We start from the raw sequence: 57671 nt of genomic DNA, 5'->3' as shown, positions 1-57671 counted from the left end.
CCGCAACTGCTCCTATGGATGCTGTAGCTTCATTATCGAATATAGGATCCCATTTGATACCTCCTGAAGTAGATTTCCAAAGACCGCCAGAAGCAGTACCTGCATAAATAATATCTGGATTTGAGTTTACAACGTCTATTGATGTTACGCGACCACTCATACCACCAGGACCAATATTACGTGGGGTATTGTCCTTAATAAGATCCATAGAAAGTTTCTGACCTTGTATGGGTAAAGTGATCACTAATAATAAAAGAGGAATAAAAAAGTATTTTTTCATTTTTTGGATGTGAGTTAATGAGTTGTTGTGCTTTTCTGTATAAAAATATGGTGTGAGTCGAAATAAATTATCTACAATCATACATATTAGACAAGCTAAATAAGTAGAGAATATAGTTTAAACACACTTTAATTTTTAGAAAGTCCCTAAAATAAATAAAATGAAAAAGTTAAACTCTTAAAGCGATGTTAAGGTGAAAACTGTATTTTTAGATATAAAATTTTTGTAATTCATGAAATTTATCGAAATAACTGTTAAAAATCACATTATTGTACATGGTTTTGATGCGAGAAATCAAGAAATCACTGAAGAAGTAAAGGTAGAAGAAGCTTCGAAAAAAACGATTGCAGTAGATCGAATTTTATCAATTAGTAATCAGTTTATCTTAACCAAGTATGCCTATGATAGAGTTATTTACTGGGAATATCTGGAAGACTATGAGACTTTAAAATCTATGCTGGATTGTACTAATGAATAATACAGAGTATGAATGGTAAAAAAATATTATAAAGCACTATTTCTGGCAGAGATTAAATTAAAATCTTTATCAACTTTTATGATCATTGTTTTACCAGTGTGAAGATTAACCATTTTCCATCTAAAACCATAAGGGGTCTCAAAAATTGCTGATCTAGCTGATTTCCTTAAATCTATGCCGTCTAGATTTTCTGTTATTTCATTAGCTAGAAGATCAAGACCTCTTTCTCTTACTTCGTCTGTAGTAAGCTTTCGTTCTTTAGAGTCTTGTATATGATCACTAAAAGTATTTTGAACTTTATTAACTTCTATAAAAGAATAGGATTGAAATGTTGTAAGCAATAATACAATGGTATATAGTATATAATGTTTCATCATCCATAAAGATTTTAATATTATATACTACTCTCCTTATAGTATATAATTATACAGGTTGTGTTTTAATTTTCATTTGTATTTGTAAAGTGCTTCAACAATAATTTGGTTAGGGGTACATATAAAGTTACTATATAAACGGGGTTTATTATGATATTATTTTGTTAAAAAACGTGATTTTCCATAATTTTTATTAAAAAATAAACTTTATAGATGCTTATCGTGATGAATTTGGTTGTTTATTAGCTGTTTAGGTCGTTTTGTTTACAGCATTTCAATCCTATATTTTTAACTTAATTATACGATAAAACAACTGATTACCTCATAATATACTTTTATAGATTTTCTAGACAATACAGTAAAAAAGCATGGTTATTGGGATATAGTTGGGTAAGAACTTCTAGAAATAAACCTATTTCTCCAAAACAAATGTTAATTCTTATTTCTTGATAAGAGTAAGTGCTCTTATCTTTTATAAAATATACTAACTTTAACATATGAAAAAGAAGAAAAATAATTTAAGAAAAGGTTTTAGTTTTAAAATATTTGAAGCTCCTGATCAATCCCCATTTGATAAGCTTTTTGATATTTTTCAGGAAATTATCACACATACCTCTGGTGATCTAGACGAAGCACTAGACTGGATGAAGGAGTTAGACAAAGAATATAAGTTGACTGATGAAAACTATACATTAGATGACTTTGTAGAAGATTTGAAAAAGAAAGGCTATATCAGGGAAGAGATTAAACCTGATGGGCAAGGAGGGATGTCTATTACTGCTAAAACTGAGCAAGCAATTAGAAAACGCGCCTTAGATCAAATTTTTGGAAAGCTAAAACGTAGTGGATCCGGTAACCATAGAACCAATTATATAGGTAAAGGAGATGAACACTCTGGAGAATTTCGTAATTATCAATATGGAGATTCATTAGAAAGAATTTCACTAACAGAAAGTTTCAAAAATGCACAAATCAATCATGGTATAGATGATTTACGCCTTACCGAAGACGACCTTGTTGTGGAAGAAACGCGTTTTAAAGCCCAAATGAGTACTGTATTAATGATAGACATTAGTCATAGCATGATTTTGTATGGCGAGGATCGTATTACTCCTGCAAAAAAAGTTGCAATGGCATTAGCAGAACTTATCACAACGCGATATCCAAAAGATACATTAGATATATTAGTTTTTGGAAATGATGCATGGCCTATTGCAATCAAAGATTTACCTTACCTCCAGGTTGGTCCTTATCACACCAATACTGTAGCGGGCTTAGAATTGGCTATGGATATGCTAAGAAGAAAGAGAAATACAAATAAACAGATTTTTATGATTACAGATGGTAAACCGAGTTGTCTCAAATTGCCTGATGGACAATATTATAAAAATAGTAATGGTTTGGATAGACATATTGTAAATAAATGTTACATGATGGCGCAACAAGCTAGAAGATTACATATTCCTATTACAACCTTCATGATTGCACAAGATTCTTATTTAATGCAATTTGTAAGGGAGTTTACCCATGCAAATCAAGGGAAAGCTTTTTATACGGGACTTAAAGGATTGGGTGAGATGATTTTTGAAGATTATGAGACCAATAGAAAAAAACGAATAAAAGGATAGTAGATTAAAATCAAATCAAAAAAAATTGAACATAAATATGAAAATTGAAAATATAAAAACACTCGGAGAATTAAAATCAACCGGATATACAAGTAGATCTATAAAAGAAGAACTCCGGAATAATTTGAGACAGAAAATTGTTGCAAATGAAGACACTTTTACAGGAATACATGGGTATGAAAATACTGTGATACCAGAGTTAGAAAGAGCGATTCTTTCTAGACATAATATCAACTTATTAGGGCTAAGAGGCCAAGCCAAAACTCGATTGGCAAGACAAATGGTTAATTTATTGGACGAGTGGATACCGGTAGTTGAAGGTTCAGAAATTAATGATGATCCTTTTCAACCAATATCAAGATATGCAACCAATCTCATTAAGGAAAAAGGAGACGATACTCCTATTAGTTGGTTACATCGATCCGAGCGTTTTGCAGAAAAACTGGCTACTCCAGATGTTACAGTAGCCGATATAATAGGAGACGTAGATCCTATTAAAGCAGCAAATCTAAAATTAAGCTATGCAGATGACAGAGTGATTCATTTTGGGATGATTCCAAGAGCAAACCGTAGCATTTTTGTTATAAATGAACTTCCTGATCTACAAGCAAGAATACAGGTGGCATTATTCAATATTTTGCAAGAAGGAGATATACAGATAAGAGGTTTTAAGTTGAGGTTACCTCTCGATATTCAATTTGTATTTACAGCTAATCCTGAAGATTATACAAATAGAGGAAGTATCGTTACTCCTTTGAAAGATCGAATAGGTTCTCAAATTTTAACACATTATCCAGAAACTATAGAAATTGCAAAAACAATAACAGAACAAGAAGCCAAACTAGATTCTAGACAATCTGATTTAGTATATGTACCAGAAATAGCTAAAGATCTACTTGAACAAATTAGCTTTCAGGCTCGAGAGAGTGAATTTATTGATCATAAAAGCGGGATTAGTGCCAGAATGAGTATCACTGCTTACGAAAACCTATTAAGCACCGCAGAACATCGTGCACTACAATCCGGAGATGAACATACATTATTAAGGCTTAGTGATTTTATAGGCGTAATCCCTTCTATTACAGGTAAAGTGGAGTTGGTATATGAAGGAGAACAAGAAGGAGCAGCTTTTGTTGCAAATTCATTGATTTCTGATGCGATCAAAGCATTGTTTCCAGGCTATTTTCCTAAAATAGAAAAATTAGAGAAAGAAGATTATGAGAGCCCTTATCAAGATCTTATCAGTTGGTTTTTTGAAGAAAGTGGATTTGAATTACTAGATGATGTATCAGACAAAACCTATAGAGAGCAATTGGATACTATAGTACCACTTCATAATTTGATAAAAGAGTACCAACCGGATATTGATGAAAAAGATAGTTATTTTATGATGGAGTTTCTTTTATGGGGATTAGTAGAGTACAAAAAACTAAGCAAATACAGATTGTCAGAAGGTTTTAGATTTAAAGACCTGTATGGAAGTTATATTAGCGGGCTTTAATAGAATTATCTCACCACCAGACAATAAAAAATCGTTCATATTGATCCTCATTGCGTTTTATCCAAACCATTGGGGATCTTTTTTTTGAGAGGAATGATTGTATTTTTTCTTCTATATCTTCAAAAGAAAACCAGGTAGTACATTGATTGGGATTAACTAGCCAATATTTTTTCTCAGGAATGCAAAATACAAAAGAGGAGTATGCCTCACGATGAAATTCATGTTTATGAATCCAAAAACCTATAATACAATTAGTATTGACAATAGGAATACTAGAGTTTTGTAATGAAAGATGAACAAATAAATTTGCCATATAACACACTTTTTGATCAATATATTTGGGGTCTATGTTGAGATGCTCTAGAATAGGAAATGTTTCCTCTTTATATAATAAAGGTAGCTGTTTTGTTTTTAACTTTTCTATTTTTTGAAGCAGACTATCTTTTCGATTAGGACCTATCCATCTTTCTAATTCATTACTAATTGTATGATCATAAACATAAAACTTAAAAATGAGTTCTACATGTATAATAGTATCTTTATTAAGATCTTTAATAATAAAATCTAACTCTCCAATAGTAATTTTTTCTTTGAAAACCTGTAGATTCTTAGCTAGAAGGGTATAGATATCAGAATTTTCTATGCAATATTCAAAAAAATGTTCAACTCTCTTACCAAGCACTTCATTATCTCCCACATGTATTGAGTGTATAGTGTCATATGAAATATTATTTATGCTTTTGAAATCAAATTGTTGTAAACCGAAGTTAAAATCATCCCATAGAAGGTGACTCTGTAAAAAACCTTGTAATTGTTGCGATAATTCAAAATGCATTCTACTAAGGCTTCTTAGATTTTTGATAGTACTGAAAAGTATTTGTTAATCAATGGCTTAAGAATATTTCTGTCTACAGGTTTAGAAACAAAATCATCGCAACCTGCATCGAGTGCTTTTTGTATATCTTCTTCTGTAGAATAGGCCGTTTGAGCGATTATAGGTAATTTTGGTCTTATTTTCTTGATTTTTTTGGTAGCAGTATAACCATCCATTATTGGCATTCTAATGTCCATCAAAATAAGGTCAATACTCTCATTTTGCTCACAAATATCTACTGCTTCTTTGCCATTTTCGGCTCTATGAATGGCAAATTTATATCCGGACATTTTAAGAAGTAAGGTTTTTAGAAATAAAAAATTAACGTCTCCATCTTCAACAATTAAAATAACTTGTTTGATAGGAACATCTGCTTCTTTCTGATCTACTAATGTTTTGTTTTTTTCTGGGTTTAAAATTGGATTGTATGGCATAGTGAGCGTAAATTCAGAACCTTTATTAATCATCGAAGTAAAAGAAATACTGCCTCCTATAAGTTGTGCATTATGAGTAGCAATAGATAATCCTAATCCTAATCCATCATAGCTTTTTGTAACCTCTTTTTCAGATTGAGAAAAGCTATTAAAAATTAACTCTTGATCAGATGACTTTATTCCTATACCAGTATCTTTTACTGATATTCTCAAATATTTTATATCGGTTTTACAGGTTATTTCTATTATTCCTTTGGACGTAAATTTAATAGCATTGTCAATCAAGTTATGTAATATCTTATTTACTTTTAAAGGGTCAGTTAAGATAATACTTTCTTCATTAGTTAATTTATTATCTAATTTTATAGCAATATTTTTACTTATAGCTTTACTTTGAAAGTTTGAGAATAATCGCTCTAATAATTTATTAATGTCAGTCTCTTCAAAATGTACTTTAATCTGTTTGGTCTCTAATTTTGAAATTTCTATGATGTCATCTATAATACTAATTAATTGATTGCTACTATCAATAATAATTTTTGAGTATTCTTTCTGAGAATCTGGAGTGATTTGCGGGTCATTGAGAAGTTCAGAAAAACCAATAATACCATTCATAGGTGTTCTGATCTCATGTGATATATTATGGATAAAAGCTGTTTTTAACTTGTTACTTTCTTCAGCGCGCTTTTTTGCAATATGTAATTCATTCGTCTTTTTTCTAATAAGGTATTTTAAATATCTGTTGAGTAATAGAATTATAATAAATAATAGAAGAATTATGCTCGACAGCGCTATCCAAAAACTTGCTTTTTTATAGAATGGCACTATAGCATGATATAACCAATTATCAAATATTGTCTTTTTCTCATTATCACTTACATGATTAGATACTTTTTGGATAATTTGATTGAGGATGATATTATCTTTTTGTACTGCTAAACTAGGAGTATAGCTATATTGTGTAGGCGAGATAATTTTTAGATCTGTGAGATTCTCTGTTTTTATTAGATAGTTAGCCACTGCTTTTGGGCCAATATAGGCGTCATATACTTTTTTATTTACTTGTTTTAAACAAGTAATGTCATCAATTTCTGTAGCTATCGTAAGTCTAGGTTCTTTTTCTTTTAGAATTTCATGAACACCATAATTTAAAGGAACAGTAACAATTTTATCATAATACCTTTTTAACTTTTTACCATAATCATTGTCTTTGTGAGTAACAATTACATAATTAGATTCAAAAAGTTGAGAGTAAAAATTAAGATAAGTAGTTCTATTTGATGTTTGTTGTATTTCTAAAACAATATCTAGTTTATCCTGACGAGAATCTTCAAGTAATTGATTCCAATTTGTATATAATTTCTTTTTGAAGTGATAGCCTGTTTTAGCCTCTAAGAGTGATAAATAATCTAGTAATATTCCATCGATTTTGTCATTGTCATTGATGAATTGATATGGAGCATAGTATGGAAATAATCCTACAGAAATACTATCATGATTTTGCAACCATTCTCTTTCTTCTTGATTCAGTATTGAAGATTTAGAGCACGAAAAGAAGATCATAATAAATATGAACAAAAGTATAGTGTGTAGTAGTTTTTTCAACATAGTTTTATGCTATTAACCACTTACTTTTCTTTCCCTATATACTAAAGATACTATTTACTAATAACACTTTCAAGCATTGTGAGTATTATTTCTAAAAAAAATGTTAAAAACAATATACAAAATACCTTGAAACTACTTTAAATAATAGGAGAAGTGGTGGTATTAATAGGTAAATATTTATTAATTACTTTCTTTAGTTCGATAAGATCTATGGGTTTTGAAATAAAATCATCGCATCCTGCTTTGTATGCATTTTGGATGTCTTCTTTTGTGGTATAAGCCGTTTGGGCAATTATAGGAATACTTTTATCTAATGATTTGATAAGTTTTGTAGCATTATAACCATTCATTATTGGCATTTTTATATCCATAAAAATTAAATCGATTTCATTATTTTCTTCATAAAATAAAACAGCTTCTTTACCATTATGTACTCTATTGATGATAAAATGATACTCATCTATCTTATTTAATAATGTTTTTAAAATCAAGAAATTAACGTCTCCATCTTCTGCAATCAGAATACGATTAGATGGTGTAGTTGGCTTTTCATATTTATTTGTAATGGTTTGTTCATTGTATTTTTTTGGATTTGCGGTATAAGGTATTTCTATTCTAAATGTTGATCCTTTTTGAGGAATAGAAGAAAAAACAATTTGTCCTTTCATTATGCTAACATTTTCTTTGGCTATCGCCAACCCTAATCCTAAGCCTCCGTACTTTCTTGCTATTTGATTTTCAGATTGCGAAAAAATATTAAAAATAATTTCTTGATCTTTTTCGTCTATTCCAATACCAGAATCTCTAACTGTAATTATTAAAGTTTGATTTTTTATGCTACATGATACTAATATGGCGCCTTTTTTTGTGAATTTGATAGCATTTTCTACCAGAGCAGAAATAATTTTGATAAGTTTTGATCTATCGGTTATAATATATCGTTGATGATCTTCTATGTTTTTATTAAGAATTAAAGAGATTGATTTACTCTTGACTTTTTTTTCAAATTTTAGAAAAATGATATCGAAAATTTCAAAGAGATCAGTTTCTTCTGGGCTAAATATTACTTGTTTGGTTTGTAATTTTGATACTTCAAGAATATTGTCTATTGTATTGATAAGTTCTTTACTACTTTTAATAACGATATCTATGTAGTTGGCTTTTTCATCCTTTGTAATATCAGGTTCTTCCAAAAACTTAGAAAAACCTATTATACCATTCATAGGAGTTCTTATTTCATGAGAGATATTATTGATAAAAGCAGTTTTTAGTTGGTTATCTTTTTCTGCCATATTTTTTGCCAACCTTAGTTCCTTTGTTTTTTGTTTGACCATGTAACTCAGGTAGAAATTAAGTCCAAGACTCAAAATAAAGCAAGCAATTATGACAGAGATACATGAAATCCAAAAACTAGCTTTTTTGTAAAAGGGTTTTTTAGCAGTATAAAGCCAGTTCTCTGCAATATTTTGCTTTTCATTTTCAGAAATTGATTTTTCAGCTTTTATAAAAATGCTATTGAGCATTTTATTTTTTTTATCTATTGCAATTCCGGGTTTGTAATACAATTCTGTTTCTGCAATGATTTCTAAATTATCAAGATTTTGAGTTTTGATAAGGTAATTTACAATTGCTTTGGGGCCAATGTAAGCATCATATTGGCCTGCATTAAGCTTTTTTAGACATACAAGGTCGCTTTTATCTTCAATGAACTTTTGGTTTGGATATTTTCTTGTAAGATTTTCAAAAACTGCATAATCTTGTGGTACTGTAATTTCTTTATTTTTATAGTCTGATATTTTGTCTCCTTGTGATGTACCTTTTCGAACGGTGATTACATGCTTAGAGGTAAAGAATTCTGAATAAAAATTTAAGTACTTTTTGCGATTTTTGGTAGCTTGTATTTGTGTCGTTATATCAATTTTTCCTTTTTTTACATCCTCCATCAAGCGAGGCCATTCTTGATAATATTTTCGTTTGAACTTGTGGTTCAGCTTTTCTTCAATTAAACTTATATATTCAATAGAAAGCCCTTCTATAGTATTGTCTTCATTAATGAATTGATAGGGTGGATAATCAGGGGATAGTGCAATAGTAATATTGTCCTGATTTGCTAGCCAATCTTTTTCTTCATCTGTTATAGGGGTTTGTTTATTGCAGGAAATCAGTGCAATAAAACATGTAGAGAATATAAAAAGTATGTATAGTAGTTTTTTGATATACATTTACTATTTTCTTAAACAGAAATCAACAAGTTCTCTGTTTAAAGATAGTGTAATACTAAGTTTTTTGAAACTAAAAAATAGATTATTTACTTACTATAACTACTGTATAAGAGTACTTTTTTAACTTTTATTCATTATTATGTTTCTTCAGATCTTTAATTTACAAAGGTTTATGTGTTTTAATGATTAATTTTTAATATTTTGATCCTTTTTGTATAGCAGCAAAAGATTTGGTAATGAATGCTCTAATATCTTCATTAGCTTGTATTAAATCTTCATTGCGTAGATACATCATATGACCGCTTCGATATCCTTTAAAACTTAATCGATCTGTGAGTTTACCATTTATGTTTAACTGGCGCATAATATATTTGGCATTAAAATAGGTGGTTGCACCATCATAATATCCTGATTGTATCATGGTATGTAGATTAGCATTCATTGCCATAGCTTTTCTTAAATTCTCACCTGTATAATTGTTTTTGCTTCTATCCCAAGGGCGAACCGGTCCAAACATATTATACTTAAGGTCAGTTTTAAAGTTGAGTTCTTGTTGATAATAATAATTAATAGCAGGAGTAAATGCATGTAGCCATGATGTGAGTTCACTATTGTAATCAGGTGTATCACCAGCTTCTTTGATATCCATTCCTTTATAGCGAGAGTCGAGTCTACCAATAGTATATCCCTCTTTATCTCGTAATAAGTCTTTCCAAAAATATGATTTTGGGACTTCTAGGTTATGTTGACGTATTGTTCTTTTAGATAATCCAGAATAATATGCCATTTTATTAATCACTGCTTCCTTTTTTTCTTGATCAAGGTAACCTCCTTTTACAATTGCGGGCAATAATTCATCAATAGCATATTGTTCTACTTCTGGCAATACTTCTTCTAAATCCTTATTTTGAAGTGCAGGAGGTAACATTTTATGATACCATGCTGCGGCAGCAAAATAGGGGAGGCGATTAGCAATTTCTACAGGGCCGGCGAATTTAAAACCGATTTCTGTAGGAGATACTAATATAACACCATTAAGGTACATCCATTGGCGATTTTGTAGCTCTAGAGCAAGGCCTGACACACGAGTAGTTCCATAACTTTCTCCGATAAGATATTTTGGTGACCTCCAACGATTATTTCGGGTTACAAATGTATTGATCCAATCAGCTAGATATTTAATGTCTTCGTTTACTCCAAAAAACAATTTCTTTTCAGGTAATTTTCCGTCTTTTCCCGGTACTCGTCTAGAATATCCTGTATTTACAGGATTAATAAAAACAATATCGGCAACATCAAGAACAGAATTAGGATTAGATTTTATTCCATAAGGTTGTATAGGAAAACCTTCTTCATCGATATTAAGAATTCTAGGGCCTGTATAGGCAATATGCATCCAAACAGAAGCAGAGCCCGGTCCCCCGTTAAATGATATTAACAAAGGTCTGTTCTCATCATTTTTTATGTCTGATCTTTTATAATAGGTATACGATAGAGAGGCAATTGGCATGCCATCCTCATTCCATACAGGCTGAAAACCAACAGTTGCTTTATAAGGGATAGTTTTTCCTTTAATTGTAGCGCTATGATTTGTAACTATTGTCGTATCTATAGGCACTTTAATACTTTGCGCTTTTGTAATATATGTAGTTATGAATAATAGGAATAATAATATCGTTCTCATTGCTTAAAATTTAAAGCTTCTTTGGATGTAAATCTGTTTTTAAAAGAAAATGCATATGGGGTTTCACCATGTTCTTGTAAATAATACAATCTTTCTTTGGCTTCTTGTGGTGATGGTGTATGATGATCTTCTACATACCATAGTGCCATATGCATTCTGGGCATTTTGTGAAACCATTCTTTTTTTCTTTTTAGAATATCGGCATGTGCTGTTTTATAGACAAAGTCAAAAAGTGTTTCGGTATTTTCCCAGACAGATAGGTTAATGATTAAAAAAATATTATCGAATACTGTTATAGAAGTAGCATTATCATCTCCCTCTTCTTTGAGTCTCCAGACAAAACCTTTGCTTTGTTCTGCCAACATATTAATTCGATCCAAATTATTTACAAAATCTGCCATAATAGGATCATCTATCGGGGCAAGCATTTCTGCAATGTTTACTTGAGCTAATTGCATATGGTTTATAATATCTTTTTTACTGTTCTGTGATTATTAATATCTAAAGATAGAAAATACTACCAATGTTATGACAATAAAGATGTATTTATGAAAAAATATTGACATACTTTAATAGACATTACTGAATTTTTAAAGTATAGTGCCAAAATTTGAACTTCAAAGGAGCAATTACCAATCAAAAATTGTACTGTCACTTTATGTCTGTGATTTGTTTACTAAATTAGTTCTTGGAACATGTAGCAAACTATATACTAATCATTAGGCTATATTATGGCAAGCACTCATAATAATTTGAAAATTTGTAATTAATGAATTTAGAAAGTCACTATAAAGAACTCTATGATCATTCAATAAGTAAGATTTCTTCCGATAATTATGAGATTGATAATTTGATAGATTCTGACAAGGATAATCGGTTTGGAATAACACTTTTGATAAGACCTCCGATCGAAATAAAAGAAGAAATACAAAAATTTATCAAAGAAATTAAGAGAATAGAACCCAACCAATACTATTATCCAAATTCTGATATTCATATTACTGTAATGTCAATCATTTCTTGTTATGATGGTTTTGATATGAAAACTATTGATTTAAAAAAGTATATTGAATTGACTCAGAAATGTCTTCTGGAAAAAAGAGAATTTAGTATCACTTTTAAAGGAATTACAGCTTCACCTTCTGGAATTATGATTCGAGGATTTATGAATACTAACGAGTTGAATGATATTAGAGACAGGTTGAGAAAAGAATTTAAAAATTCTAATCTAGAACAGAGTTTAGACAAAAGGTATTCAATACAAACAGCACATTCAACAATTATTCGATTTAAAACAAAATTGAGCCAAAAAGAAAAATTTTTAAAGGCTTTAGATAAAAATATTAATTACAATTTTGGAGCCTTTAAAGTAAATAAATTTGAGCTTGTCTTTAATGATTGGTATCAGAGAGATAAATATGTCAATAAAATATATGATTTTTTTATTTAATATAACATAGCCTCGCAAGTACTGTATAAAGATAATTGTTTGTTGTTGTTAACTCTGAAGAGAATTTATAGACCTTATTTATTAAGACAGTTTGTTTTAAAATAAGTATCCTAGAAGATTGAAAAACGTTGTGATGAATAAAAAATAAAAATTGGTTATGAATTTTGAGTTAGACAAATCAATAGAAATATTGCGTAATACTCCTTTAGTTCTAAAAACCATGTTGGATGGTTTATCTGAAGAATGGATTAAAAATAATGAAGGTGAAAATACCTGGAGTCCATATGACATATTAGGACACTTGATTGTTGGCGAACAAACAGATTGGATTGTACGTGTCAAAATAATTTTAAGTGATTCTGAAAACAAATTCTTTGAACCTTTTGATAGGTTCGCCCAATTCAATCAAGATCAAACAAAACCGATTAGTGATTTAATAATAGAATTCAAATCATTGAGAGAGAAAAGCCTGAAAGAATTGACCTCATTACATATTACCCAAAAAGATTTTGATCGAATAGGAATCCATCCCGAATTTGGTAAGGTTACTCTTAAGCAATTGATTTCGACTTGGGCGGTTCATGATTTGGGGCATATTGCACAAATATCCAGAGTTATGGCAAAACAATATACAGAAGAAGTTGGCCCCTGGTATAATTATCTAGGAATACTTAAAAAATAACGATAACATGACAATTTTGAATATTATCGATTATCTCTTGATTTAATGTTTTTTTCGCAAAATTCGATAATAGCAGTAATGCGTTTATCCCTTGTTTCTTGTCTTTTTGCCTGATGAAGCCAGTATAGATAATTTTTACGATATCCCTTCGCAAAATTATTGTAGTTATTAAATGCTAATGCGTTTTGATCAAACGCTTTTTGAAGGTCTTCTGGTATAATCCCATTCTCAACATCATCTAAAGCTATCCATGATCCATTGTTTTTTGCAATTTCTATACTAGATAAACCACTTTTATGCATTAGCCCTTGATCAATGAGATCAATAATATAGGTTTTATTGAGTTTACTCCATACACTTTTAGGTTTACGAGGGCAGAAATATTGTCTACGTCTCTCATGATCCAATCTTTTTACAGTAGAATCAATCCAACCGTAACATAGAGCTACTTTTACAGCTTCTTCCCAACGCATACTTGGCTGTTTACTGTCTACTTTATAAAAAATAAGATAAATACCCTTATAGCTATTATGATGATCATGTAGCCAATTACGCCACTCGGTATCATTTTTAAAATAGAATTCGGGTATTTCCATATCTTGAGGTTTGGTATATTATTGTGTTATGATATAATTGATTTTATCGACTCCCGTATTTCCGGTATTAGGAGCATAAGCAGATATAATAACTTCATAAGTGCCCGTTTCATTTGTAATAAAGTTGCCTTCAAATAGATTAGGTGATGTCGATACAAGTTTAATTTGATCAATTATTGTGTCATTCTTTTTTACTATACCATTTACTTCAATTTTTTCAGCGTCCCAAAGTCCTCCTTTGCTAATGGTGCATCCACACATCATAACCACATTTGCTTGTATATTGACTTTTTTTTGCGATAGTGTTTTTAACGATATAAATTGATGGGTTCTCGGAGTTAAAATATCAACTATGAATCCGGGGATTTCTACAATAACACCATCGTTAAGAATATCTTTACCCGGGATTACCCATATTTCTGTAGTGGCAGTAACAGAAGCTTGTTTTTTATTTACAGGAGCGACTACTTGTATAGATACAAAAACGGGTTCTGCTATATCTAGCTCAGCAAGAAATCCTGAAGTAGTATCATCTGTAATCATCATATCTCGCTCTCTTGCTGTTTTCATGATTAGGGTTGTATTACCCGTACCTCCTTTTGTTTTTCCTTGTGAAAGGATTTCACCTGTCAATTTGTTTTTTACAGTGACATAAGCTCCTCCTATTGAGCTACCAATAAATTTGGCATCTTTGGCTTTTGCTCTAATCATTACTTTGGTGGGAGTAGCATTAGACAATAGATAAAAGAACAGTGAAAAAAATGTAATGAGGATTTTGTATTTCATGATGATTTGTGTTTCTCTACTATAGATTAAATTAGTTTCTGACTCAGCATAAGTTTGTTCTTAAAAGTACTAAAGTTTTTAAAAGTAACTATTGATTAATGTAATACTATTATTAAAAAAATAAACCTCTTCTTTATTAAGTAAAAAAGAGGTTTATTTCTGAGTCAAAATATTATTATAATTTACCGGTAACTAAAAATTGATCAAGATCATTATGCAATATTTTACCTGTATTACTATTCGTAAAAATCACAAACCCCATATCTAAATCTTTATACATTTTTGCTAAACATCTAAAATCACCATTATTTCCACCGTGTCCAAAACTAAGGCCAAAAGGTGTTTTTTGCATAGAAATACTCAAACCAAAATAATTTTCATATCCATCAGGTTCAGGGTCTTCTTCATCTGTAGGAATTACTGTTTGGATTTTGAACATTTTGTCGTAGGTACTAGGTTTTAGTCCTTTTCTATCTGATAATCCAATTAAAAAATTGGTAAATGTTTTTGCCTCGGTATGCATTGTTGAAGCTACACCTGGGTTTTCGGGTAAATCTGCAGGTGTAGGTAAATTATCAAAATGGCCATTAGATTTTACTTTAGCTAAGTAGTCGTTTTTTGAAAAATAAGTGTTTTCTAATCCCAAAGGATCTACGGCTTCTTCTTTTAAAATATCATTCATATCTTTTCCTGTGATATGTACAATTACTCTTTTTAGATACTCAAAACCTTCTCCAGAATATTGATATTGAGTGCCTGGTGTAAATTTTATATCAATTTTTCCGTCAGGATTGTTATTTGCCCAATTAGGAAAACCTGTTTGATGAGACAACACATGTCTGGCTGTAATGAGTTTATAACGCTCGTCGTGTGCTATATCTTCGAAAGGAAGATACTGATATAAAGGTTTGTCTAAATCAATGATTCCTTTTTCTACCAGTCGCATTACAGCAAATCCAAAAACAGGTTTGGTTATAGATGCGGCTTCAAACAGCGTGTTATGATCAACTTTTGCTTTGGTAAACGTATTTTTGACTCCATATGTTTTATGATAGGCAATTTTACCATCTTTTATAAGCGCCATTGATACTCCCGGAATTTGATAATATTCTTGATAGGTTTTGATAAATCTATCGATAGCCTCAGTATTTTTTTTGTCAAAATTATGTAAGACACCTTTTTTGGGTATTAGATCCGGTGCTTTAATAGAATTTATAGCCATTGTAGGTGCAATATTTTTTTGATTTTCTTGTATTGCAACTATTTTGTGTTCTTGGGTATCAATGCGGATAACTTCATCATTGTTTTTTACCGTTTGAGTGGCATAACTTATTTGGTATTTGCCTACGGGAAGTTCTACATTATAAGCTCCTGTAGAATCTACAAGAATTTGTGTCCATAATCGTGGTGTTTTTTCTGAGGTGTATCTAATGTATTCTGGATAACTTTTTTCATTATTTTGCTTCCAAGATAATCTACCTTCTACGACTCCTGTCTTCATTTGAGTATCCATAAGAATAATATCTCCTAATCTAGCAGGAAAACTACTTTTCCCTAATTTATTGCCCCAGGTAATGTAAGAATTAGAAGGTTTTCTGTCATTTGTGTCTTTATCTACAAAAACAAAATCCATCCCGATGGTTTTTGGTAAAGCAACTTGCTGTTCCATTTTTACTTTACACTCATAAATAGTTTTGTTTCCTTTGCGGGAGTGAACAATATCTATATTATCCCAATTGGTCATTTTTTTTGAAGGATCCCAGCTTACAGACTGATCATTGGTATGTTTGTAACTCTTGCCGTATTGATATAAATCCACTCCTGATCCATTGGGAGAATGTTGTTCATCAAAGTAAAAATTAAAAATATCCTGAGTATTCCATTCTGCAGTTGAAGATGTATCGATGATATGAGAATCATCAGTTACTACAGCGATTACATAGATGGCTTTTTCTTTGATATTGTATCCTACATGAAAATAGGCTTCAAAGTCATTTTTGCCTCGACTACTGTTTCCCAATGGTCTATGTTGTATAGGATAAGCATTCAAACTTTTGGGCCAGTCAGATAAATCTCCATCTACAGTAATATTTGATATAGGATATGCATAGGCAATAGCACCATTAGAAAATTCTTCAGCATCAATATAACTTGATTTTGAGATGATATTATTGCCGTAGACAACACTAAAAAAAAGAGGAATAAATAGAAATGTTACAAAGATTGTTGTTGATATGTTTCGATGTTCGTTTGATTGATGATGATTACTTAAATTTGATTGATGATACATAATGAAGTTTTTTAGATTGATGACGAACAGTTAATAATAAGAGATACAATTATTTGTAAACTGTTACAGTTTGTATCTAAAATATATTTTTATTTAGTGTGCTGTTCTTTATTTCTTGTATCAAAAGCATAGAACCAACCAATGCTTAACCATAATTTGTGAGAAGAACCGGATTCTGAGAATCCACTAATACGATAGTCCGGACCAATTTCTATTTTACTCTTTTTATTAATCTCATATCCTAAAAAAGGTAGAATTCTGATTTCAAGATCTGTTTCATCTTGTTGAAAAGAAGTAAGATATTCGTTACCAAGTTTGATATAAAACTCTTTTGGGTCTATCTCGTCTCCTGTTAAAGGTTTTTCTAAAGTAATTCTATAGCGTAATCTAAATTCTGGTGCCTCATTATTTGTGAATGTTTGATCCGTTGCAACACGATGACCAATTCGACCTCTACGAAGAAGCTGAACAATGTTATATTGTTGAATACTCCTGTGAATGATCTGATCTTCTTCAACTCTGAATAAATATCCAAGATTCAATACTCCTGAAGCTCCAACTTTTGTAGATAACAATGTTGTAAAATCAGTAAGAATGTAGTCGTAATTGAAAGAGTTTTCTTTTGTATTGTCTGTAATAATTTGTCTAGATTCTACTGCATGAATTAATTTGAAACGATCTGATATTTTGGTAGAAAATGTAATTTCAGGAAGTAACCCAGAGCTGAACTCTGTTTGTGATGTTGCTGTATGAATAAGGTAAAAATACATTATACCAATACAGATGAATCTGATGTAACGATTACACATTTACTTTTTAAAATTGAATATTATCAGAACTTCTTTGTATAACTTCAAGTAGTTTAATCACTTTGCCTTTTTGGTCTAAAAGTGCCTCATAAACAAGGTAAACACTTTCTTTTTTGCCTTTTACAATAATCTCGTAGTTGGTTTGATAATTATTTTTTGAGGATTGATGCTTTACCAGTTCTAATAGTGTGTTACGATTGGCCAACCATTGTGTTTGAATCTTTAGAATAATGTGTTTAGTAAAAATAGAATCTAGTGTCGTTTTTATAACTTTTTGTGTATTTGTAGGGAGCGATTTGAAAGGAATGGTCTTTTCGACATCTAATATGTTTCCTTTTACATCAAATTCTATGCTATATCTATTGCCATTGTATTTGGTTTTGGCTTCAATAGTTTTTCCATCTTGGCTTTCTTCAGCATACCATTTGATATTTTTTTGAGAAAGAGAACTATCAATAAATGAAATAGCAAGTTCTGGTACTTTTTGTTCATCTATTCTATATTCTCGTTCAAATTTATTTTGCGAGAAACAAAAAGTAGTACATAATATACTGTATATATATAATATAGTATTCTTTGATATCATATTTCAATAATACAATTTTACTATGAGATTCTAAAATAAGGTGTTTTTTGCGTTTGCTTAATTTCTATGATAAATAATTATGAAAAAATGTTACAATAGCGCATGAGTAGCGACATCTGAAGAGGATAAAAGTCGTTGCTCCATATTTTTTTCATGAATCCATTGTAAAAATCGATCCACTTCTAAACTATGCATAACTCCCCAATCTATAAAATTACCAAAGTAAGGGGAGATATATTGTAAACTTTTAACCAAATCTATGTTTTTATCATTATTTGAAATAAATGGAGAAAGAATTTCTGCTGCTTCATGATGATTTTCCTTGGCTCTCAGGAATCCTTTTTTAGTTGCTGCCAGAAATTTTTTATAACTTTCTTTTTTCTCTTTTATTTTTTGTTGGCTAGCAGCAATAACTGGGGAGTAAGAGTAAGGGATATTATAATCTCGCATTCTAAATATATCAAGTTGTACACCTTCGGCTTCGGCTTGTATAGCCTCCCAATTAAGAAACACCCATGTAGCATCTGATTTCTTTTGTACAATAGTTTCCCAAATCCCTAATTTTTGAGGATATAAGAAGTCAACATTTCCATGACCACCATCATTGAGAACCATCTGCGTTACAATACCGTCTTCATAGCGGGCGTTATAAGAAGCATAAGATTTACTATCAAGCTCTTTGGGCGATGTGATATTATTTTCTTTTAATGTTACGATAGCACTCATATCTTCTTTCAAGAGTGTAGCAACAGCTTTTACATCAAAAGGATTACTCTTGGTTTGATAGCTTATTATACTTTCTAAAGGACATAATGCAAAATCAACTTCACCTAATTCTAATTTTTTAACCGGAGTTATTTCATAGTTATCTTCATCAGGAGTTATAATGGTAACATCCAAGCCTTGAGCAGTATATAAATCTAAGGCTTTGGCAATAAAAAAACCAATATGATTAGTATTGGCAGTCCAATCCAGTGCGATTTTAATATTTTCCATTATTCCGTATTGATTATTTAGTGTTGTATTCTAAAATAATTATAACTACAAAACTGGTATTCTGAATTAACTTGATTTTGGATTTGTTTGTTAAAATTTTGTTACGAATGTAATTCGAAAGTAATTTATTTTATTTGTTTAAGATAAGAAAAAAACTTCATTTTCTGTTGATAATTAATGGTTTTAGAAGATTAGTGTGATTGATCTTTTATCTTGTTTTGGACTATACTAGGTACATCATTGTACCTTAAACAAAACTTAATAAGACTTTATATCAAGTTGATAATTTGACTTATAGTAAGAAGAAAACCCGTTGTGCAATCAAAAAAGTGAGTTATGCTAGAGTTAGCACTAAAATTGAAGATATTTAAAAAAGGGAAATCTAGAACACAACGGGTTGTTTCATTTTTATTTAATTAATCGTTTTGTATAGGTTTTATTTTTATAATTGATCCTTACAAAATATAATCCTGAAGGATAATCTTTGAGATTTATACTATATATTTTTGGATGTATCTTTTGAGGTTCTACAGCTATACGTTTGCCAGCTATATTTACGATTGTCACTGAGGCATCTTCTAAATTAATACTAGATTGTATCGTAACAAGATCTTTTACCGGATTAGGAAATGTCATGATTTTTAAATCATAATTATGATTATGTTGTTTTAAGCTATTAGAAGGTTCTAATCCCCACACCAGTTGATCTTTGTAGTATAGAGTTACCTTCACATTAGGTTGAAAACTTGTTTTATTAGGATCATATGAAAAATCATTGCTTTGATCTAGGTTTTGATACCCTACATGATGTATTCTAGTTTGTATTACGCCTGATTCTCCATTTGCAGGAAGATTGCCAGAAGTATTATTAAATCCTATTTCTACATAATCACCAGAAGTATTATTACCAAAGGATCCTGCAATTCCTATAATTGGAGAATAATCAAGGTTGAATACCATAGGAACATCAAGTTCTGGTGTAAACCAATATCGAATTTTGAAATCAGAATATGGAACTGCACTAGTAGATTTGTTTACAATTTTGAATACAGGTTTGAATTGCGATGTAGAAGCATTTTGTGATCCATCATAATACTCTACACTGTAGTCTGTATCCGGTAAATTATTAAAATCATTATCTACAGTGATATTGACTTTTGTAGGTTCTCCTATTGATTGTCCATTTTCATCAATTGCTGCTAAGGAAATAGTATGAGCACCGTCGGACAGTCCTTGTATAGATATAGGTTGTATTTCAAAAATAGAACCTTGTTTGATATCATCGATAAAATAATCAAGATGTCTGCCACCAGGAGTAATGTCCCAATCAAATGTAGTAAAGATGAGTTCAAAATCCGGCCCTACCAATGCCCCGTTTACAGGAGATTCTATAATTGCTCCCGGTTCTTGAGGTAAAGGATCATTAGTTACAACTACAGTAATGGTTTCTCCTAATTCTGTTATAGAATTGTCACTACGTTCCATTTGTAATGTTAATTCATGAGGACCTTCAGATAAATTTGTACCATCTGTAATTGTACCATCAGAAGTAATGAGTCCTCTGTCATTACCGTCAATTTTAAATCGGAGCTTATATTGTTGAGAAGGTAGACTCCATCCCTCAGTTTTAAAATCTACTTTTAATGGAAGATTTATCAAATCTCCATCCTTTGGAGAGGTAAAGAATACATCAGGTAAAGGGCCAATAGGAGTAGAGGCATCTCCTCCATGAAGTGTCCATATTACAGCAGCATCAAATAAATCCCATCCTTGCTCGGTAAATAAGTGGATAAATTGATCTCTAAGTGGAAATGCAACTCTTCTAGAAGTTACAGAAGGACCGTTGTCATAACCAAATAAAATAGGAATATTATCTACTTGAGCAATGATGATAGCCTCTTCTCTTGGAATACCAAAAGGCATTGTTTGTGTGATATTGTACAAAGAAGTATTAACACTCATGCCAGCAGCCATAGGATGCTTAGGATTTGTAATCTCTACTGTATTGTAAGCCGTATTTGTAAAGCCATAAGAATCGTTTGAAGTAGGGGATACTAATCGTAGTCTATTATACATAAAAGGATCCCATGTCATAATAGGGACTTTTACGGCTTCAAGATCATTACCCAAAATGGCTGGATCTACAGAAGAAGAAACCAACACCATTTCAAAAGGATTGGCTACACCTGGGCCATTTGCATCTTCATCAGACATCAAAGTAACGGTAAAACCAAGTTCTTGTTCTACATGTGATTTGATTGTTTGGTCATCAAAAGACAATTGTGCTTTATCTCCTACAACATATAAGACTTTGATTGTATTTTTAAACTTAACTTTAACTTCGGGGGTGATAGAAGCTGTTTTTCCATTATTATAGAAGACTTTTGCAGTGATTGCATATGTTTTCCATATTATAGGCGTCCAGCTAGATTCAAAAGGAGTAGTAGTTACTTCTTCTACCAATTCATTATCTACATAATATGCTATTTTGGTAATGTCATCTACAGTGGTGTTTACTTTTAGTGGTACTGACTGTTCTCTATCAATTGTGGCTCCATCAGTAGGAGATGCCATTTCCAGAGTATAGGTATATTCAGGTGCAATCGCAGAACCGTCAATTTGTTTAATATAAGCTTCTAATTGGTTAATTTGTGTAGTACTCAATCCAGAAGTAGCTCCATGTTGATCATTCGTATTATATTTTGTGAATACTTCTGCAATAGTTTTTGCAGAACCATCATGTAAATATGGTGCTGTCGCCCAAACACCTCTCAGTGTTGGCACATCAAGCCCCAAAAGTTGTTTGCCTAAACGAGACCCACTATTGTTTTTAATTGTTCCTACATCATGCATTCTACCTGTATCACTATCAGTAAAATCTTCTCCACCATGACAAGACATACATTTTAGATTTTCAAATAAGGCTTTTCCTGCTTCGGCATCTGTAGTTAATGTACCATTAGTATTTCTATATGGGCTAGGATAGAAGGTATTAAGCGATTCTATATAGGCAGTAAGTGCATCAAGATCTGCTGATTTTCCTTTTTTGGGATCACCCAAAGAAAGTGCGGTTGTTCCCTCACTAAAATCCGTATCTGTCATAAAACCCCTACCTTTAAAATGAAAACGGATATCATTTTCAAAATCCTGAATTTCATCAAAATTAGCACTCCAGTGTACTCTACCATGACCGGTTCCTTCGCGACCAATTAAAGAAATTGTATTGCGTAAACCTTCTCCACGATCCGTAAAATCCCATGTCCGCCCATCTTCTGTTCCATCAATATGACAACTGGCACAACTTACGTATCCATCTGTCCCCATTTTGATATTCGCAGCGTCATAAAATATTTGTTTTCCTTTTAAAACAGTAGCACTAAGCTGTTCTTGAGCCACAGTATTAATGGTTGCTAACTTTTCTAGTATGCTCACTCCCGTAGTAATCATTTCTTCGGCATCAAAAACTGTAATGCTCCTGTCCATAAAGTTTTTTACGAATATTCTATTGGTTGTTTCGTCAATTGCCAATCCTTGTGGAGCCTTACCAACATCCATTTTGAGAAGTTCTAATCCTTTTTTTGGATCGATAACAACTATTCTATTATTACCTTGCATGGTTACGATGATATAATTACCAGAAGGCGTATATAGAGCAGAAGAAGGTTGCCCGTGATTGTCAATATCGATTCGCTGGTTGATATTCTCTTTCCCGATTGTTAGATCAATGGGAGATATGGCAGTACGCACCACATTATCAAATGTAAGAGGTTGTCCATCTCTTGCTAATCCTCTTAATATATTATCCTTTTTAGCAACAGACCAAGCTGTTTTGTTATTGGGGTGTATAGTAATTCCTGCTACATAGTTTGGTAATCCTCTCCCTTGATTGCCATTGTCGCCGGTAAAATCATCAATAGGTAGTGTAATTGTTTTTGAGACTGTAAGGGTATTAAGGTCTACTTCCCATATTTGTCCTTCTTGATCAGGAGAGATAAGACGCGTTACTAATATTTTGGAAGCATCTCCTGTAATAGCTATGGCTCTGGGAGTTGATCCAAGAGTTACAGAAGAAACTAATTTTTGAGTATTTGAAGACAGTTCTAATAGTTCTCCCGATCCAAAACCTGAAACAAAACAACGTTTACCATCAGGAGTAAATGCAATTCCATAAGGCTGTGTTCCTTTGGGCAATGCAATCTGTGAAGATACGATTCCGCTAGTATTGATAATATAAATTTCATCAGAATCACGGCAGGTTACCCAAGCATTGCCATTTTCATCAATTGCAATATTAGTTGGATGTTTACCTACTGAGACTTCTTTTATCAGAGATAAATTATCAGCATTAACCAGAGTTACAGTATTATTATCAGGATTAGCAGTCCATACAATTCGGTTGGTTTGATCGACTGTGATCGGACTGGATTGTGTAGGAAGCTCGCCTGTTGTGGTTTCTACAACTACTATGGATTGAGAAGCAACAGCAAAACCACCGTTATTATCTGATACTTGTACCTGTACGAGGTAATTTCCTGCTTCCGTATACGTATGAGAAACTGTATTATTAATCCATTCTGTTTTTGGAGAACCATCTCCAAAATCCCATCTATAGCTCAGTGTATTTCCTTCTGGATCTGTTGCATTAGTGGTAAAATTTATGGGAGTGTTGATGGTTAGAGGAGAAGGTATGTTTGTCTCTATCTTGGTAACTTCGGGAGACTGATTAGAAGAGTCTCCACCTGTAGTAAAATAATATGTATATTCTTCTATGCCATTACCTACGGCATCTTTAATCCCTCCTTCTACAAATTTTACCTTGTATGTGGTGTTTGGAAGTAGTGGTTTTCTTGGAGCATAATTGATGACCTGATACGATGAAGAAGAGACATCTCCTTCAATAGGTTCTCCTCCCAAAGGTGATACTTGAATTGTTTTGTCATTAAGCGTAAGATCATCTAATACTTCATTGATCACAAAACCAATTGTTGTCGTTATGGGTTGATTGGTTGCTCCCGAAACCGGAAAATGATGCCCAACACTAGGCGGGCGTATATCTAAATTATCTTGATGTGAATAAATAGAGGTTTTACCATCTCCTGTAGCAACTACAATATGACCAACAGGTACCCACTGAAAATCTAATAATTGAACAATCTCATCATCAGATGGAGGAACAAACTCTTGTTCAATTTTCATGGTTTCAAAATTGAATTTTACGCCTCTATCAAATCTACCTGTAAATCCAAATTCATCCTGAAATGTCATATATCTACCTAGCGTCACTTGATCTGATGATAGACTAAATCCATGTTTTACATTAGTTGGATCACTAATATCAAAGGCCACCAAACTATTTTCTCCTTCGTTTCCGCTCATATAGATCAAATAGTTTTTCCATACCTGAAACCCTGTACTATATTGCTCATGAGGCACATCTTCTCCAAAAGACCCTAGAAATTTTATATTTTTTGGATCACCAAAATCAAAAACACTAATGGCTCCAGATTGAGGTGCATAAAAAACATAATTTCCAATTCGTAGTACTACATCCGGTAGGGATACAGCCGCAGGAATATCATCAAGCTGTTCACCGGTTCTCATATCAAAAACTCGACTACCATCTATTGTATGCGGAAAAGTTTCTAGATTGTCATAATTTGATTGACCATCTTTTACTGTATATAAAACATCAGAAGAAGTTATAGGTTTTCGATTCAACATATCTGATAAATCAAGATATTTATAACCAGTTCCAGCTACTTCGGGGACAGAATATTCTCTGTAGAAAAGGTCTCCCATTTTCCACCATCTGTGACCATTATTGGCTGCATCGTTCGATTGTACTTTGGTAGGTGCAGTTGGATTAGAAATATTCCAAATGCCAGTACCTTCTTGACCGGCAATCATAAGATAATTACGATGATATGTGCTTACACGATCGCCCTCAGGGAAGTTAGCAAGAAAGGTTCCTGCAGGCCAAGTTTGAGTGGTCATTTTAGGGCCTGATGTACCGTCTAGTTGAAAATAAGCTCTTTGAGTAACTAGGCCCAAAGAAATTATTGTGCCCACAATATATGCGATTTTAAGACAATGGCTTTTAGCATAAGCAAAGCATTGCTTAATTTTAGGTTTAAATTTATGTTTCATGGTTTTAAGAAACAAAGATGTTGTTATACCATTCTAGAATCGTAAGTATAGAAACGAGTGATTTGTTTTATATAATTGTAGTATGAATATGTGGCATCTTTGTAGGTTTTAGGTTAAATTTTTTGTGCATTTATTGGTTATGATATGGGCATTATCATGTCGTAAAATTACAAACATTATCTTAAAGTACAGATGAGGTAAAACAGTATAATTTCTGTAAATAAAGGATAAAAAACAGATGTATTTTTTGTTTTATTTTCTGGTTTACAGGGTTTTAAGATGGTTTTGGGTTGGTTTTGGTAAGAATGATAAAAATATGTTAAAGAGATGTAATATTAATCCTTAATCTTTCATTAATTCATTGATAATAGTTTCAATAGGTTTTAATTCTGAAAGATTTGTTGTGATAGATTCTAGAAGACTACTTCCCACTATTGTAAAATGTTTTTTTAGCATTTCAATATGCTGTTCTGCCTCAGAAATTGTAACGCCATCAGAAACTCTATAATATGTTTTATCATATTCCTTTGGTTCAAGACAATCAAAATCAAAATGAAGATATAAATGTGTTATGTTTTTTTGTTTTAGAGTATCCACTAATTGTGTAGTATCTTTTTCACTAAGTATAAAGATTTGATCTTTGTCGATACGATTTTGTTCTGTGTCATCAATATCTCTTAAACCAATATAATGGATTTGTGATGGGGTTAGTACAGAAGATAGCAAATGATCCATTGTTTTTTCTCCTTCGCCAAGAAGAGTTCGTAATGGCATTCCGTGAAAATTACAACTAGGCGAATCACAAGGTCTATTAATATCCGCATGAGCATCAAACCAAATTACTCCGAGGTTTGGATACAAAGCATTAAGATAAGAAACAGGAACAATTTCTAAACCACAATCTCCTCCGATCGTTTTTATAATTTTTGGATTTTGTGCCTTAATCTCTTTTTTTAATCGTGATAATTGCTCAATTAACGCTTCATAATTGTTGATATAATATTTTTGTTCTCCGTTTTCACCAGCATTAATATTAGAAAGCGGTATTTGAACAAACTCTTTATCATTTAGATATTCTAATATTGTTTTTGCTCCGGGTTCAATAGATTCTCCTTTGCCTGATCCTTGCCATTGCGGAAAATAAATTTTCATTTATAAATTTTTAAAAATTGAAAGATATATCTTTATTTAATCTGTTTGGTTTTGATATAAAAATTAGAATCAATCGTCACAGCATTATCATTGATTTGTTTTGTTTGCCAATTTGTATTTGGTTGAATCCATATAGGAGTTTTATCTACAAATACTCGTATTGGCATGTCAAATTTTGGAATAATATCAGTATATCTGTACTCTAATTTTCCTTTCTTGATACGATATTCTAATATTGGTATTCTCGTATCTCTCAGGTATTGATCAAAAAATTGAGTAAGATCTATCTTTGCTTTTTTACTTATAAAATCTTCAATTTGTTTAGTGGTCACAGTTTGATGATAAAATTCTGTATTTAGACCGCGGAGAATAGCTCTCCATTTTTCATCGTCTTCGATAAGCTGTCGTAAAGTATGGAGTATATTTGATCCTTTAAAATACATATCTGAAGAACCTTCTTGATTAACATTATAAGGCCCTATAATAGGTCGATCATTTTGAATTTGTTTTCTAGTACCAATAACATATTCTGAAGCGGCTTGTTCACCATAGTAATAGTCAAGAAATAAACTTTCGGAGTATGCAGTAAATCCTTCGTGTACCCACATATCCGCAGCATCTTTGTAAGTAATATTATTTGCGAACCACTCATGTCCTGATTCATGAATAATAATAAAATCAAATTTTAATCCCCACCCTGAACCTGATAAATCACTGCCTAAATACCCATTATGATATTGATTGCCATAGGTGACAGAGCTTTGATGTTCCATACCCAGATATGGTACTTCTACAAGCTTAAAACTATCTTCATAAAAAGGGTATGGTCCAAACCAATGTTCAAAAGCTTTCATCATTTTTGGCGCATCTTTGAACTGTTTTTTTGCTTTTTGTAAATTATCTCTTAGTACATAATACTCCATATCTAATGTTCCCTTTTCACCTTCATATTCTTCTTTAAAATGAACATAATCTCCAATATTGATGTTTACTCCGTAATTATTTATAGGATTAGATACAAACCAATGATAGGTTTTTGTTTTATTATTATGTTTCTCTACTTTTTGCAGGCGTCCGTTGGAGATATTCATTAATTCTTCAGGAACATTTACACTGATCTTCAGGCTATCCACTTCATCATACATATGATCTTTGTTCGGCCACCATATACTAGCGCCTATTCCTTGGCATGAGGATGCTATAAAGTGTTTGCCATTGTTGTCGCGACTCCAAGAAATTCCACCATCCCAAGGTGCTCTAACAGCTTCTCTTGGTTTTCCTTCATAATAAATTTCTATTGCTCTTACAGAGTTTTTGGTTTGTGGCGAAATTAATTTGATAAAATGAGCATTACCATCAGATTCAACTTCTAGTTTTTTACCTTCTTGAATTACTTTTTTTATTTTTAAGGGAGGTTGTAGGTCGATTTGCATTACATTATATTCCTCCAGTACTGTGTAATGAACTATATTATAGCCAGAGATGGTTTTTTGATCAGGGTTAACTTTTATATTAAGATCATAAAATGTCACGTCCCACCATGCTCTTTCTGGTGTAATAGAACCTCTCAAAGTATCTTGTCTTGTAAATTGCTTTTGTGCTGAAGCTATATGAATGCTTAACAATATTGCAAAAAGTATATACTGAATATTCATAGATTACGTAATCTTATCTAAAAACCTCTGTTGGAAATACGACAGGACTCTCATGGCCATTTTTTCCTACTGTAGCAATCCCAAAAAAGAAGTTGTCTATAACAATACCGTCCAATACAAAGTTATCTACATCGCCAACAAATCTACTATGATCCCATGTGGGAGATGTGGTATCTCTCCAGTAGATTTTATACCCTTTTATATTAGGATCATTTACTTTTTTCCATTTAAATTTTACCGAGGGCTCTACAATACCTCCAATTTTTACTTCAGATGGAGTAGGAGGTGCCCAGGCCAAACCTGCAAGATTAATTGCATTTACAGCGGTGAGTTTGGCAGCATAATCAAAGTTAACATGTTCTACGACATCTCCGTATTTAATACCGTTTTCTTCTCTTATATCCTGGTGTTGCTGAGTATAATTCTCATGAGCTTCCATGATTCTGATTCCTGCATACCCTAAATCATTAAAAGGCCTGTGGTGTCCACCACGACCAAAGCGGTCTAATCGATAGATCATCTTTGGGTTCATTTCGGGCATATAAGTTTTTACACTTTTATGCACATACCTTGCTAATTGGCGAGAAATACCATCAACTTCTCCACCATAAAAACGTCTACGTTTTACTTTGTTCTCATCATCGGTAAGATTAGTAGGTTCAGAAAATATTCTAAACGTTCTGTTGTCAATAACTCCGTCTACTCCTTTGATATTACCAATCATGTCATTATTAAGGATTCCTATGATATCCCATCCTTTGTCTTTTGCATATTTTGCAAGTCCACCACCGCCAAATAATCCTTGTTCTTCGCCCGATAAACCAACATATACAATACTGTTTTCAAATGTGTATTTTGATAATACCCTTGCCGCTTCTATTGTTCCAGCCATTCCACTAGCATTATCGTTAGCGCCGGGAGCATCTGTTGTAAAATCTGTAGCACTGCTTGCTCTAGAATCGATATCACCGCTCATGATAATATAGCGATTAGGATATTTTGTACCTTTTTGAATAGCAATAACATTTACAACCCATGTATCATGAGGCACTCTCGATCCCATCTCTTTAGTTACAAAGTCTTTTTGGTAAAAAACATTCAGGCAATTATTACAGTCTTTTGAAATGGTTTCAAATTCAGATTTTATCCATCTTCTTGCTGCTCCAATACCTCTGGTTTCTGATATCGTATCGCTAAATGTATTTCTGGTTCCAAAACCAGCAAGTATATTGATGTCTTTTTCAATTCTTTGAGACGATACAGCACTTATAATGTCATAAATTTTTGAGTCTGTTTGTGCTATAATTATTGAGGATAATAAAATTAGGGTAATAGTAAAAAATAATTTCATGTGTGTACTTCTGTATTATGTTGTCGAATTTACTTTATTTTTTAGTTAAATTCATTAGGAAATGTAAGCAAAAGAATTAATTCATTATTGTTTATTAACAATACTTATAGAATTTTGCTTTATTATTAATACAAAAAAGCCATCTTTTTTAAGAGATGGCTTTTGAATTATTCTTTTTAAAAGAATTTCTTAACTGCTTTGTCAGTTGCAAAAATCAGGGATAAAAAAAGCACATGGTTTTCCATCAAAGTCTATTGTTCCTTCAATTAGAGTAGCATTGCTTCCTCCATTACAGGTATAAATACATCCATTGATATTGAAATCACTTCCCATGATCTGTCTCTTATTCTCTTTACTTAGCTTAGTAACTCCTATTATTGTTGTTATTTTTTTTAACATAATTTAATTATTAAAGATATTTATATAACTGCTTAAGAAAAGATTTTGGTTTTAAAGCAATTAACATGGATAACAAGGATCTTCTGTTAATTGTCCACCACACTGACAACCATTAGTTCCAACACCTCCATTACCAGCTTGTATACCACCGTCTATTACCTTTAATGTTTTTTTGTCTAAAACAGATACTCCTTTTAACTCTAAAATTGATTTTAACATGATTATAATTTTTTGATTATTAATGAATTATTTTAAATTTATGTAATTAATTGAGATAAAATATGTTGAGTTTCTAAAGAACGAATTTAAACTTCTAAAAATACGTTTTTACTTTCTCAAAGCATATAAACCAAAAGCAGGACCCAGACCTAGAATAGGATATAACCAGATAGAATTATCAGTATGATCTGCTAAAAAAGAAAGGAGTTGTATACTTGCTATAGTGATCGCAAATCCAATACAGTTGGTAATTGTTAACCCAGTTCCTCTTAGTTCTGGCGGTGCAGCAACAGCTACCATTGTAGAAAATTGAGGAGAATCAGAAATAACAAACATAGCCCAAATACATAGGGCGCCAAGAAATATATCTTTTGATAAGAAAAATAAGAAAGGCGAAGCAAGACAAAATATGCCAGATATCAATAAAGATTGATATGCTACTTTTTTACTACCTATTTTCAAAGAAATGAGCCCACCAAAAATACAAGATATTGCACCCGTGCCGATAATGATAAAAGACCATAATGATATTGGTATTTTGACATGGTGAATACTATTGTAGGTTTTGAGCATAATAGGAATAAACATCCAAAAGGTATACAGCTCCCACATATGGCCAAAATATCCAAAAGAAGCCTTTCTAAAACTTAATATATCAAAAAGCTGAGTAATAACACCTAATTGAAGCTTTGGGACAGCTTTTCTATAAGGACCATCAGGGACAAAAACTTGAATACTAATTCCACCTACAAGAGCCAATATAGAAGTTGCAATGATTACAGCTTTGAAATCTTGATTTTGATAAAATTGGTTTATAAAATGTGGAAAAGCAGTACCAAGTACTAGTGCTCCAACTAAAAAACCTAATGCTTTTCCTAGTCCGTCTTTGTAATAATCTGAAGCAATTTTCATCCCTACAGGATATATTCCGGCAAGAAAAAAACCTGTTCCAAATCGAGCTGTAAGTAGATTGAATATGGTAATGTTTGGTATTAACAATGATAAATTACATAATGCTCCTAAGAAAGCACAGATCATAAATATTCTTGATGGTGAAAATCGGTCTGCCAGAGTTAATAAAGCAAAAGTAAGTGTACCAATAATAAACCCAAATTGTACAAATGATAATAAATATCCCAAAATATTGAAGTCTGTATCAAAATGCCTTACAAGGTCATCAATGACTGCATTACCCGCAAACCATAAAGAGGTACAGAAAAATTGAGAGATAATAATTACCGGTAAGATGTAAAACTTCGGTTTCAGAATGTTAAAATTTTAAGATTATTCTTTAAAAGTATATAATAAGTCGTAAACCTTATCAATATCTTCCACAAAATATTGAGCGACCGTTTTTTTGATTCCAACTTTTACCGTATGTGCTTCTTTTGGTAATTCTTTAAACATGTGCTCATCTGTCCAATCATCACCAATAGCAAAAATAAAGTCATACTTTTGATCAGTAAGCATTTTTGAAGCAGATTTCCCTTTACTTACTCCACTAACTTTTATTTCGATGACTTTGTCACCTTCCAAAATCTCAAGATTGTGATTAGCAATAAGATGTTGTATTGTAGTCTTTAGCGAGCTAGCTCTTTTACTCCCTAGATCCGGATCTACATTTCTAAAATGCCATGCCAGCGAATATCTTTTTTCTTCTACTAAAGAACCCGGAGTTCTGTCTGTAAATGATTCTAAAATTGGAGCAATAGCTCCAAACCATTTATTATCTACACGTTCCATGAGTTCCCAATCTAGTCCGGTTTCTTTTAACCAGACTCCATGTTCTGTAATGAGTGTATAGTCTTTATGTCCAAACCATTTTTGTACAGTATCTCTGTCTCGACCTGTAATGATAATCACTTTTGTGTTTTTTTGACTATCCAGATCGTCTAGAATATCAAATACTCTTTGAGTAGGTTTAGCATCTTCAGGTAATTTGGTAAAAGGAACCATAGTACCATCATAATCAAAAAATAGTATTCTATTTTTTGATTCATGATATTTTTTTGCAATTTCCTGTTTGACAGCTGTATTTACTTTTTTGAGCGTATATTGTATAGCATCATCTTTTGTGGCTTGTAGAGAATCCATAAAATCATTTGCCCATTTTTCTACATTGTAGCGTTGCAAACGTTTTTGTAGGGCTTCATTTCGTTTAATTTGTTCTTCCTCGGGCATTTCTAATGCAAATTTTAATGTATCGGCAATTTCTTCAAAATTATTGGGATTAATAATCAAAGCTTCACTCATTTCATTCGAAGCACCTGTCATCTCACTTAAAATAAGTACTCCTTTTTTATCAAGTTTTGAAGCAATATATTCTTTGGCGACCAAATTCATACCATCCCTAATCGGGGTTAACAAAGCAACCTCACTAGAAATGTAGAGGTCAATAAGATTTTCAAAAGGCATTGATCTATAAAAATACCATATAGGAGTCCAGCTAACTTCTGCAAACTTTCCATTGATTCTACCAACTAATTGATCGATTTCATTTTTTAATATCTGATATTGCGGAATGTTTGATCTCGAGGGAACAGCTAGCATTACTAATCTTGCTTTACCTCTAAATTGTGGGTACTTGTCCAGGAAATATTCAAAAGCTCTTAAGCGATTTGCAATTCCTTTGGTATAATCAAGTCTATCAATAGATAAAATAAGTTTAGCCTGGTTATTTCCTTTTTTGATATGCTTATTGATCTCCTGTTGTAATTCTGTTTGATCTTCTTTTACTTTTTGGTTATGCTCTATGGCAGCTTGATGAAATTTATTGTAATCAATTCCCATCGGGAAAGAATCTACTTTTACAATTCTATCATCAAGATGAATGTTATTAAAATGAATCTCATGACCCAAAATTCGCTGTGCCGAGCTTAGAAAATGACGTTCATAATCATAAGTATGAAAACCTATTAAGTCAGCACCGAGCATACCCTTTAATAACTCTTCTCTACAAGGTATTGTTCTAAAGACTTCGTAAGAAGGAAAAGGGATATGTAAAAAGAAACCAATTGAAACCTCTGGTTTTTGTTTGCGAATTAAATTTGGTAACAACAATAATTGATAATCATGAACCCAAATTTGATCTCCATCTTCTAAGTTCTGTAAAACGATATCAGCAAATTTTTGATTTACATCTATATACGTCTCCCAGGTATTTTTTTCAAAGGCTGTATATTCCATAAAATAATGGAATAATGGCCATAAAGTATTATTGCTAAAACCGTAATAAAACCCCTCTATATCATTTTGAGTTAGAGGTACTCCTACGCACTGATGAGATTCTAATGCAGTATTGATGTCACTTTTGATAGATGCATCGATTTCTTCTTCTGTAATACCACTCCATCCAATCCAAATACTATTATTTTGTTTATGAACAGATTTCATACCGGTAGCTAATCCACCAACACTAGGAGTAGTTTCGATTGTATTTTCATTAATTTTTAATTGTAAGGGGAGTCTGTTTGAGATTATGATAGTTTTACTCATAAATTAAGATAAAGTGCTTGATTACGTTTTGTTTTTTGTTAAATTTCGGAAAAGAAGATCGAAAAAACGGCTATTTTAAAGAAATTTATGAAATATGTATTGTTAAATATCTATGAATGAATTTATTGACCGATTTTTTATTATTTAATTCGTTTATAAAGCATAATATAACAAATGGATAATCTTGATTATGGCATTATAGGAAATTGCCAAAGTGCGGCTTTAATATCAAAAAATGGTTCTCTAGATTGGTGTTGTCTCCCCAGTTTTGATTCATATTCTGTTTTTGCAAAGATATTAGATGAAAATAAAGGAGGAAGCTTTGAAATTCTGGTTAGCGATGATTACAACATCTCTCAAAAATATATTGAGAAAACAAATATTCTGGTAACAGAATTCAATAATGGTAAAGATGCTTTTGAGTTTATAGACTTTATGCCAAGATATAAAAATGATGATGGCTCTTTTTATTCTCCGCCTGATATTATAAGATACATTAAATTATTATCAGGCTGTCCTGTTTTTAAAATCAAATATGATCCAAAACTTGAGTATGCAATTGGTAAAACAAATCATGAAGTCACTCCTTCGTATCTAAAAAGTGTTACTAACGAGGATAAATATGATACTTTGTATTTGTATTCTAACCTCGATTTAGAAGCAGTTTTATACCAAGACGAAATAGAACTCAATGATCATGCATATTTTATAATTAGTTATCATGAAAAAATTCTAGAACAATCTTTAGAAAGATGTTATCTAAAATTACAACGTACAAGAGTATATTGGATGAACTGGAGTGAAAATACAACCTCATATAAACTTTATAATGATCAAATCTTAAGAAGCGCTTTGGTTTTGAAATTATTAAGTTATGAGAAATCCGGGGCAGTGCTTGCAGCAGCAACAACTTCGCTGCCAGAAACGATAGGAGAGGTACGTAATTGGGATTACCGATTTTGTTGGATTAGAGATGCTTCTATGGTGATCAAAGTAATCTCGAATCTAGGACATAAAAGATTAGCACAACGATTTCTTCAATTTATCATTGATATTATTCCTGATAAAGATGAAAAAATCCAGATCATGTACGGAATCAATGGAGAAAAGAAGCTAACAGAAAAAACTCTAGATCATTTGCAAGGGTATAAAAACTCAAGCCCTGTACGTATTGGTAATGCTGCATATCACCAAAAACAAAATGATATTTATGGTATTTTAATGAACGTTATCTATCAGCAATTTGTAAAATTTGAATGTGATTTAGATAATAGTGAAAACTTATGGACGATTAGCAAGAGTATTGTTCATATTGTAAATGTAAATTGGGAAAAACCGGATAAAGGGATATGGGAATTTAGAACAGAAGAACGACATTTTACGTTCTCAAAATTACTCTGTTGGGTAGCAGTAGATAGAGCTATAAAAATTGGCGAATTGATTAATAAAACGTCTAACAATGAAAGATGGATAGCATTGAGAGATCGAATTTATGATGATATCTATAAAAATGCATGGAATGAGGAAGTACAAGCCTATACGCAATCATATGGTTCTAAAGATCTGGATGCTTCTACATTATTAATGGAGTCTTATGGATTTATACATGCTAAAGACCCTCGATTTATTAGTACAGTACAAGCTACAGAGAGAGAGTTATGTAATGATGGGCTATTATATAGATATAAAAATAAAGATGATTTTGGATTGCCTTCCTCATCTTTTACCATATGTAGTTTTTGGTTTATCAATAGTTTATTCAAGATAGGGGAGCAGGAGAAGGCTCGTAAATTATTTGATCAGTTACTTTCATATAGCAATCATCTTGGATTATTCAGTGAAGATATCGATTTTAAAACCAAAAGATTATTAGGTAATTTCCCGCAAGCCTATTCGCATCTTGCATTGATTGAAACAGCAGTTAATTTTTCTGGAGGAGTTACCAAAGAAGAACAACTCATGGAAGCGATTCATTAAATATATAGTGTTATAGCAACAACTCTATAATCAATTCAGTATGTATTATGCATGTATTCAAAATAATACATACTGAATTCTATTTTGATTTTATTCTACTAAAAGAATAGTGCCAAAAACATCTGCATCAATCCAACCCAGATTTTTTTCTTCTCCGGGAATAAAAACAGAACCAATAAAGTTTTCTCGCTCTTTACTACCATCATTATCATTATAAGCAATAGCAAAACCTAGTTTCTTATCTTTTTGTAAAATCACAGGATCATTAACCTTACCTTCTTTATAAGAGTCATCATAAACAGTAACTTCAAACTCCCAAACAGAAACATCATCTTTGGTTACTCTTTTTGTTTTTACATGACTATTATACAATACAGGATTTTGACTTTCATCTAAGTCTACTACATTTCCGTCTAATGCTACGTGATATGCAAACGCATTATTATTAAATTGATGATTACCACCGGAGTTATCCTCATCAATGAAAATTTCTACACAGTCATCATCCCACCATAATGTTAAAGGATCTTTGTGTTGGTCGTACAGTTTGTCGTCTTTAATTTCTACTAGAATGTATAAGGCTTCAGTAGTCCATGCCATTTTATAACGTCCGAAAAAATCTTTGAATGTATAATCCTCACCCAACCATTTTTGATCAAATGCATACCATAAGGTTTCTTTCCAGATAGGGTCGTTCATATCACCATCAATTTTTGGAGCAATCACTGCTTTTTTTACTTCTCTAAGTTGATGATCGATTTTGGAGTTTTGATTTTGTTTGGTATCTGTAGAAGCTACCACGGCGATTTCTTTGTTTTTATCTTTACAACTTATCAGCAATAGTGATAAACATAAAAAAATAATTTTTTTCATAATAAATTTCGTGTCAAGTATGTTTTGTTTGAATGTAAAAGTAGTAAACTAAAATGAAAAAGCGATTATTACCATATTGTAGTAATAATCGCTTTTTATTTTTAGGTATTATTATTGTTGTATTATTTTTTAACTGCTTTTAATTGTTTCAATGTTACCCCATTTAATTTAATAGTATAAAAATAAACTCCGGGTGTTTTGAGTTTTGCACCTTCAATATTAATAGTTTTTTGCCCGTTATTTACTTTTTGATTAAAAACTGTTGTAGTGCTTCCTGATAGGTTAGAAACAGTAATTTCTAATAATCCTTCTTCGGTATTAAGACGAAGTTGTGTTTGATCTGTAATTGGGTTGGGAGATAAAGTAAACTCATGTTTTACATTACTTTTATTATTTATGGATTGCTGTGATGCCGATGCAAATGCGTTACCACAATCACTGGGACAATTATTTGTCCAACTCGAACCTCTATACCAACCATTTGTATTTCTTGATAAGTTACCAGTTTGATTACTACCATCATTAAAAATAACTCTTATATTTTCGGGAGCTACTCCAGAAGGAGGAGTAATGGTATACGAATACCACTGTGTTCCTGCAATGCGAGTCATTTGTTGTCCCGGCCATTCTGATGTTCCTGGGATGGTGGCATTTGCTGCGCTATCAAAAAAATAGGCATTTAGCGTATTACCCCAACCTGAAGGTTTAAAAAAGTTTACTGTAAAAGGAGTGGCATCTTGTTGATTGTTACTACTACCTCCTTGTGTCCATACTGCGTAATCATTTCCAGAAGTTCTCAATGTCCATCCACTACCATTAGGAGACCAATTTCTAGAACCTAATTTCATGGCGATAGTACCTGATCTTCCATCTATATAAGCTGCATAAAGATCATTTCTTGCTTCTACAATATTAATGGAAGATCCAGCAAAAACTCGAACACTTTTTCTTATGGCAATTAGATCTCTAATTGCATTGCGTACTCCTGTGCCTCTATCAAAAAAATGAGTCCAGAATACCATTGGATTGCCCGGATGTGTTAAAATATAAGCATATCCTTTTCTAAGATTAGTTTCTCCTCCGGGAAATACAAAATTGGATCCGCAACATTGTTGTGCTTCTCCTGTATCATGATTATCGAGAAAAGTCACTGATTTTGTTGGGTTGATACCTATCATACCAGAAGGCTTCCCCTCAAAATCTCTTAAATACGAAAGATTATTATCTCTAATAGCATTTTGTAGACTAACTTTGGTGTTAAAATCAAATGCAGAAGAAGATCTTTGTGTAAAATTTACCCAGTTATTTGTTTGTACACGACTACTTTCCAGCAATTCTCCAACTGCAAAATAAGGATTGGTTGCATCATTGTATTCTTTGTTATAAATAGGATCATAACCATGCACAAAATCATATCGCCAACCGTCAAATCCAATATCGTTTTTCAAAAAATTCATCCATCTTATAATCTCTGCTCTTACAGCAGGGTTTTTATGATCTAAATCTCTTGCAGCAGCAAAACCACCATTAGAACCATCAGCTTTGAGAGCAGTCCCTGGGAAAAAATCAGGATTGATACTAAAATCTACAGGGCCATTTACAAAATTTCGGCCTTCATCATCTGCGGTGATATAAAATGTTGGCCAGTTAGGATTTCTAAAAGTTACGGCATCAGGTGAGCCTACTCTATGATTGATTACAATATCACTGATTACTTTTATACCTAAAGCATGATATTGATTGATCAATGTTTTTAGTTGATTTTCTGTACCATAGGAGCTATTAACATCATATAATTCTCGTGGTAAATACCCTTGTGGAGCCGCAGAATTGCTTGGTGGTGGCATCCATATAAGATCGATCCCGGCATCATTGATAGCATTTCTGTTTTGGGAGACAACATTGTACCAGGTTTGCCCGGCAGGTTGGTTTTGAACATTCCAATCAAATGCCTGGAACATTACATCTTCGTCTTGAGCATTTATTGTAAATAGTGTAATAAAGAAAAATAGTGTGATTACGGTTTGTTTTACTGTTTTATGTTTCATTTTACAGTTTTTTAATTAAAGATTGATCCACAATCTTAGCTTAGTTATGAATAAAGAGTTTGTGTATAACCTCGATGATACTGATACCACGAGTTAAAGCGTCATAAAAATCAATAGGATGTTCTGTAGTATTTGCAGTTTTGAGTAAATACGTTTTTACATAATAAGAGCTATCGTATTGTAGAAAAAAGTATTATATAGATTCTATAAATAGCAATTTGATTACTTAGAAATACCTAAAAATGTTTCTTTGAGTTTTTAAAAATGAAGGGAATTGATTTCATAATATGCAATATTTTTTTATTAAAGTTGACTATTGTGTTATATTATGACTAATTTATTGTGATTTTTTTAATTTTGATAATTTCTACTTGTACTCTAACGTTTTCGTGTTGATAAGTTCTTAAGAATCTTCAATTTGTAGTTTTATGTTTTATCGATATGATCAGTAATTTAACTGAACATTACGATTTATATATAAAATAACTTAATGTATTGTTAATACTTAATTCTGTTTGGAATTATATTGGAAAATTATATTCGGCACTTAACCTTAAAATATAATACACAAAATGAAAAAATTAACCTTATTATCAATTTCAGCTATTTTAGTTTTATTTTTTTGGAGTTGTAGTGATTCTGATGATACTCAAAATCCAGAAGCTATTGGATTAGAGACACAACAAGAAAACCTATTTGCCGGTCAAAAGAATATTGATAACCATGTTATTACTTACAAAGTATCTGCAGAAGAAGAATTACATTTTGTAGCAGAAGTTACTATTGATCAAAAGACGTTATTTGCTAATGTTCAGTATGATTTGGAAACTATAGATTTTGATGGAAAAGATGTAGTGTTAGCAAAAGAACAAAAAGAAGTATTACTGAAATTAGGTGAAGAAATTTCTATGTTTTTGTTTGGAGAAAAATCGACCGATGAGTTTTCTATGGCTGAATATACCTTATTACGTTTACTGGAGTACTGGGCCAAATCTCCAAATGGGTATGCATATCCTAAAAAGAAAATAGCGCTGCATAATGCTATTAAAAATAATTTGAAAAGTAGGAATGAAGGAGTTACTTGTATTAGAAAGAATACTATAGTGAATGCTGATTATGATGATGATAGAGGAGATATTAGTGAACCGATACGAGTAAATGGAGAAAGATGTATCGGAAGATGCGGTTCTGGATGTGGATCAACTTTTACAATTGCTAGTGCCTGGACAAAAGATTGTTTGGATCATGATAGATGTGGGAGAGTAAATGGTGGAGGAAGTGCAAGCTCCAATCCATTTGATAGGGAGTGTGGTGATGAGTATTTTGAAGCTTCTGATGACTATCTATTTGGAGTAATCCGAGGATGTAGAGGATAATTTCTAAAATCTTAAAATAAAAGAAGCCGTCTTTTTATACCCAAAAAAGACGGCTTTTAAATCAAAATTAAACAACTCCTAAGTTTAGTGCCATTAGGAGGGCAATTTATTTTTAGCTAATAAAATAACCGTTTTCTTCAGCAATTTTGTCAGCAATTTTAGTTCTTAGTTGTACAACATTAGGTTGGTTTGCGTATTTAGTAAAACGCTTAAGACCCATTAACATCATACGTTGCTCATCACCTTCAGCAAAAGATACAATTGCTTCTTTTCCTCTTTTGGTAATAATATCTACAGCGTTGTATAAATATAACTGAGACATTGCAATTTGTGTTTCCTGAGATGCTTCTCCAAAACGCTTCGCATTTTTCTCTGTACGTAAGATTGTAGACTCAGCCATATAGATTTCGATTAAGATATCAGCAGCAGCCATTAGTAATTGTTGGTGCTCCTCTAGTTGAGGTCCAAATTTTTGTACAGCAGATCCAGCAACCATCAAGAAAACTTTTTTAAGCTTTGCAATAATTTCTTTCTCTTCAGAAAATAATTCTGAGTAATCAGGAGTGTCAAAAGAAGGAATTCCTGTTAACTCGTCTGCTACTTTCATTGCAGGGCCTAGAAGATCTACATGGCCTTTCATTGCCTTCTTAACCAACATACCTACCGCTAACATACGGTTGATTTCGTTAGTACCTTCATAGATACGAGAAATACGAGCATCTCTCCATGCAGATTCCATTGGTGTATCTGCAGAGAATCCCATTCCTCCAAAAATTTGCACTCCTTCATCTGAGGTATTTTGGATATCTTCAGAAACAGCTACTTTAAGAATAGAACATTCTATAGCGTACTCTTCAACACCTTTTAACTCTGCCTCTTGATGACTATTTCCTTCTGCCTGACGGATAGCAATTCTATCTTCAATATTTTTTGCAGCTCTGTAGCTGGCAGACTCACCTGCGTAAGTAGATGTTGACATTTCAGCAATTTTAGCCTTAATTGCTCCAAAATTCATGATTGGAGTTTTAAACTGAATACGCTCATTTGCGTATTTTGTTGCTTCATCAACAATTCTACGTTGTGCATCAATACATGCAGCAGCTAGTTTGATTCGCCCTACATTCAATGCATTCATAGCTATTTTGAATCCATTACCTCTTTCTGATAACATATTTTCTACAGGAACTTTGGTATCGCTAAAGAATACCTGACGAGTAGATGAAGAGTGAATTCCTAATTTCTTTTCTTCTTCCCCTAGAGTGATACCATTAGAAGGGTCATTTTCAACAATAAATCCAGTGATATTTTTATCATCTCCAATGCGAGCAAATACGATAAAAAGATTACAGAATCCTGCATTAGAAATCCACATTTTTTGTCCAGAGATCAAATAATGACTCCCATCATCAGAAAGCACAGCTTTTGTTTTACCAGAGTTTGCGTCTGATCCTGCTCCTGGTTCTGTCAAACAATATGCACCAAACCACTCACCGGTAGCTAATTTTGGAACATACTTTTTCTTTTGCTCTTCGTTACCATATAATGTAATTGGCATTGTACCAATACCTGTATGTGCTCCAAATGCAGTACTAAAAGAACCTGTAGCACCTGATATATAATCACATACTAGCATGGTAGAAACAAACCCCATACCTAATCCATCATACTCTTCTGGAACTGCGACTCCTAAAAGTCCTAATTCTCCGGCTTTGCGCATACATTCTTCTGTAAACGCATAGTCTTTATTTTCAAATCTTTCCCAATGTGCCCAAAGTTCACGATCTACGAATTCTTTTGCGCTGTCACGCATCATTTTTTGCTCCTCAGAAAAATCTTCTGGAGTAAAAACATCTTCTGCCTTAGTTTCTTTTACAAGGAACTGTCCTCCTCTAAGAATGTCTTTGTTTATAGTTTCTGCACTCATCTTTTAATACGTTTTTAGTAATCAATGTCAGGTATTTGAAAAAATGCTCCAAATACCCAAAATCTTAATATCTAGGTTTTTGTTAATTAATTTAAAAATTCAAAAATACCGGCTGCGCCTTGCCCTGTACCAACACACATTGTGACCATACCATATTTCCCTTTCATATCACGTTTACGCATTTCGTCAAACAATTGTACAGATAGTTTTGCTCCTGTACATCCAAGAGGGTGTCCTAATGCAATAGCACCTCCATTTACATTGATGATATCTGGATTAAGACCTAATTCTCTAATTACGGCTAGCGATTGAGAAGCAAATGCCTCGTTTAATTCGATTAACTCAACATCTTCTTGTTTAAGACCGGCTTGCTTTAATGCTTTTGGAATAGCTTTTACAGGACCGATACCCATAATTCTTGGTTCTACACCTGCAGCGGCATAATTTACTAATCTAGCAATAGGCTCAAGATTTAATTCTTTTACCATTTCTTCACTCATTACCATAACAAAAGCAGCTCCATCACTCATTTGAGAAGAGTTACCAGCAGTAACACTTCCTCCAGCTTCAAATACAGGTCTAAGTTTACCAAGAACTTCTTGGCTTGTTCCAGCACGAGGCCCTTCGTCTTTATTTACGGTATATGATTTTGTAGCTTTTTTACCGTTTGCATCTATATACGTCTGTTCTACTTCTATAGGTACGATTTGATCTTGAAAGCGGTTTTCAGCCTGAGCTTTTAAGGCTTTCATATGAGAATTATATGCAAATTCATCTTGATCTTCACGAGATACTTTGAATTGGTGAGCAACTGCTTCTGCTGTATTTCCCATTCCCCAATAATAATCTTCGTGTCCGGCTTTTGCCAAATCATAATTTAGTTCTGTCTTATAACCTGTCATAGGAACAGAACTCATACTTTCTGCACCACCTGCAATGATACAGTCGGCCATACCTGCTTGAATTTTTGCAGTAGCCATACCAATAGTTTCTATACCTGAAGAACAAAACCTATTTACGGTTACTCCTGGAACATCTATAGATTCTAATCCCATTAAAGAGATTAAACGAGCCATATTAAGACCCTGAGATCCTTCTGGCATTGCATTACCTACAATAACATCATCAATTCGAGCTTTGTCTAATTGAGGAAGCTCTTTCATCATATGCTGAATTGTTTCAGCAGCTAATTCATCTGTTCTTTTAAATCTGAACACCCCTCGAGGCGCTTTACCTACGGCTGTTCTATATGCTTTTACTATATATGCTGTTTTCATTTTTTTTCTTTTTCTAGTTTCTTAGAGGTTTTCCTTTTTTTAGCATATGCTCGATACGCTCAAGAGTTTTACGTTCTGTACAAAGAGATAAGAAGGCTTCTCTTTCTAAGTCTAATAGATATTGTTCTGTAACTAAGGTAGGTTCAGAAAGGTCTCCACCTGCCATTACATATCCAAGTTTGTTAGCAATTTTCTGATCGTGTTCAGAAATATATTTACTAGCTTGCATAGAGTCAGTACCTACTAAGAACATACCTAAAGCTTGTTTACCTAGTACTTTTACATCTTTACGACGAACAGGTTGTGTGTATCCTTGTTCTGCCATTAATTTTGCATAAGCCTTGGCAGTAGCGATTTGGCGATCTTTATTTACTACTACAATGTCTTTTCCTTTCTGTAGAATATTGGTATCGTATGCTTCATAAGCAGAAGTAGAAACTTTTGCCATTCCGATGGTTAAGAAATGTTCTTGTAATACATTAAGCTCAACGTCATTTTTCTTGAAAAGGTCAGAAGCTCTCAATGCCATTTCTTTTGATCCACCTCCACCAGGGATAACACCAACACCAAATTCAACCAAACCGATGTATGTTTCTGCCGCAGCTACTACTTTATCTGCGTGTAGTGATAATTCACAACCACCACCAAGTGTCATACCATGCGGTGCTGCTACTGTTGGTATTGCAGAATAACGCATGCGCATCATTGTATCCTGGAAATATTTAACAGCCATGTTGAGCTCATCATATTCTTGCTCTACAGCCATCATAAAGATCATTCCGATATTAGCACCTACAGAAAAGTTTGCAGCTTGATTTCCTACTACTAATCCTTGGAAGTCTTTTTCTGCAATATCGATAGCTTTATTGATTCCAGCTAATACATCACCTCCAATAGTATTCATTTTACTTTGGAATTCTACATTTAAGATTCCTTCACCAAGGTCTTCTACAATAACACCGCTATTTTTGAATACTTCAGAAGATTTACGGATATTATCAAGAATAATAAACGCATCTTGTCCTGGAACTTTTACTTGTTTTTTCTGAGGGATATCATAATAATAAGTAGCTCCTTGATTAACAGTGTAGAAAGATGTGCTTCCACTAGCGATCATGTCAGTTATCCATGAAGCCGGTTCATAACCTTCTGCTTTCATGATCTCAATTCCTTTTTCTACGCCAATTGCATCCCAAATTTGGAAAGGACCATGTTCCCAACCAAAACCTGCTTTCATAGCATCATCAATTTTGTATAAATCATCAGTGATTTCAGGAATACGATGAGAAACGTAAGCGAATAGGGCAGAGAATGTTTTTCTATAAAACTCTCCAGCTTTATCTTTTCCTGCGACTAATACTTTGAAACGATCTACAACTTTGTCTATTGTTTTTGTCATTTCCAGAGTTGCAAAAGAAGCTCTTTTCTTTTCTCTATATTCTAAAGTATCAAGGTCTAATGAAAGTATTTCTTTTTTTCCTTCGGCAGTTACATTCTTTTTATAGAATCCTTGTTTTGTTTTACTACCTAACCATTTATTCTCCATCATCGTATTGATAAAGTCAGGAAGTTTAAATAACTCATGACGTTCATCATCTGGGCAGTTATCAGCAATACCATTTGCTACATGCACTAAGGTATCTAATCCTACTACATCAACTGTACGAAAAGTAGCTGATTTAGGACGACCAATTACAGGACCTGTAAGTTTATCGACTTCTTCTATGGTTAATCCCATTTCTTTTACCATATGGAATAAACTCATTATGCTAAAGATTCCTATTCTATTACCGATAAATGCAGGAGTATCTTTTGCTACTACAGAAGTTTTTCCTAGATATTGCTCGCCATATCCATTTAGGAAATCTAATACTTCTTGAGAAGTGTTTGGTCCAGGAATAATCTCAAATAATTTAAGGTAACGAGCAGGGTTAAAGAAGTGTGTTCCACAGAAATGTTTTTGGAAATCTTCACTTCTGTCTTCGTTCATAAATTTAATAGGAATACCAGATGTATTAGAAGTGATTAGTGTTCCCGGAGTTCTATATTTTTCTAAATTTTCAAAAACTTGTTTTTTGATATCAAGTCTTTCTACTACAACCTCAATAATCCAATCTACATCTGCTACTTTTGCAATATCGTCTTCAAGGTTTCCTGTAGTAATACGGTTTGCAAATTTCTGATTATAGATAGGAGAAGGTTTGGATTTAAGAGCTGCAGTAAGTGAATCATTTACTAAACGATTACGAACTATTTTGTCTTCGAGGGTAAGACCTTTTGCTTTTTCTTTATCGTTTAATTCTCTGGGTACTATATCTAACAATAGTACTTCGACACCGATATTTGCAAAATGACATGCAATGCCAGATCCCATTATTCCTGAACCGACAACTGCGACTTTTTTAATGATTCTTTTCATTTTTTTAACTTCTGATTGTTAAGGTGTTATAGATTCTTGTTTTGTGTAAATTTTCTTAGATGAGATCAAATCATTAATGATTTGAAATACTTCTAGAAATGTATCAAGCTTTTCTTTGGGTACAAATTTTCTTACAGCAGTATCAAAAGTGAAAACTACTTCTTTTGAGAAATCTCTCATTTCTAAACCAAAGGGGGTCAGATATATAAGAACACCACGACCGTCCTGAGGATTTTTCTTTCTATATATTAATCCTTTTTCTTCCATGGTTTTCAAAGTACGTGATAAGCTTGTAGCTTCCATACCCATTTTGGGGCCTAATGAAGTTGATGGAGTACCACTTTCTGGGTCAATACTTAATAGAGCAAATCCTGTGGCCATTGTGCTACCTTTTTTGCTAGCTTCTTCATTATACATTTTTGCTACTGCCATCCAAGTAGCTCTAAGTGCATAATCAATTGTCTTTTCTCTCATTCAAAAATTTATTGTGAACGTAAAGGTAATAAATTTTGTTATGCATGCATAATAAATAATGTAAAAAATTAAGAATTTATGAAGTATTTTACATTTTACTACTAAATTAATAAAAAAACTCCTCACAAAATGAGGAGTTTACTGATTTGCCGTTAAGCTTATGCATCTTTTGCATTATAACCAGTAAATTGAATTAGCCATAAATTTTAGAGTATAATTCTTTATATTTTTCTTTAATGATCCTTCTTTTAAGTTTCATAGTAGGGGTAAGGTGACCAGCATCAATGCTCCATTCGTCTGCGGTAAGTTCAAAACGCTTTACGCGTTCCCATTTCCCGAATTTTGCGTTATGCTCATCTACTTCTTCTTGATAACGATCGATAACCGCTTGATTGCTGATAACTTCTTGCATAGAATCACCAACTTTAATGCCTTTGCGCTGTGCCCATTCTCTTAGGAATTCAAAATTGGGTTGTATAAATGCGGCAGGCATTTTTTCTCCTTCACCTATAACCATAATTTGCTCGATAAAACGAGATTGTTTCATTGCATTTTCAATAAGCTGCGGGGCAACATATTTTCCTCCTGAAGTTTTAAACATTTCTTTTTTACGATCCGTGATTCGTAAAAAACCTTCACTATCGATCACTCCAATATCACCTGTATGAAAATATCCGTCTTTTAAAACCTCTTTTGTTTTATCTTGATCTTTGTAATACCCTTGCATTACTTGAGGTCCTTTTACTAGAATCTCACCATCTTCGGCTATTTTTACTTCTGTTTGCGGGATTAGCTTTCCTACAGTACCTATTTTGAAACCTTTATTTCTTGCATCATTTACAGAAACAACAGGAGATGTTTCTGTAAGTCCATATCCTTCCATAACACTTATTCCGGCAGCATTGAATACTCTTGCAAGCCTTGGTTGTAAAGCAGCACTACCAGAAGCGATAACTTTTAGATTACCCCCTAAGGCTTCTTGCCATTTACTAAAAATAAGTTTTCTAGCGATACCTAATTTTTTCTCATACCACCATCCATTTGCATTGTATGGTTCATATTTAAGTCCTAATTCTACGGCCCAAAAGAATAATTTCTTTTTTACTCCCGTTAAATCTGCTCCTTTTGCAATAATTTTGTCGTATACTTTCTCTAGCAATCTAGGTACGGCAGTCATTACATCTGGTTTTACCTCTTTAAGGTTGTCACTTATCGTCTCGAGAGATTCTGCAAAGTAGATGTTCACTCCTAAATATTGATATAGATACATGAGCATTCTTTCATAAATATGACATACAGGTAGAAAACTTAATGATTTTGCTTCTCCTGATGGTATAGGAAATCTTGTTGAAGCATTCAAAGCATTACTAACCACATTTTTATGACTTAGCATTACTCCTTTAGGTCTTCCGGTTGTTCCTGATGTATATATTAAAGTAGCAAGGTCATCTTCTTTTACAGATGCCATTAGGTCTTCTACTTCTTTTTGATTACTATCATCTTTACCTAATTCTAAAACTTCGTTCCAGCTTTTACATCCTTCAATATCGTTATATGAGTATACTTCTTTGAGAGAAGGTACATTTGCGTGTATATTCTTTACTTTTTGATAAACTTCATCATCTGATACAAAACAATATGTAGATTCAGAATGATTCAATACATATTCATAATCTTCTTGAGAAATTGTAGGATAGATAGGAACATCTTGAGCACCTATTTGAAGTACTCCGATATCAGTAATATTCCATTCTGTTCTATTATTAGAAGATATGATGGCAACCTTATCATTTGGTTTTACTCCTAATCGTAGCAGTCCACGGCTAATTTGATTAGCTTTTTCTATATATTCGGCAGAAGATGTAGCGACCCATTCACCATTGTATTTGGTAACTAAAGCCTTGTCTAAATTAAATTTTTTGAGTTGATAGTGTGGAAAATCAAATAGTCTAGTAATTGTCGTCATATGTTGTTTTAAAAATTTCTAAGCAGTTTTTTAATGATAAAAAAACTACTATGCGTGCATAGTTTCGCAAATTATAAAAAATCTTACAATACGCAACCCTAATATATAAAAAAAGGAGCTGTAATTTGACAACTCCTTAGTATTTTATCGGTTTTGTTAACATATTTTACTTATAGACACTCAAAATTTATCAGTATTAACATTTTCAATCCATTTTCTTGCATTTACAAAAGCTTCAATCCAGGGAGAAACTTCATCATGTCTTCCTTTTGGGTAATAAGCCCAGTTCCAGGTAAAAATAGAACGTTCGATGTGTGGCATCATTACCAGATGTCGCCCGGTTTTATCACTCATCATTGCTGTATTGTAATCAGATCCATTCGGGTTGGCTGGATATTCATTATATCCATACTTTGCGACAATATGATATTGATCTTCAGAAAGAGGGAGGTTAAACTTTCCTTCTCCATGAGAAATCCATACTCCGAGTGTACTTCCCGCAAGAGAAGATAGCATTATAGAATTATTCTCTTGTATTGTCACTGAAGTAAAGGCACTTTCATGTTTATTAGATTCGTTATGAATGAGTTTGCCGTGAGTTTCATGGTCTGGATTAATAATTTCCAGTTCCATAAAAAGTTGACAACCATTGCAGATTCCTACGGATAAAGTATCTTCTCGTTTAAAAAAGTTATTTAAAGCTTCGTTTGCTTTTTGATTATATAAAAAGGCTCCTGCCCATCCTTTTGCAGAACCAAGTACGTCACTATTTGAAAATCCACCAACGGCTCCTATAAACTGAATGTCTTCTAGTGTTTCTCTACCAGAAATCAAATCAGTCATATGAACATCTTTTACATCAAATCCGGCCAGATACATGGCATTTGCCATTTCACGCTCAGAATTACTACCCTTTTCTCTGATAATTGCAGCTTTTGGTCTCTGAGTGTTAGGACTTAATAAAGGTTTTCTTCCCATAAAATGTAAAGGGAAATCGTATGTAAGGGGTTGCTTAGAAAAATTCTCAAATCGATCCTTTGCAAGATTATTCGCTGTTTGTTTTTGATCTAACAAGAAAGATGTTTTGTACCAAGTATTTCTTAGCTCATCAATATTCAAATCAAACGCATCATCTCCGTTTGTTATCTTTAATGTTTCTCCTTCTTTAGCTTTTCCTATGTTAAAGAAAGAAATATTATGCTCTTCAAGAATTGTTTCAATATTAGCGTTTAAGGCACTTTGAAAAACAATTCCGGAATTTTCTGCAAATAATAATTTAATCGAATCTGATTCTTTAATATTTGTCAGGTTTAAAGTAGCTGTGGTATTTATATCAGCAAAACATAACTCTAATAGGGTAGTGATTAAGCCTCCTGATGCAACATCATGACCGGCAACAATTTTATTATCTTGTATTAATTGCTGAATAACATTAAAAACTTTTTTGAAATTATTGGAGTTATGTATGGTCGGAGCTTCGGCTCCTATTTTATTATTAATTTGCGCAAAAGATGATCCTCCTAGTTTATGCTGATCATTAGATAAATTGATATAATAAATATCTCCTCCATTTTTTTGTAATACAGGTTCTACAACTTTATTAATATCATTACAATTTGCTGCTGCAGAAATAATCACAGTTCCGGGAGCAATAACTTCATCGTTAGGATATTTTTGTTTCATCGATAAAGAGTCTTTACCTGTAGGAACATTGATCCCTAAATCAATTGCAAAATCAGAAATTGCTTTTACCGCTTTATATAAGCGAGCATCTTCTCCTTCATTTTTACAAGGCCACATCCAGTTAGCTGATAAAGAAACGGATTGTAATCCATCCTTTAAAGGAGCCCAAATGATATTGGTTAATGCTTCGGCGATAGCGTTTTTACTTCCTGCTTCTGGGTCGATTAATCCCGAAATAGGGGAGTGACCAATACTTGTTGCAATACCCTCGGTACTTTTATAATCAAGCGCCATGACCCCACAGTTATTCAAGGGTAATTGCAAAGGCCCAGCACATTGTTGTTTTGCTACACGGCCTCCTACACAACGATCTACTTTGTTTGTCAACCAATCTTTACAGGCTACCGCTTCAAGTTGTAAAACTTGTTGTAAGTATTCTTTAAAATTATCAATTGAATAAGTAATATCGTTATAATTTCTGGATACTGTTTGATCATTCATAATTGTTTTTGGAGAACTACCAAACATATCTTCTAAAGCTAAATCCATAGGTGCATCCCCTTTGGTTTTAGATTGAAATGAGAAGCGTTGATCTCCTGTGACGTCTCCTACCTGATACATAGGAGAACGTTCTCTCTCAGCAATGCGCTCTAGAGTATTGATATTTTCTTGACTGATCACTAATCCCATACGTTCCTGAGATTCGTTACCAATGATTTCTTTTGCTGATAATGTTGGATCTCCTACGGGTAATTGATCAAGATCAATTTTACCTCCAGTTTCTTCTACTAATTCTGAAAGGCAATTAAGGTGTCCTCCTGCGCCATGATCATGTATAGAAACAATAGTATTTTCTTCACTTTCTACCATTCCGCGTATGGCATTAGCGGCACGTTTTTGCATTTCAGGATTAGAGCGCTGTACTGCGTTTAGCTCGATACCACTACTGAATTCTCCAGTGTCGGCAGAAGATACAGCTGCACCTCCCATACCGATTCTATAATTTTCTCCACCCAGAATTACAATTTTGTCTCCGGTCTTGGGGTTTGCTTTTATAGCTTGATCATTTTTTGCATATCCAATCCCACCGGCTTGCATGATTACTTTATCAAAACCAAGTTTTCTAGCTTCTTCTTCATGCTCAAATGTAAGTATCGAACCTGTAATAAGAGGTTGTCCAAATTTGTTTCCAAAATCTGAAGCTCCATTGGATGCTTTAATCAAAATATCAATGGGAGTTTGATATAGCCAATCTCTTTCAGTCATCGCTTTTTCCCAAGGTCGATTTTCTTCTAATCGAGAATAAGAAGTCATGTACACAGCAGTACCTGCGAGAGGTAAAGATCCTTTTCCCCCGGCGAGACGGTCTCTAATTTCTCCTCCTGATCCGGTAGCGGCTCCATTAAAAGGTTCTACCGTTGTTGGAAAATTATGTGTTTCGGCTTTTAAAGAAAGTACACTTTCAAACTCTTTTTCTTCATAAAAATCAGGTTTGTCAGCTGTTTTTGGAGCAAACTGCGTGACTTTTGGTCCTTTTATAAAAGCTACATTGTCTTTGTAGGCAGATACAATATCATTAGGATTTGTTTCAGAAGTTTTCTTGATTAATTTAAAAAGTGAGCTAGGTTGTTCTTCTCCATCAATCACAAAAGTTCCGTTGAAGATTTTATGGCGACAGTGTTCTGAGTTTACTTGCGAAAAACCAAAAACTTCAGAATCAGTAAGTTTCCTGCCTATTTTTTTGCTAACTCCTTCTAGATACTCAATTTCTTCATTACTTAATGCAAGTCCTTCACTTTCATTATACGAGGCAATATCTTCAATCTCCAGAATAGATTCTGGGGTGATATCTATAGTATATATCTTTTGATTAAGAACATTATATTTTTGAGAAAGCATAGGGTCAAAATCAATAAAATCTTTTGAAACTGCTTTAAATTCTTCTATTCTTATAATACCATCGATACCCATGTTTTGGGTTATTTCGACTGCATTGGTACTCCAAGGGGTTATCATAGCGGCTCGGGGACCAACAAAAAAAGCGTCGATAGACGCCGTAGATAGTTGAGGTTGGTTGCCAAATAACCAGATAAGTTTTTTAATGTTTTCTTGTGATAAATCTTGATTAGTTTGAACAGCAAATATGTTCTTGCTTTGGTTTCCGAAGAAAAGAATCATTTTTTGGATAATTGTGTTGTGTTGAACAAGCAGCAAATTTACTATTTTCTATGTAAAGAATTGCATAAAAAAAAGATTGAATGCTCGAGTTATTCACTAATTTTTGAACATAATGATAGGTAACTATAATATAAGCAGTGAATGCTTTAGTTTACTATTTTTTGTATAAGGCTATTTGAAACTCCTAGATCTGTGTTTTCTTGCAAGATATTGTCTAATGCTAGAATATCTTCATTTTCTAATGCTCTAACAGCTATTTTTACTTTTTTAGATTTATTTTGCTCTGTATTATACTGTATTTCCAGTGTTTTTTTGGTTGCATTAAATTGTGTGATTTGATCGTATCGTATAAATTTTTTTGAAGCTATTACCCCTAATTTCACTTCTATATATTTGGGGAATATTTTTACAACTTTTAAGTTTTGATTTAATATCCCAATGATTACCAATAGAGCTCCAATTCCGAAAAATGTAATTCTTCCAGTCAAGATAAATAAAATAATACCAATAGCAGCGATGATTCCGGCTGTAATAAAAGGTTGATTTGCTACCTTTTTACTTAATGACAATTCTTTTATTGATTCCATACTTAAAGTGTGTTGATGAATTTTTCTTCTTTGATTTGATTTAAAATTTTTCTGGCTCCAAAAACTCCTATGAGACCAATTGGAACAAAAAGGACGCTACCTATTAAGAATATTGTACTTCCTATTTTGGGTTTCCCGAGTATAATGATAATAACACCAATGCAATTTAATATTAGAAAAGGAAGTGTCATCCAAAAAAGTATTATACCTTCTTCATTTGTAGCAGATATTGTAAATATTACCAAAAGTAATTGTATCACTAACCATATTACCATTTGAGGGTTAAGTAATTTCATAGGTTATTAGTATTTGAATTGAAAATATTAATTTTATAGCAAATATGATGACATTGTAGGATTGTAGAATCCCTGTTTTCAGTGAAATTCATGTACAATAAAAAAGAGTAGTATTTAGTTCGTTTTTCTCTCTAGTAATGCCATATAAAATCCATCATATCCTGATTGATGTGATAATATTTTTTTGTCTTTAATAAAGGTAAAGTCTTGTCCTATTTCTTTAGACAAAAATGTATTTACTTGATCTTGATTTTCTGACGGTAGAATTGAACAAGTAGCATACACCAATTTTCCTCCCGGTTTCACCATTTTAGAATAACGTTCAAGTATTTCAGCTTGTGTTTGTTTAATATTATGTATGAACTCTGGCTGTAATTTCCATTTTGCATCAGGATTTCTACTTAGTACTCCCAGACCACTGCATGGAGCATCAATAAGCACACGATCTGCTTTTGCATAAAGTTTTTTGATATCTTTTGTGCTTTCGATTACTCTAGGTTCTATGTTATGCGCTCCGGCTCTACGAGCTCTTCTTTTTAACTCTTTGAGTTTATTGGCGTAGATATCCATAGCAATGATTTGCCCTTTATTTTGTAGGATTGCAGATAGATGTAATGTTTTTCCACCGGCTCCGGCACAGGTATCTATAACTCGTTGTCCGGGTTGCACATCTAAGAAGTCTGCTACTAGTTGCGAAGAGGCATCTTGAACTTCAAATAATCCGTCCTTAAAAGCTTGTGTACTAAATACATTAGCTCTTTCTGTTAATTGTAAAGCATTGGGGTAGCCTTTTATAAATTCTGTATCAATATGTTCGTCTTCTAAAACGCTTCTTAATTTGTTTCTTGAAATTTTTAGTGTATTGGTCCGCAGTATAACTGGAGCTTGCTGATTTAAAGCATTGATTTCTTTATCCCAATTTTTTTTCAATTCTTGCTCTCCTAATTCGTCTAACCAATCCGGGATGGATTCTCTAAACTTTCGGATTTTGTTAAGTTCATCAAAACGTCCTTTGATTCGTCGAGTAGGAGTGGGGACAATTTGTTTCCAGTCAGGTAAAGAAATACCTCTTAAGGTCGCCCAAACGGCAAAGATACGCCACAAGTTTTCTCTGGAGTATGGTTCTTTTACTTCTGCTATTTCTGCGTATAATCTTTTCCACCGCACTATTTCGTATACAGTTTCTGCAATAAAACTGCGATCTCTAGATCCCCATCGTTTATCTCGTTTCAGTAATTTTTGAACTACTTTATCGGCATAGCCTTCTTCATTAAAAATTTCATATAATCCATCTATAACTGCAAAAACAAGATTTCTATGTAAACGCATTGTATTATTTTTTAAGGTCTGCAAAGTTAGTTCTTTGTTACACAAATACAGTTATATTTGAATATAATTATTAAGGATGCGAGTATTTACTATTTTATTGTTGTTTCTGGTGAGTTTATTCTATGGATCTGATAAAAGCACAAAGAATCAAGACTTTTCTAGAGTAAGTGTAACGATTATACATGAAGACTCTATTCGTGTTAGAGCTATTGATATTTATAATGATACTCTTTTAGGGTTTGGGTATGATAAAGGATATGGGTTTATAAATTTGAACACCAATGAAAAGAACATTATTGGTTTTGAAAGGGAAAATATACTGTCAGAAGAAGAGAATTGGGTTTCAGAACAACGATCAGTAGGTTTTGCAGGGAATTCATTTTTTACTTTAGGTGTCGGTTCTCCTGCCAGATTAAGGAAGGTAGATTTAAAAACTTTGGAAGAAAAAATAGTGTATACAGAGATTCATGAAAAAGTATTTTATGATGCAATGCTATTTTGGAATGAGAAAGAAGGTATAGCTATGGGAGACCCTACAGATGGTTGCTTATCTATAATTGTAACGAGAAATGGAGGAGAAACATGGAATAAAATACCTTGTAAATATCTACCTAAAACTTTTGAAGGAGAAGCAGCTTTTGCTGCCAGTAATACAAACATAAAAATAATAGACGACAAGACATGGATTGTCTCAGGAGGAAAAAAATCTAGAGTATTTTATTCTCCAGATAGAGGAAAAACATGGGATGTTTACGATACACCAATTATTAGTGAGACACAAACTACCGGTATATATTCGGTAGACTTTTATGACAAAAATAAAGGAGTTGTATATGGTGGCGATTATACTAATCCTAATCATAACAAAGTAAATAAGGCAATTACAAATGATGGAGGAAGAAACTGGGAATTAGTTTCTGATGGTACCGGCCCCGGATATAAAAGTTGTGTGCAATATGTACCCAATACCAATGGCAAATCTATGGTAGTAGTTGGGTTTACGGGTATTTCTTTATCTAATGATAGTGGGACTTCCTGGAAAAAAATTAGCGACGAAAGTTTTTATACATTACGTTTTATTACTAATAATACTGCTATTGCAGCAGGTAAAGGGAAAATTGCAAAATTAGTTTTTAATTGATCTTTCTTTATAATAAATGATGGCTGATATTAATCTCTCCTTCTTTGTTCACGTATTTTATCTAAAATTTTCTTGTTAAAATCTGCTTCGGCTTTTATAAGTTTTAGAATTTTTTTGTTTGACATTATTTTTCGAAGATCAGTAATTAATTTTTTACGAGCCTCGACTCTTTGTTCTTCTGCTTCTAAGTATTTTCGTAAATATCCTTCAGCATCTTTTTCAGTTAATTCATCAGAATTATCTTTTGGTTTTCTTAGTGCTCTAATGAGTTTACGCTCACGACTTTTAAGTTTTGATACTTTTTCTTCATATTCATTATAAACAGGCCAGAATTCTTGTGCTTTTTTACTTGATAAGTCTAAACTTTCTGTAATATGTGCAACTCTAAATGCTCTAATTCTTTCTTTAGAGCTGCTTTGCGCATTAACATTTATATATAAAAGAAAACAAATAAGTAATAATATTTTTTTCATGTGTTTATTTTTATTCTTCGAATATAATTTCGTCCTGTAAATCTTCTTCAGAAATATACTCTAGTAATGATTCATCATTTATTATTATATCTTCATCAAATAATTCTGTATTGTCCATATCTTCTGCCAATAAAGCTATCATTTCAGAATTACTCATATCTATATTACCTTCATCAAAATAAGTGTAGATATCTGCAATCTCAATATCATCAATAGTTAGAGTATCTTTTTTGAGAAAAGTAGTCGTAAAAATAATTGCAATAGTTGCAGCAACACTTATTGCCATCAATAATTTACGGTTGTTATAAAGTGGTATAACTTTATTTTTGGGTTTTTCGGTGTTAGAAGTATTTAATATCTCTTCTGTAAGAGAATTCAAGTAATTATCAGGAATAACAAATCCGCTCTCAGATTGTTTTTCTGATGAAGACTGTTTTGTGGATATAACAAAGTCCGTGTTTTCTGAAAGTCGATGTTCAAAGCTTTCAAAATAGTCTTTAGGTACTTTAAAACCGCTCTTATGGTTATTATTCTTTTCCATTATTACTTTTTAGACTTTATATAGAATAAAAGGTTTAATTATTCTTTAAAAAATCTTCTATTTTTTTTGTTGCAATATGATAAGATGCTTTTAATGCTCCCTCACTTGTATCTAATATTTCAGACATGTCCTTATATTTCATTTCTTGAAAATACTTCATATTAAATACTTGTTGCTGTTTTTGAGGAAGAGAAGCAATAGCTTTTTGAAATTTTAATTGCATCTCATCTCCTTCATAATAGATATCTGCTTTAAGGTTTTGTACTAATTTGATGCTCAACTCTTCATAGCTAATATTAAATTTTTTTGCTTTTTGATTCAAAAAGGTGATTGATTCATTAGTAGCAATACGATATAGCCATGAATATAACTTACTATCTCCCTTAAAGTTTTTGATATTACGATGTACTTTGATAAAAACGTTTTGAAGTATATCATCTGTATCTTCATGATTCTTTACCATATTTCTAATGTGCCAGTATAAACGTTGTTTATATAAGTTTATAAGTTTACTAAAGGCCGCATTTGAATCTTTCCCTGATTGTAATGCTATAACTAATTCTTTTTCTTCTTTCGTATCCAACTTTAAAATTAGTTTTGATAGCTATATTGATAATATTCATTTTATTGTCACAATGTACATAAAAATGTTTAATGATTTTAGAATTAGAAAAATAGAATTTGTAGGAATTTTGTAAGAATAAATGTTAATTTTAATGATAAATGTCATTTTTTTAAGGATAAAGCGCAAATTTTATTTGTTTAATTGAAAACTTATAGTATCTTTACACTGTGATTATGAGTTAGATATTTCATTTCCCCCAAGATGAAAGATTTTAATAAAAGTGAGTTTTGATTTTAGAGTAAGCCCCTAAATTAAGATGATTTGTGTGAAGAGAAAGAGTGCGCCCGCACTCTTTTTTCTTTTATATAGTATTGAGATTGAATTTAGTATAAAGTAAGANATGGGTAAAGTGTAAATTTTATTTGTTTAATTAAAAACTTATAGTATCTTTACACTGTGATTATGAGTTAGATATTTCATTTCCCCCAAGATGAAAGATTTTAATAAAAGTGAGTTTTGATTTTAGAGTAAGCCCCTAAATTAAGATGATTTGTGTGAAGAGAAAGAGTGCGCCCGCACTCTTTTTTCTTTTATATAATATTCAGATTGGATTCTGTATAAAGTAAGAAAAAGACTACTTTTGTATGATTTATTATTTTAGTATAATAGTTTAAATGTTAATTTTGTAGATAAAGTGTAAATTTTATTTGTTTAATTAAAAACTTATAGTATCTTTACACTGTGATTATGAGTTAGATATTTCATTTCCCCCAAGATGAAAGATTTTAATAAAAGTGAGTTTTGATTTTAGAGTAAGCCCCTAAATTAAGATGATTTGTGTGAAGAGA

The 57671-nt window shown here is 32.4% G+C and carries 43 protein-coding genes (1 of these 43 running past the window's edge); 8 read left to right on the top strand and 35 right to left on the bottom strand.

What is annotated here, in order from left to right; genetic code table 11:
* On the bottom strand, positions 1 to 280 hold the start of the coding sequence (locus FHK87_RS13970; RefSeq protein WP_140594078.1) for a WD40/YVTN/BNR-like repeat-containing protein. The gene continues 2939 nt to the left of window position 1, outside the view; 280 of the gene's 3219 nt are visible here — the first part of the coding sequence; it begins with the start codon at positions 278 to 280; its stop codon lies off the left edge, out of view.
* A 232-nt stretch (positions 281 to 512) separates the two neighbouring features.
* On the opposite strand from FHK87_RS13970, the gene FHK87_RS13965 reads away from it, so the two are divergent.
* Positions 513 to 758 carry a hypothetical protein gene (locus FHK87_RS13965; protein ID WP_140594076.1) on the top strand — a complete coding sequence of 82 codons (246 nt, stop codon included), beginning with the start codon at positions 513 to 515 and terminating at the stop codon, positions 756 to 758.
* A 26-nt stretch (positions 759 to 784) separates the two neighbouring features.
* Here the strand turns inward: FHK87_RS13965 and FHK87_RS13960 are convergent, their stop codons facing one another.
* Positions 785 to 1135: a hypothetical protein gene (locus FHK87_RS13960; RefSeq protein ID WP_140594074.1), complete on the bottom strand. Its 351-nt coding sequence runs from the start codon at positions 1133 to 1135 to the stop codon at positions 785 to 787.
* Positions 1136 to 1629: 494 nt separating this feature from the next.
* Between FHK87_RS13960 and FHK87_RS13955 the strand changes: the two genes are divergently transcribed.
* Together FHK87_RS13955 and FHK87_RS13950 are read left to right on the top strand one after the other, a co-directional pair.
* Positions 1630 to 2760 (top strand): vWA domain-containing protein, encoded by a 1131-nt coding sequence (locus FHK87_RS13955; RefSeq protein WP_140594072.1) that lies wholly within the window; start codon positions 1630 to 1632, stop codon positions 2758 to 2760.
* Positions 2761 to 2797: 37 nt separating this feature from the next.
* On the top strand, positions 2798 to 4261 hold the full coding sequence (locus FHK87_RS13950) for a sigma 54-interacting transcriptional regulator (RefSeq protein ID WP_140594070.1): 1464 nt from the start codon (positions 2798 to 2800) through the stop codon (positions 4259 to 4261).
* A gap of 10 nt (positions 4262 to 4271) precedes the next feature.
* On the opposite strand, the gene FHK87_RS13945 is transcribed toward FHK87_RS13950, so the two are convergent.
* The 5 genes from FHK87_RS13945 to FHK87_RS13925 all read right to left on the bottom strand — a co-directional run bounded on the left by FHK87_RS13945 (position 4272) and on the right by FHK87_RS13925 (position 11541).
* Entirely contained in the window at positions 4272 to 5096 is an 825-nt protein-coding gene (locus tag FHK87_RS13945) for a DUF1853 family protein (protein ID WP_140594067.1), read from the bottom strand.
* A gap of 14 nt (positions 5097 to 5110) precedes the next feature.
* Complete coding sequence (locus FHK87_RS13940; RefSeq protein WP_140594064.1) at positions 5111 to 7177, bottom strand: response regulator; 2067 nt, start codon at positions 7175 to 7177, stop codon at positions 5111 to 5113.
* 137 nt (positions 7178 to 7314) lie between these two features.
* Entirely contained in the window at positions 7315 to 9399 is a 2085-nt protein-coding gene (locus FHK87_RS13935; RefSeq protein WP_140594062.1) for a response regulator, read from the bottom strand.
* A 193-nt stretch (positions 9400 to 9592) separates the two neighbouring features.
* On the bottom strand, positions 9593 to 11083 hold the full coding sequence (locus FHK87_RS13930; protein WP_140594059.1) for a S10 family peptidase: 1491 nt from the start codon (positions 11081 to 11083) through the stop codon (positions 9593 to 9595).
* On the bottom strand, positions 11080 to 11541 hold the full coding sequence (locus FHK87_RS13925; RefSeq protein ID WP_140594056.1) for a DUF3291 domain-containing protein: 462 nt from the start codon (positions 11539 to 11541) through the stop codon (positions 11080 to 11082). Before FHK87_RS13925 ends, FHK87_RS13930 begins: the two co-directional genes overlap by 4 nt.
* Before the next feature lie 311 nt (positions 11542 to 11852).
* On the opposite strand from FHK87_RS13925, the gene FHK87_RS13920 reads away from it, so the two are divergent.
* Positions 11853 to 12533, top strand: coding sequence for a 2'-5' RNA ligase family protein (locus FHK87_RS13920; RefSeq protein WP_140594054.1), 681 nt, complete (start codon positions 11853 to 11855; stop codon positions 12531 to 12533).
* A gap of 157 nt (positions 12534 to 12690) precedes the next feature.
* On the top strand, positions 12691 to 13215 hold the full coding sequence (locus tag FHK87_RS13915) for a DinB family protein (protein WP_140594051.1): 525 nt from the start codon (positions 12691 to 12693) through the stop codon (positions 13213 to 13215).
* A 23-nt stretch (positions 13216 to 13238) separates the two neighbouring features.
* On the opposite strand, the gene FHK87_RS13910 is transcribed toward FHK87_RS13915, so the two are convergent.
* The 14 genes from FHK87_RS13910 to FHK87_RS13850 form a co-directional block, all read right to left on the bottom strand.
* The gene (locus tag FHK87_RS13910; protein WP_140594048.1) at positions 13239 to 13811 is read right to left on the bottom strand and encodes a YdeI/OmpD-associated family protein; all 573 of its coding nucleotides are present in this window, start codon (positions 13809 to 13811) and stop codon (positions 13239 to 13241) included.
* Between the two features lie 18 nt (positions 13812 to 13829).
* A complete protein-coding gene (locus FHK87_RS13905) occupies positions 13830 to 14597 on the bottom strand; it encodes a hypothetical protein (protein WP_140594046.1) in 768 nt (255 codons plus the stop codon).
* 175 nt (positions 14598 to 14772) lie between these two features.
* The gene (locus FHK87_RS13900; protein ID WP_140594044.1) at positions 14773 to 16887 is read right to left on the bottom strand and encodes a serine hydrolase; all 2115 of its coding nucleotides are present in this window, start codon (positions 16885 to 16887) and stop codon (positions 14773 to 14775) included.
* 89 nt (positions 16888 to 16976) lie between these two features.
* A complete protein-coding gene (locus tag FHK87_RS13895; RefSeq protein ID WP_226294247.1) occupies positions 16977 to 17657 on the bottom strand; it encodes a DUF2490 domain-containing protein in 681 nt (226 codons plus the stop codon).
* Positions 17658 to 17703: 46 nt separating this feature from the next.
* The gene (locus FHK87_RS13890; RefSeq protein WP_140594040.1) at positions 17704 to 18282 is read right to left on the bottom strand and encodes a hypothetical protein; all 579 of its coding nucleotides are present in this window, start codon (positions 18280 to 18282) and stop codon (positions 17704 to 17706) included.
* A gap of 90 nt (positions 18283 to 18372) precedes the next feature.
* Entirely contained in the window at positions 18373 to 19278 is a 906-nt protein-coding gene (locus tag FHK87_RS13885; protein WP_140594038.1) for an ABC transporter substrate-binding protein, read from the bottom strand.
* 408 nt (positions 19279 to 19686) lie between these two features.
* Complete coding sequence (locus FHK87_RS13880) at positions 19687 to 25425, bottom strand: PKD domain-containing protein (protein WP_140594035.1); 5739 nt, start codon at positions 25423 to 25425, stop codon at positions 19687 to 19689.
* A 342-nt stretch (positions 25426 to 25767) separates the two neighbouring features.
* Complete coding sequence (locus tag FHK87_RS13875; protein WP_140594033.1) at positions 25768 to 26577, bottom strand: arginase family protein; 810 nt, start codon at positions 26575 to 26577, stop codon at positions 25768 to 25770.
* Between the two features lie 32 nt (positions 26578 to 26609).
* Entirely contained in the window at positions 26610 to 28232 is a 1623-nt protein-coding gene (locus FHK87_RS13870) for a M1 family metallopeptidase (RefSeq protein ID WP_140594031.1), read from the bottom strand.
* A 13-nt stretch (positions 28233 to 28245) separates the two neighbouring features.
* The gene (locus FHK87_RS13865; protein WP_140594028.1) at positions 28246 to 29583 is read right to left on the bottom strand and encodes a M28 family peptidase; all 1338 of its coding nucleotides are present in this window, start codon (positions 29581 to 29583) and stop codon (positions 28246 to 28248) included.
* Between the two features lie 201 nt (positions 29584 to 29784).
* Positions 29785 to 29982, bottom strand: coding sequence for a hypothetical protein (locus FHK87_RS13860; RefSeq protein WP_140594025.1), 198 nt, complete (start codon positions 29980 to 29982; stop codon positions 29785 to 29787).
* A gap of 60 nt (positions 29983 to 30042) precedes the next feature.
* Positions 30043 to 30201: a hypothetical protein gene (locus FHK87_RS26260; RefSeq protein ID WP_226294246.1), complete on the bottom strand. Its 159-nt coding sequence runs from the start codon at positions 30199 to 30201 to the stop codon at positions 30043 to 30045.
* Between the two features lie 108 nt (positions 30202 to 30309).
* The gene (locus FHK87_RS13855) at positions 30310 to 31431 is read right to left on the bottom strand and encodes an MFS transporter (RefSeq protein ID WP_317133550.1); all 1122 of its coding nucleotides are present in this window, start codon (positions 31429 to 31431) and stop codon (positions 30310 to 30312) included.
* A gap of 54 nt (positions 31432 to 31485) precedes the next feature.
* Positions 31486 to 33696, bottom strand: a complete 2211-nt coding sequence (locus FHK87_RS13850) for a bifunctional alpha,alpha-trehalose-phosphate synthase (UDP-forming)/trehalose-phosphatase (protein WP_140594020.1) — start codon at positions 33694 to 33696, stop codon at positions 31486 to 31488.
* A gap of 174 nt (positions 33697 to 33870) precedes the next feature.
* Here FHK87_RS13850 and FHK87_RS13845 point away from each other — a divergent pair, with 174 nt between their 5' ends.
* Positions 33871 to 35673: a glycoside hydrolase family 15 protein gene (locus FHK87_RS13845; RefSeq protein WP_140594018.1), complete on the top strand. Its 1803-nt coding sequence runs from the start codon at positions 33871 to 33873 to the stop codon at positions 35671 to 35673.
* A gap of 90 nt (positions 35674 to 35763) precedes the next feature.
* Here FHK87_RS13845 and FHK87_RS13840 read toward each other — a convergent pair whose 3' ends face one another.
* Both FHK87_RS13840 and FHK87_RS13835 read right to left on the bottom strand, forming a co-directional pair.
* Positions 35764 to 36546 carry a sugar-binding protein gene (locus tag FHK87_RS13840; protein WP_140594016.1) on the bottom strand — a complete coding sequence of 261 codons (783 nt, stop codon included), beginning with the start codon at positions 36544 to 36546 and terminating at the stop codon, positions 35764 to 35766.
* Positions 36547 to 36668: 122 nt separating this feature from the next.
* Positions 36669 to 38594 carry an alpha-amylase family glycosyl hydrolase gene (locus tag FHK87_RS13835; RefSeq protein WP_140594014.1) on the bottom strand — a complete coding sequence of 642 codons (1926 nt, stop codon included), beginning with the start codon at positions 38592 to 38594 and terminating at the stop codon, positions 36669 to 36671.
* Positions 38595 to 39166: 572 nt separating this feature from the next.
* Here FHK87_RS13835 and FHK87_RS13830 point away from each other — a divergent pair.
* Positions 39167 to 39970: a hypothetical protein gene (locus tag FHK87_RS13830; RefSeq protein ID WP_140594011.1), complete on the top strand. Its 804-nt coding sequence runs from the start codon at positions 39167 to 39169 to the stop codon at positions 39968 to 39970.
* A 112-nt stretch (positions 39971 to 40082) separates the two neighbouring features.
* Here the strand turns inward: FHK87_RS13830 and FHK87_RS13825 are convergent, their stop codons facing one another.
* From FHK87_RS13825 to FHK87_RS13785, 9 genes are all read right to left on the bottom strand, one after another.
* A complete protein-coding gene (locus FHK87_RS13825) occupies positions 40083 to 41894 on the bottom strand; it encodes an acyl-CoA dehydrogenase family protein (RefSeq protein WP_140594009.1) in 1812 nt (603 codons plus the stop codon).
* An 86-nt stretch (positions 41895 to 41980) separates the two neighbouring features.
* On the bottom strand, positions 41981 to 43171 hold the full coding sequence (locus FHK87_RS13820; protein ID WP_140594006.1) for an acetyl-CoA C-acyltransferase: 1191 nt from the start codon (positions 43169 to 43171) through the stop codon (positions 41981 to 41983).
* Positions 43172 to 43184: 13 nt separating this feature from the next.
* On the bottom strand, positions 43185 to 45590 hold the full coding sequence (locus tag FHK87_RS13815) for a 3-hydroxyacyl-CoA dehydrogenase/enoyl-CoA hydratase family protein (protein ID WP_140594004.1): 2406 nt from the start codon (positions 45588 to 45590) through the stop codon (positions 43185 to 43187).
* Between the two features lie 18 nt (positions 45591 to 45608).
* The gene (locus FHK87_RS13810) at positions 45609 to 46064 is read right to left on the bottom strand and encodes a MarR family winged helix-turn-helix transcriptional regulator (RefSeq protein ID WP_140594001.1); all 456 of its coding nucleotides are present in this window, start codon (positions 46062 to 46064) and stop codon (positions 45609 to 45611) included.
* A 193-nt stretch (positions 46065 to 46257) separates the two neighbouring features.
* Positions 46258 to 48030, bottom strand: coding sequence for an AMP-dependent synthetase/ligase (locus FHK87_RS13805; RefSeq protein ID WP_140593998.1), 1773 nt, complete (start codon positions 48028 to 48030; stop codon positions 46258 to 46260).
* 180 nt (positions 48031 to 48210) lie between these two features.
* Positions 48211 to 51891, bottom strand: a complete 3681-nt coding sequence (purL, locus tag FHK87_RS13800; protein WP_140593995.1) for a phosphoribosylformylglycinamidine synthase — start codon at positions 51889 to 51891, stop codon at positions 48211 to 48213.
* A gap of 146 nt (positions 51892 to 52037) precedes the next feature.
* Complete coding sequence (locus FHK87_RS13795; RefSeq protein ID WP_140593993.1) at positions 52038 to 52478, bottom strand: hypothetical protein; 441 nt, start codon at positions 52476 to 52478, stop codon at positions 52038 to 52040.
* 2 nt (positions 52479 to 52480) lie between these two features.
* Positions 52481 to 52774, bottom strand: a complete 294-nt coding sequence (locus tag FHK87_RS13790) for a hypothetical protein (protein WP_140593990.1) — start codon at positions 52772 to 52774, stop codon at positions 52481 to 52483.
* Between the two features lie 114 nt (positions 52775 to 52888).
* The gene (locus FHK87_RS13785) at positions 52889 to 54103 is read right to left on the bottom strand and encodes an RsmB/NOP family class I SAM-dependent RNA methyltransferase (RefSeq protein ID WP_140593987.1); all 1215 of its coding nucleotides are present in this window, start codon (positions 54101 to 54103) and stop codon (positions 52889 to 52891) included.
* A 76-nt stretch (positions 54104 to 54179) separates the two neighbouring features.
* Between FHK87_RS13785 and FHK87_RS13780 the strand changes: the two genes are divergently transcribed.
* Positions 54180 to 55244 carry a sialidase family protein gene (locus FHK87_RS13780; RefSeq protein WP_140593984.1) on the top strand — a complete coding sequence of 355 codons (1065 nt, stop codon included), beginning with the start codon at positions 54180 to 54182 and terminating at the stop codon, positions 55242 to 55244.
* Between the two features lie 29 nt (positions 55245 to 55273).
* Here FHK87_RS13780 and FHK87_RS13775 read toward each other — a convergent pair whose 3' ends face one another.
* From FHK87_RS13775 to FHK87_RS13765, 3 genes are read right to left on the bottom strand one after another with little or no spacing between them, the layout of a single operon-like run.
* Complete coding sequence (locus tag FHK87_RS13775) at positions 55274 to 55717, bottom strand: sensor of ECF-type sigma factor (RefSeq protein ID WP_140593981.1); 444 nt, start codon at positions 55715 to 55717, stop codon at positions 55274 to 55276.
* Positions 55718 to 55727: 10 nt separating this feature from the next.
* A complete protein-coding gene (locus FHK87_RS13770) occupies positions 55728 to 56258 on the bottom strand; it encodes a hypothetical protein (RefSeq protein WP_140593978.1) in 531 nt (176 codons plus the stop codon).
* Positions 56259 to 56292: 34 nt separating this feature from the next.
* A complete protein-coding gene (locus tag FHK87_RS13765) occupies positions 56293 to 56841 on the bottom strand; it encodes an RNA polymerase sigma factor (protein ID WP_226294245.1) in 549 nt (182 codons plus the stop codon).
* Between the last annotated feature and the right edge of the window lie 830 nt (positions 56842 to 57671).

The organism is Aquimarina algicola, from assembly GCF_006443095.1.
Lineage (GTDB): Bacteria > Bacteroidota > Bacteroidia > Flavobacteriales > Flavobacteriaceae > Aquimarina > Aquimarina algicola.
Note: the sequence above shows the minus strand (reverse complement) of the source record. Positions and strands in the feature narration are given on the sequence as shown.

Bases quoted from the DNA above. Each gene is read 5' to 3' on its own strand.
- FHK87_RS13940 (WP_140594064.1), bottom strand. From the start codon at position 7,177: ATGTTGAAAAAACTACTACACACTATACTTTTGTTCATATTTATTATG.
- FHK87_RS13950 (WP_140594070.1), top strand. From the start codon at position 2,798: ATGAAAATTGAAAATATAAAAACACTCGGAGAATTAAAATCAACCGGA.
- FHK87_RS13960 (WP_140594074.1), bottom strand. From the start codon at position 1,135: ATGATGAAACATTATATACTATATACCATTGTATTATTGCTTACAACA.
- FHK87_RS13910 (WP_140594048.1), bottom strand. From the start codon at position 13,811: ATGGAAATACCCGAATTCTATTTTAAAAATGATACCGAGTGGCGTAAT.
- FHK87_RS13930 (WP_140594059.1), bottom strand. From the start codon at position 11,083: ATGAGAACGATATTATTATTCCTATTATTCATAACTACATATATTACA.
- FHK87_RS13955 (WP_140594072.1), top strand. From the start codon at position 1,630: ATGAAAAAGAAGAAAAATAATTTAAGAAAAGGTTTTAGTTTTAAAATA.
- FHK87_RS13965 (WP_140594076.1), top strand. From the start codon at position 513: ATGAAATTTATCGAAATAACTGTTAAAAATCACATTATTGTACATGGT.
- FHK87_RS13880 (WP_140594035.1), bottom strand. From the start codon at position 25,425: ATGAAACATAAATTTAAACCTAAAATTAAGCAATGCTTTGCTTATGCT.
- FHK87_RS13865 (WP_140594028.1), bottom strand. From the start codon at position 29,583: ATGAAATTATTTTTTACTATTACCCTAATTTTATTATCCTCAATAATT.
- FHK87_RS13915 (WP_140594051.1), top strand. From the start codon at position 12,691: ATGAATTTTGAGTTAGACAAATCAATAGAAATATTGCGTAATACTCCT.
- FHK87_RS13925 (WP_140594056.1), bottom strand. From the start codon at position 11,541: ATGCAATTAGCTCAAGTAAACATTGCAGAAATGCTTGCCCCGATAGAT.
- FHK87_RS13860 (WP_140594025.1), bottom strand. From the start codon at position 29,982: ATGTTAAAAAAAATAACAACAATAATAGGAGTTACTAAGCTAAGTAAA.
- FHK87_RS13835 (WP_140594014.1), bottom strand. From the start codon at position 38,594: ATGAAACATAAAACAGTAAAACAAACCGTAATCACACTATTTTTCTTT.
- FHK87_RS13850 (WP_140594020.1), bottom strand. From the start codon at position 33,696: ATGAGTAAAACTATCATAATCTCAAACAGACTCCCCTTACAATTAAAA.
- FHK87_RS13805 (WP_140593998.1), bottom strand. From the start codon at position 48,030: ATGACGACAATTACTAGACTATTTGATTTTCCACACTATCAACTCAAA.
- FHK87_RS13905 (WP_140594046.1), bottom strand. From the start codon at position 14,597: ATGAAATACAAAATCCTCATTACATTTTTTTCACTGTTCTTTTATCTA.
- FHK87_RS13780 (WP_140593984.1), top strand. From the start codon at position 54,180: ATGCGAGTATTTACTATTTTATTGTTGTTTCTGGTGAGTTTATTCTAT.
- FHK87_RS13870 (WP_140594031.1), bottom strand. From the start codon at position 28,232: ATGAATATTCAGTATATACTTTTTGCAATATTGTTAAGCATTCATATA.
- FHK87_RS13875 (WP_140594033.1), bottom strand. From the start codon at position 26,577: ATGAAAATTTATTTTCCGCAATGGCAAGGATCAGGCAAAGGAGAATCT.
- FHK87_RS13885 (WP_140594038.1), bottom strand. From the start codon at position 19,278: ATGGAAAATATTAAAATCGCACTGGATTGGACTGCCAATACTAATCAT.
- FHK87_RS13890 (WP_140594040.1), bottom strand. From the start codon at position 18,282: ATGATATCAAAGAATACTATATTATATATATACAGTATATTATGTACT.
- FHK87_RS13895 (WP_226294247.1), bottom strand. From the start codon at position 17,657: ATGTATTTTTACCTTATTCATACAGCAACATCACAAACAGAGTTCAGC.
- FHK87_RS13785 (WP_140593987.1), bottom strand. From the start codon at position 54,103: ATGCGTTTACATAGAAATCTTGTTTTTGCAGTTATAGATGGATTATAT.
- purL (WP_140593995.1), bottom strand. From the start codon at position 51,891: ATGATTCTTTTCTTCGGAAACCAAAGCAAGAACATATTTGCTGTTCAA.
- FHK87_RS13920 (WP_140594054.1), top strand. From the start codon at position 11,853: ATGAATTTAGAAAGTCACTATAAAGAACTCTATGATCATTCAATAAGT.
- FHK87_RS13795 (WP_140593993.1), bottom strand. From the start codon at position 52,478: ATGGAATCAATAAAAGAATTGTCATTAAGTAAAAAGGTAGCAAATCAA.
- FHK87_RS13825 (WP_140594009.1), bottom strand. From the start codon at position 41,894: ATGAGTGCAGAAACTATAAACAAAGACATTCTTAGAGGAGGACAGTTC.
- FHK87_RS13830 (WP_140594011.1), top strand. From the start codon at position 39,167: ATGAAAAAATTAACCTTATTATCAATTTCAGCTATTTTAGTTTTATTT.
- FHK87_RS13815 (WP_140594004.1), bottom strand. From the start codon at position 45,590: ATGAAAAGAATCATTAAAAAAGTCGCAGTTGTCGGTTCAGGAATAATG.
- FHK87_RS13935 (WP_140594062.1), bottom strand. From the start codon at position 9,399: ATGTATATCAAAAAACTACTATACATACTTTTTATATTCTCTACATGT.
- FHK87_RS13770 (WP_140593978.1), bottom strand. From the start codon at position 56,258: ATGGAAAAGAATAATAACCATAAGAGCGGTTTTAAAGTACCTAAAGAC.
- FHK87_RS13900 (WP_140594044.1), bottom strand. From the start codon at position 16,887: ATGTATCATCAATCAAATTTAAGTAATCATCATCAATCAAACGAACAT.
- FHK87_RS13790 (WP_140593990.1), bottom strand. From the start codon at position 52,774: ATGAAATTACTTAACCCTCAAATGGTAATATGGTTAGTGATACAATTA.
- FHK87_RS13775 (WP_140593981.1), bottom strand. From the start codon at position 55,717: ATGAAAAAAATATTATTACTTATTTGTTTTCTTTTATATATAAATGTT.
- FHK87_RS13845 (WP_140594018.1), top strand. From the start codon at position 33,871: ATGGATAATCTTGATTATGGCATTATAGGAAATTGCCAAAGTGCGGCT.
- FHK87_RS13840 (WP_140594016.1), bottom strand. From the start codon at position 36,546: ATGAAAAAAATTATTTTTTTATGTTTATCACTATTGCTGATAAGTTGT.
- FHK87_RS13810 (WP_140594001.1), bottom strand. From the start codon at position 46,064: ATGAGAGAAAAGACAATTGATTATGCACTTAGAGCTACTTGGATGGCA.
- FHK87_RS13945 (WP_140594067.1), bottom strand. From the start codon at position 5,096: ATGCATTTTGAATTATCGCAACAATTACAAGGTTTTTTACAGAGTCAC.
- FHK87_RS13820 (WP_140594006.1), bottom strand. From the start codon at position 43,171: ATGAAAACAGCATATATAGTAAAAGCATATAGAACAGCCGTAGGTAAA.
- FHK87_RS26260 (WP_226294246.1), bottom strand. From the start codon at position 30,201: ATGTTAAAATCAATTTTAGAGTTAAAAGGAGTATCTGTTTTAGACAAA.